Origin of the sequence: Chromobacterium sp. Panama (assembly GCF_003052555.1) — a bacterium.
GTDB lineage: Bacteria > Pseudomonadota > Gammaproteobacteria > Burkholderiales > Chromobacteriaceae > Chromobacterium.
The window spans coordinates 3534004-3591035 of the sequence record NZ_QARX01000001.1 but is presented as its reverse complement, the minus strand read 5'-3'; the positions used below and the strand labels follow the sequence as shown (position 1 = coordinate 3591035).

At 63.8% G+C, this 57032-nt stretch carries 48 protein-coding genes, 2 tRNA genes, 1 pseudogene and 1 riboswitch (1 of these 52 running past the window's edge); of the genes and pseudogenes, 28 read left to right on the top strand and 23 right to left on the bottom strand.

From position 1 onward, the window contains the following. Positions 1 to 78: the beginning of a lipid A biosynthesis lauroyl acyltransferase gene (locus DB032_RS16255; protein ID WP_107800394.1), read on the bottom strand. Its footprint begins 789 nt before the window's first position; the window shows 78 of its 867 coding nt (coding positions 1–78); the start codon lies at positions 76 to 78; the stop codon falls past the left edge of the window. A 170-nt stretch (positions 79 to 248) separates the two neighbouring features. After that, positions 249 to 1130 (bottom strand): lysophospholipid acyltransferase family protein, encoded by an 882-nt coding sequence (locus tag DB032_RS16250; RefSeq protein ID WP_107800393.1) that lies wholly within the window; start codon positions 1128 to 1130, stop codon positions 249 to 251. A 76-nt stretch (positions 1131 to 1206) separates the two neighbouring features. Between DB032_RS16250 and metK the strand changes: the two genes are divergently transcribed. Then, on the top strand, positions 1207 to 2376 hold the full coding sequence (metK, locus tag DB032_RS16245) for a methionine adenosyltransferase (protein WP_107800392.1): 1170 nt from the start codon (positions 1207 to 1209) through the stop codon (positions 2374 to 2376). Between the two features lie 61 nt (positions 2377 to 2437). On the opposite strand, the gene DB032_RS16240 is transcribed toward metK, so the two are convergent. Continuing rightward, positions 2438 to 4075 carry a histidine kinase N-terminal 7TM domain-containing protein gene (locus DB032_RS16240; RefSeq protein ID WP_107800391.1) on the bottom strand — a complete coding sequence of 546 codons (1638 nt, stop codon included), beginning with the start codon at positions 4073 to 4075 and terminating at the stop codon, positions 2438 to 2440. 79 nt (positions 4076 to 4154) lie between these two features. Then, positions 4155 to 4228, top strand: a riboswitch (S-adenosyl-L-homocysteine riboswitch). 62 nt (positions 4229 to 4290) lie between these two features. On the opposite strand from DB032_RS16240, the gene ahcY reads away from it, so the two are divergent. Both ahcY and metF read left to right on the top strand, forming a co-directional pair. Then, entirely contained in the window at positions 4291 to 5700 is a 1410-nt protein-coding gene (gene ahcY, locus DB032_RS16235; RefSeq protein ID WP_199225919.1) for an adenosylhomocysteinase, read from the top strand. A 129-nt stretch (positions 5701 to 5829) separates the two neighbouring features. Beyond that, a complete protein-coding gene (gene metF, locus DB032_RS16230) occupies positions 5830 to 6666 on the top strand; it encodes a methylenetetrahydrofolate reductase [NAD(P)H] (RefSeq protein WP_107800389.1) in 837 nt (278 codons plus the stop codon). A gap of 84 nt (positions 6667 to 6750) precedes the next feature. Here the strand turns inward: metF and DB032_RS16225 are convergent, their stop codons facing one another. Next, positions 6751 to 7236, bottom strand: coding sequence for an Lrp/AsnC family transcriptional regulator (locus DB032_RS16225; RefSeq protein ID WP_107800388.1), 486 nt, complete (start codon positions 7234 to 7236; stop codon positions 6751 to 6753). Positions 7237 to 7719: 483 nt separating this feature from the next. Here DB032_RS16225 and hppD point away from each other — a divergent pair, with 483 nt between their 5' ends. From hppD to DB032_RS16165, 12 genes are all read left to right on the top strand, one after another. Further along, positions 7720 to 8793: a 4-hydroxyphenylpyruvate dioxygenase gene (hppD, locus tag DB032_RS16220; RefSeq protein ID WP_107800387.1), complete on the top strand. Its 1074-nt coding sequence runs from the start codon at positions 7720 to 7722 to the stop codon at positions 8791 to 8793. A gap of 58 nt (positions 8794 to 8851) precedes the next feature. Beyond that, the gene (locus DB032_RS16215) at positions 8852 to 9982 is read left to right on the top strand and encodes a homogentisate 1,2-dioxygenase (protein ID WP_107800386.1); all 1131 of its coding nucleotides are present in this window, start codon (positions 8852 to 8854) and stop codon (positions 9980 to 9982) included. A gap of 185 nt (positions 9983 to 10167) precedes the next feature. Further along, positions 10168 to 11151, top strand: coding sequence for a fumarylacetoacetate hydrolase family protein (locus DB032_RS16210; protein ID WP_107800385.1), 984 nt, complete (start codon positions 10168 to 10170; stop codon positions 11149 to 11151). Beyond that, positions 11144 to 11788: a maleylacetoacetate isomerase gene (maiA, locus tag DB032_RS16205; RefSeq protein ID WP_107800384.1), complete on the top strand. Its 645-nt coding sequence runs from the start codon at positions 11144 to 11146 to the stop codon at positions 11786 to 11788. The genes DB032_RS16210 and maiA overlap by 8 nt, the downstream gene beginning before the upstream one ends. 152 nt (positions 11789 to 11940) lie before the next feature. Then, a tRNA-Phe gene (locus DB032_RS16200) sits at positions 11941 to 12016 on the top strand. Positions 12017 to 12042: 26 nt separating this feature from the next. Continuing rightward, positions 12043 to 12118 (top strand) — tRNA-Phe (locus DB032_RS16195). Positions 12119 to 12217: 99 nt separating this feature from the next. Beyond that, the gene (locus DB032_RS16190) at positions 12218 to 13111 is read left to right on the top strand and encodes a LysR substrate-binding domain-containing protein (RefSeq protein ID WP_107800383.1); all 894 of its coding nucleotides are present in this window, start codon (positions 12218 to 12220) and stop codon (positions 13109 to 13111) included. 222 nt (positions 13112 to 13333) lie between these two features. After that, a complete protein-coding gene (locus DB032_RS16185; protein ID WP_107800382.1) occupies positions 13334 to 14899 on the top strand; it encodes a BCCT family transporter in 1566 nt (521 codons plus the stop codon). After that, positions 14896 to 16908, top strand: a complete 2013-nt coding sequence (locus DB032_RS16180) for a CocE/NonD family hydrolase (RefSeq protein ID WP_107800381.1) — start codon at positions 14896 to 14898, stop codon at positions 16906 to 16908. The genes DB032_RS16185 and DB032_RS16180 overlap by 4 nt, the downstream gene beginning before the upstream one ends. Before the next feature lie 27 nt (positions 16909 to 16935). Next, entirely contained in the window at positions 16936 to 17205 is a 270-nt protein-coding gene (locus DB032_RS16175) for a cyclic nucleotide-binding protein (protein WP_107800380.1), read from the top strand. Positions 17206 to 17368: 163 nt separating this feature from the next. Further along, positions 17369 to 17725, top strand: a complete 357-nt coding sequence (locus DB032_RS16170; RefSeq protein WP_107800379.1) for a carboxymuconolactone decarboxylase family protein — start codon at positions 17369 to 17371, stop codon at positions 17723 to 17725. Positions 17726 to 17817: 92 nt separating this feature from the next. Continuing rightward, a complete protein-coding gene (locus DB032_RS16165) occupies positions 17818 to 18615 on the top strand; it encodes a Cof-type HAD-IIB family hydrolase (RefSeq protein WP_199225918.1) in 798 nt (265 codons plus the stop codon). Positions 18616 to 18692: 77 nt separating this feature from the next. Here the strand turns inward: DB032_RS16165 and ptsG are convergent, their stop codons facing one another. The 3 genes from ptsG to DB032_RS16150 all read right to left on the bottom strand — a co-directional run bounded on the left by ptsG (position 18693) and on the right by DB032_RS16150 (position 23919). Continuing rightward, positions 18693 to 20456, bottom strand: coding sequence for a PTS glucose transporter subunit IIBC (gene ptsG / locus DB032_RS16160; protein ID WP_107800378.1), 1764 nt, complete (start codon positions 20454 to 20456; stop codon positions 18693 to 18695). A gap of 88 nt (positions 20457 to 20544) precedes the next feature. Beyond that, on the bottom strand, positions 20545 to 23064 hold the full coding sequence (ptsP, locus tag DB032_RS16155; protein WP_107800377.1) for a phosphoenolpyruvate--protein phosphotransferase: 2520 nt from the start codon (positions 23062 to 23064) through the stop codon (positions 20545 to 20547). Positions 23065 to 23532: 468 nt separating this feature from the next. Continuing rightward, a complete protein-coding gene (locus DB032_RS16150; protein ID WP_019103721.1) occupies positions 23533 to 23919 on the bottom strand; it encodes a DoxX family protein in 387 nt (128 codons plus the stop codon). Between the two features lie 103 nt (positions 23920 to 24022). Here DB032_RS16150 and DB032_RS16145 point away from each other — a divergent pair, with 103 nt between their 5' ends. Next, positions 24023 to 24907: a LysR family transcriptional regulator gene (locus DB032_RS16145; protein ID WP_107800376.1), complete on the top strand. Its 885-nt coding sequence runs from the start codon at positions 24023 to 24025 to the stop codon at positions 24905 to 24907. Positions 24908 to 24936: 29 nt separating this feature from the next. On the opposite strand, the gene DB032_RS16140 is transcribed toward DB032_RS16145, so the two are convergent. After that, positions 24937 to 25908, bottom strand: a complete 972-nt coding sequence (locus tag DB032_RS16140; protein WP_158274326.1) for a cytotoxic necrotizing factor Rho-activating domain-containing protein — start codon at positions 25906 to 25908, stop codon at positions 24937 to 24939. Between the two features lie 22 nt (positions 25909 to 25930). On the opposite strand from DB032_RS16140, the gene DB032_RS16135 reads away from it, so the two are divergent. Next, positions 25931 to 26170, top strand: a complete 240-nt coding sequence (locus DB032_RS16135; RefSeq protein ID WP_107800374.1) for a hypothetical protein — start codon at positions 25931 to 25933, stop codon at positions 26168 to 26170. A 341-nt stretch (positions 26171 to 26511) separates the two neighbouring features. Here the strand turns inward: DB032_RS16135 and DB032_RS16130 are convergent, their stop codons facing one another. The 6 genes from DB032_RS16130 to flhB are packed head-to-tail and all read right to left on the bottom strand — an operon-like array spanning position 26512 to position 33704. Further along, positions 26512 to 27261 carry a flagellar motor protein gene (locus DB032_RS16130; protein ID WP_081545394.1) on the bottom strand — a complete coding sequence of 250 codons (750 nt, stop codon included), beginning with the start codon at positions 27259 to 27261 and terminating at the stop codon, positions 26512 to 26514. A 46-nt stretch (positions 27262 to 27307) separates the two neighbouring features. Then, complete coding sequence (locus DB032_RS16125; protein WP_107800373.1) at positions 27308 to 28054, bottom strand: RNA polymerase sigma factor FliA; 747 nt, start codon at positions 28052 to 28054, stop codon at positions 27308 to 27310. Further along, positions 28051 to 28920: a flagellar synthesis regulator FleN gene (locus DB032_RS16120; RefSeq protein WP_107800372.1), complete on the bottom strand. Its 870-nt coding sequence runs from the start codon at positions 28918 to 28920 to the stop codon at positions 28051 to 28053. Before DB032_RS16120 ends, DB032_RS16125 begins: the two co-directional genes overlap by 4 nt. A 5-nt stretch (positions 28921 to 28925) precedes the next feature. Continuing rightward, positions 28926 to 30410, bottom strand: coding sequence for a flagellar biosynthesis protein FlhF (gene flhF / locus DB032_RS16115; protein ID WP_107800371.1), 1485 nt, complete (start codon positions 30408 to 30410; stop codon positions 28926 to 28928). Positions 30411 to 30416: 6 nt separating this feature from the next. Next, entirely contained in the window at positions 30417 to 32498 is a 2082-nt protein-coding gene (gene flhA, locus DB032_RS16110; RefSeq protein WP_107801935.1) for a flagellar biosynthesis protein FlhA, read from the bottom strand. Positions 32499 to 32546: 48 nt separating this feature from the next. Beyond that, entirely contained in the window at positions 32547 to 33704 is a 1158-nt protein-coding gene (flhB, locus tag DB032_RS16105; RefSeq protein ID WP_107800370.1) for a flagellar biosynthesis protein FlhB, read from the bottom strand. Positions 33705 to 33832: 128 nt separating this feature from the next. Here flhB and DB032_RS16100 point away from each other — a divergent pair, with 128 nt between their 5' ends. Continuing rightward, a complete protein-coding gene (locus tag DB032_RS16100) occupies positions 33833 to 34627 on the top strand; it encodes a thymidylate synthase (protein ID WP_107800369.1) in 795 nt (264 codons plus the stop codon). Next, entirely contained in the window at positions 34624 to 35121 is a 498-nt protein-coding gene (locus tag DB032_RS16095; protein WP_107800368.1) for a dihydrofolate reductase, read from the top strand. The genes DB032_RS16100 and DB032_RS16095 overlap by 4 nt, the downstream gene beginning before the upstream one ends. 178 nt (positions 35122 to 35299) lie before the next feature. Here DB032_RS16095 and DB032_RS16090 read toward each other — a convergent pair whose 3' ends face one another. Together DB032_RS16090 and DB032_RS16085 are read right to left on the bottom strand one after the other, a co-directional pair. After that, the gene (locus DB032_RS16090; protein ID WP_107800367.1) at positions 35300 to 35932 is read right to left on the bottom strand and encodes a LysE family translocator; all 633 of its coding nucleotides are present in this window, start codon (positions 35930 to 35932) and stop codon (positions 35300 to 35302) included. A 316-nt stretch (positions 35933 to 36248) separates the two neighbouring features. Continuing rightward, the gene (locus DB032_RS16085; RefSeq protein WP_107800366.1) at positions 36249 to 38486 is read right to left on the bottom strand and encodes an NADP-dependent isocitrate dehydrogenase; all 2238 of its coding nucleotides are present in this window, start codon (positions 38484 to 38486) and stop codon (positions 36249 to 36251) included. Positions 38487 to 38826: 340 nt separating this feature from the next. Here DB032_RS16085 and DB032_RS16080 point away from each other — a divergent pair. Beyond that, positions 38827 to 39363 (top strand): annotated as a pseudogene (locus tag DB032_RS16080) (pseudouridine synthase); the annotation flags it as partial. Positions 39364 to 39578: 215 nt separating this feature from the next. Here the strand turns inward: DB032_RS16080 and DB032_RS16075 are convergent. Both DB032_RS16075 and mutS read right to left on the bottom strand, forming a co-directional pair. Beyond that, positions 39579 to 40004 (bottom strand): hypothetical protein, encoded by a 426-nt coding sequence (locus DB032_RS16075; RefSeq protein ID WP_107800364.1) that lies wholly within the window; start codon positions 40002 to 40004, stop codon positions 39579 to 39581. A gap of 66 nt (positions 40005 to 40070) precedes the next feature. Continuing rightward, positions 40071 to 42617, bottom strand: coding sequence for a DNA mismatch repair protein MutS (gene mutS / locus DB032_RS16070; RefSeq protein ID WP_107800363.1), 2547 nt, complete (start codon positions 42615 to 42617; stop codon positions 40071 to 40073). A 315-nt stretch (positions 42618 to 42932) separates the two neighbouring features. Here mutS and DB032_RS16065 point away from each other — a divergent pair, with 315 nt between their 5' ends. The 4 genes from DB032_RS16065 to ugpQ all read left to right on the top strand — a co-directional run bounded on the left by DB032_RS16065 (position 42933) and on the right by ugpQ (position 46748). Continuing rightward, the gene (locus tag DB032_RS16065) at positions 42933 to 43499 is read left to right on the top strand and encodes a GbsR/MarR family transcriptional regulator (RefSeq protein WP_107800362.1); all 567 of its coding nucleotides are present in this window, start codon (positions 42933 to 42935) and stop codon (positions 43497 to 43499) included. A 2-nt stretch (positions 43500 to 43501) separates the two neighbouring features. Continuing rightward, the gene (locus tag DB032_RS16060) at positions 43502 to 44842 is read left to right on the top strand and encodes a cytochrome ubiquinol oxidase subunit I (protein WP_107800361.1); all 1341 of its coding nucleotides are present in this window, start codon (positions 43502 to 43504) and stop codon (positions 44840 to 44842) included. Further along, complete coding sequence (locus tag DB032_RS16055; RefSeq protein ID WP_019100876.1) at positions 44839 to 45852, top strand: cytochrome d ubiquinol oxidase subunit II; 1014 nt, start codon at positions 44839 to 44841, stop codon at positions 45850 to 45852. Before DB032_RS16060 ends, DB032_RS16055 begins: the two co-directional genes overlap by 4 nt. A gap of 137 nt (positions 45853 to 45989) precedes the next feature. Beyond that, positions 45990 to 46748: a glycerophosphodiester phosphodiesterase gene (ugpQ, locus tag DB032_RS16050; protein WP_107800360.1), complete on the top strand. Its 759-nt coding sequence runs from the start codon at positions 45990 to 45992 to the stop codon at positions 46746 to 46748. On the opposite strand, the gene DB032_RS16045 is transcribed toward ugpQ, so the two are convergent. Both DB032_RS16045 and DB032_RS24185 read right to left on the bottom strand, forming a co-directional pair. Next, entirely contained in the window at positions 46735 to 47439 is a 705-nt protein-coding gene (locus DB032_RS16045) for an ABC transporter substrate-binding protein (protein ID WP_107800359.1), read from the bottom strand. The genes ugpQ and DB032_RS16045 overlap by 14 nt on opposite strands. A 6-nt stretch (positions 47440 to 47445) precedes the next feature. Then, the gene (locus DB032_RS24185) at positions 47446 to 49458 is read right to left on the bottom strand and encodes a methyl-accepting chemotaxis protein (RefSeq protein ID WP_158274325.1); all 2013 of its coding nucleotides are present in this window, start codon (positions 49456 to 49458) and stop codon (positions 47446 to 47448) included. Between the two features lie 563 nt (positions 49459 to 50021). Between DB032_RS24185 and DB032_RS16035 the strand changes: the two genes are divergently transcribed. Then, positions 50022 to 51437, top strand: a complete 1416-nt coding sequence (locus tag DB032_RS16035; protein ID WP_107800357.1) for a sodium:alanine symporter family protein — start codon at positions 50022 to 50024, stop codon at positions 51435 to 51437. A 66-nt stretch (positions 51438 to 51503) separates the two neighbouring features. On the opposite strand, the gene hemN is transcribed toward DB032_RS16035, so the two are convergent. Continuing rightward, on the bottom strand, positions 51504 to 52910 hold the full coding sequence (gene hemN, locus DB032_RS16030) for an oxygen-independent coproporphyrinogen III oxidase (protein WP_107800356.1): 1407 nt from the start codon (positions 52908 to 52910) through the stop codon (positions 51504 to 51506). A gap of 109 nt (positions 52911 to 53019) precedes the next feature. On the opposite strand from hemN, the gene fnr reads away from it, so the two are divergent. Further along, on the top strand, positions 53020 to 53766 hold the full coding sequence (fnr, locus tag DB032_RS16025; protein WP_043590811.1) for a fumarate/nitrate reduction transcriptional regulator Fnr: 747 nt from the start codon (positions 53020 to 53022) through the stop codon (positions 53764 to 53766). Between the two features lie 59 nt (positions 53767 to 53825). On the opposite strand, the gene DB032_RS16020 is transcribed toward fnr, so the two are convergent. After that, entirely contained in the window at positions 53826 to 54749 is a 924-nt protein-coding gene (locus tag DB032_RS16020; RefSeq protein ID WP_107800355.1) for a DUF1853 family protein, read from the bottom strand. After that, positions 54739 to 55518 (bottom strand): RNA methyltransferase, encoded by a 780-nt coding sequence (locus tag DB032_RS16015; RefSeq protein ID WP_107800354.1) that lies wholly within the window; start codon positions 55516 to 55518, stop codon positions 54739 to 54741. The genes DB032_RS16020 and DB032_RS16015 overlap by 11 nt, the downstream gene beginning before the upstream one ends. A 203-nt stretch (positions 55519 to 55721) precedes the next feature. On the opposite strand from DB032_RS16015, the gene DB032_RS16010 reads away from it, so the two are divergent. Beyond that, positions 55722 to 56513: an inositol monophosphatase family protein gene (locus DB032_RS16010; protein ID WP_048411783.1), complete on the top strand. Its 792-nt coding sequence runs from the start codon at positions 55722 to 55724 to the stop codon at positions 56511 to 56513. Positions 56514 to 56597: 84 nt separating this feature from the next. After that, positions 56598 to 56996, top strand: a complete 399-nt coding sequence (locus DB032_RS16005) for a VOC family protein (protein ID WP_107800353.1) — start codon at positions 56598 to 56600, stop codon at positions 56994 to 56996. Positions 56997 to 57032 lie beyond the last annotated feature (36 nt).

Genomic DNA, 57032 nt, shown 5'->3' with positions numbered 1-57032 from the left:
CAGGCCGCGGGCCAGCAGGCCGATCGCCCACATCGGCAGCAGGCGAATCAACCAAAGCAGGGCAAAAGCGAATTTCATAGATTTCCTTGTTGGGATGCTCGACAAACCGACTGCGCGGCTCGATAGCTGCGTTGCTCCGTGCGCGCTCCCTCGCTGTACTGTTTGTACTATCTCGGTCGCTGTGCGCCAATGTCCAACGGGGGCGCCTTGCTCTCAAGCCGCTCGTGACGGTTTGTCTTGGATCCCTGTTATTGCGCGTCCGGCCGGCTGACGCCGGGCGGACATTTATAGCGGTTATAGCTCCACAGGTATTGGCTGGGGAAGCGGCGGATCAGCGCTTCCACCTGGGCGTTGAGCTGGGCGGCGTCCTGTTCCTTGTCGCCGCTGAAGGCTTGCGCCGGCGGTTCGATGTGGACGCGGAAGCCCTGGCCGCCCGGCAGACGCTCGCCGACGAAGAACAAGGTCTCCACGCCGCTGATCTGCGCCAGACGCGGCACCAGGGTCATGGTGTAGGCCGGGCGCTCGAAGAACGGCGCCCACACGCCCTCGCCGTTGCCGGGCACCTGATCCGGCAGGATGATGGTGGCTTCGCCGGATTTCAGCGCCTTCATCAGCACGCGCACGCCGGCGCCGGTGGCCGGCGCGGTCTTGCCCTTGCCGCGAGCGCGGCCGGCCTGCATCACCGGTTCCAACCAAGCCATCTTGGGAGGGCGGTACATCGCGGTCAGCGGAAACGGCAGCCGCGAGCTGATGTAGCGGCCGGCGATGTCGTAGCTGCCCAGATGCGGGGTGACGAAGACGATGCCGTGGCCCTTGGCCAGCGCCGCCTCGACGTGCTCCCAGCCGGAGCAGGATTGGACCATGGCGGCGATGTCGTCCGGCTCGCGGCACCAGGCGATGGCCAGTTCCAGCGCGCCCTTGCCGGTTTCCGCGGCGCTTTGTTTGACTAAACGCGGTAAAAGCTGATAATTTCCACAGATTTTACTAGAACTTAGGTTCTCCCGGAGCCGTGCTCTGTAGCGGGGGGACGCATGATAAGTCAGTCGTCCAAGAACGGCACCTAGGCCTTGTAGCCAGGATAAAGGCAGGTGCGCCAGGAAAGACAGCAATAAATGGACTAGCTTAGACATATGAAGCTCAGTCTTGGTCTTAAAGCGACCTATTTTATCATCACAAGGTTTTGCATTTTTCGGGAACGAATAATAAATGAGCGAATATCTGTTTACATCTGAGTCGGTGTCGGAAGGACACCCGGACAAAGTCGCCGATCAGATCTCCGACGCCATCCTCGACGCCATCTTGCGCGAGGACAAGCACGCGCGCGTCGCCGCCGAGACCCTGGTGAACACCGGCCTGGTGGTGTTGGCCGGCGAAATCACCACCAGCGCCAATATCGATTACATCAAGATCGCCCGCGAAACCATCAAGCGCATCGGTTACGACGATTCCGCGCTGGGCTTCGATTTCCGCGGTTGCGCGGTGATGGCTTGCTACGACAAGCAGTCGCAGGACATCGCCCAGGGCGTCAACGAAGGCGAAGGCCTGGATCTGAACCAGGGCGCCGGCGACCAGGGCCTGATGTTCGGCTACGCCTGCGACGAAACCCCGACGCTGATGCCGTTCCCGATCTACTACGCGCACCGTCTGGTGCAGCGTCAGGCCGAGTTGCGCAAGGACGGCCGCCTGCCGTGGCTGCGCCCGGACGCCAAGAGCCAGATCACTTGCGTCTACGACGGCGCCACCGGCCTGCCCAAGCGCATCGACACCGTGGTGCTGTCCACCCAGCATACCCCGGAGATCGATCACAAGACGCTGACCGAGGCGGTGATCGAGGACATCATCAAGCCGGTGCTGCCGCCGGATATGATCACGCCGGAAACCAAATTCCTGATCAACCCGACCGGCCGCTTCGTGATTGGCGGCCCGATGGGCGATTGCGGTCTGACCGGCCGCAAGATCATCGTCGACACCTACGGCGGCGCGGCGCCGCATGGTGGCGGCGCTTTCTCCGGCAAGGACCCGTCCAAAGTGGACCGTTCCGCCGCCTACGCAGGCCGCTACGTGGCGAAGAACATCGTCGCCGCCGGCCTGGCGCGCCAGTGCCAGATCCAGGTTTCCTACGCCATCGGCGTGGCCGAGCCGACCTCGATCGCGGTGGACACCTTCGGCACCAACTCGATTCCGAACGAGAAGATCGTCGAGCTGGTGAAAAAGCATTTCGATCTGCGCCCGAAAGGCATCATTCAGATGCTGGACCTGTTGCGCCCGATCTACAGCAAGACCGCCGCTTACGGCCACTTCGGCCGCGAAGAGCCGGAATTCAGCTGGGAGCGCACCGACAAGGTGGAAGCGCTGCGCGCCGACGCCGGTCTGTAAACCGCGCTCGGCTTCGCGCCAAGAAACGCCTGTCCACGGACAGGCATTTTTTTGTGTCTTGCTAGAGGGCCGCGCTCAGGCGGCAGGCGTTCTTGCCGCCGGCCTTGACCGCGTACAAAGCCCGGTCCGCGGCCTGGTACAGGGCGGCCGGGCTGTCCGCGTGCACGGGGAAGGCGGCCAGACCGCAGGAGAAGGTGGCGCAGAAACTGTCGTCGCCGGCGCCGTGGGGCTGACGGGCGAAGGCTTGCCGCCAGCGCTCGGCGCGTTCCCAGGCCTGGGACGGCGAGCAGCCGGGCATCAGCACCAGAAACTCCTCCCCGCCCAGGCGGCAGAGGATGTCGCCGCCGCGGCCGTCTTCGGCCAGCAGCGCGGACAGGCGGCGCAAGACCTCGTCGCCGAAGTAATGACCGAAGCTGTCGTTGATGCGCTTGAAATCGTCCAGATCGATCAGCGCGATGCTGAGCGGCGCGCCCTCGCTGCGCGCGCGGCTCAGTTCGCGGGCGAAGGTGTCGTCCAGATAGCGGCGGTTGTACAAACCGGTCAGCGGATCGCGCAAGGCCTGCTCGCGCAGCGCCGCCTGCAGCGCTTCGATTTCGGCGATGCGCAGGGCCAAAGTCTGATTGGCGCCGCGCAGCGCCTCCTCGGCCCGGCGCCGCTCGGTGATGTCGCGGGCCACCAGCATGCGGCTGGAGTGAGGCTGAGGCTGCTGGGCGATCGGATACACGCGCAGGTCCAGGATGCGCGCGCCGTCTTGCAAGGACAGCTCCAGAGATTGCTCCCGGCCGCGCAGGATCTGCTCTCGCGGCCAGTCCGCCGGCAAGGGCTGGCCCAGCAATTGACGGCCGGGCCGGCCCAGCAGCCGCGCGGCGGCCGGATTGAGGTCCAGGATGCGCAGCTCGTCGTCCACCACCAGCACCCCGTCGCCCATGGCTTCGAAGGAGCGCGCGCGCGCCACCGGGACCAGGTAGAGCAGGCGCAGGTAGAGCAGGTCCAGCGCGAACACCAGGCCGGTGACGGTGAAGGCGAGCGGCGTCGGATCCAGGCCCTGCAAGGGCATGGCGCCGCTCAGGTAGAGGATGTTGCCCAGCCAGGGCGCGCAGGCGCTGGCCATCAGCACGATGGATTGTCCGCGGAAGTGGGCCGGGTAGTAATGCAGCGCGCGGATCAGCATCAGCGAGCCGATCAGCATCATCAGGTAGGAATAGCCGGCGACGCCGATCCAGAACGCCGGGCCGTGCCCGTAGATCAGCAGATTGTAGCCGGAGGGGCTGGGCCGGTAGCCGGTCCACACCAATTGGTGGCTTTCGTTGCTGAGCGCCAGCAGCAGGCAGAGCAAGGGCAGGGCGAACAGCGCCGCCAGCCAGCGCCGGCTCAGCTGGATGCGGTTATAGTCCAGCGCCAGCAGCAGGAAGAGCACCGGGGTGCTCAGCGTGCCCAGGTATTCCAGCTTGGACCAGGCGATCTTGGCGGACAGGCTGGCGGCGGACAGCTCGCACATCGCGCCGGCGGCCCAGAACGCCACCGAACTCATCAGCAGCGCCAGCCAGCGCACCCCGGGAAACTGGCGGCGATACCAGGCGATGGCGGCGATGGCGGTGGAAATCAGCGCGGCGATCCCGGACAGGGCGGCCAGCGGGGTGAAGTCGAAAGTCATGGGGCGAGGATGAATCGGCAAGCGGCTAGTGTATCTTCTTGGCATGCAGACTCCTACCTTTTCCGAGCGGCATAGGTATAATCGAAACGTCGCCGTCCGCGTGTCCACGCCGCCGGCGGCCGGTCGGCCCGAGGGGCGCTGCGAGGATGATCCATCCCCAGGCTCGGGCCGCTCCCGTTTCAACGGCGCTCACCTGATCAAAACCGTGCCGGGCACGGGAGCGGGTGAGCCGCATCCTGGCCGGCTGCGTGAACTAAGGAATGCTCGCGATGGCTGATTTCACCGATTTTCATGTTGCCGATATCAATCTGTCCGCCTGGGGCCGCAAGGAACTGGCGATTGCCGAAACAGAAATGCCGGGCCTGATGGCCTTGCGCGACGAGCACCGGCACAGCCAGCCGCTGCGCGGCGCGCGCATCGCCGGCAGTCTGCACATGACGATCCAGACCGGGGTCTTGATCGAGACCCTGGTGGCGCTGGGCGCGGAAGTGCGCTGGGCCTCTTGCAATATCTTCTCCACCCAGGACCACGCCGCCGCCGCCATCGCCGCGGCCGGCATTCCGGTATTCGCCTTCAAGGGCGAGAGCCTGGACGAATACTGGGAGTTCAGTCACAAAATCTTCGAATGGCCGGAGCAGGAGCCCGCCAATATGATTCTGGACGACGGCGGCGACGCCACCTTGCTGCTGATGCTGGGCAGCAAGGCGGAAAGCGATCGCGGCGCGATCAGCCACCCGTCCAACGAGGAAGAGACCGCGCTGTTCGCCGCCATCGCCCGTTATCTGGAAAAAGACCCGCAGTGGTATTCCAAGCGGCTCAAGCACATCAAGGGCGTGACCGAGGAAACCACCACCGGCGTGCACCGGCTCTATCAGCTGGAGAAGGAGGGGCGTTTGCCGTTCCCGGCCTTCAACGTCAACGACTCGGTGACCAAGTCCAAGTTCGACAACCTCTACGGCTGCCGCGAATCGCTGGTGGACGGCATCAAGCGCGCCACCGACGTGATGGTGGCCGGCAAGGTGGCGGTGGTGCTGGGCTACGGCGACGTGGGCAAGGGCTGCGCGCAGAGCTTGCGCGGCCTGGGCGCCACGGTGTGGGTGACCGAGGTGGACCCGATCTGCGCGTTGCAGGCGGCGATGGAAGGCTATCGCGTGGTGCGCATGGACGAAGTGGCCGACCAGGCCGACATCTTCGTCACCGCCACCGGCAATGTCGGCGTGATCACCCACGAACATATGAAGAAGATGCGCAACAACGCCATCGTCTGCAATATCGGCCATTTCGACAGCGAGATCGAAGTCGCCAGCCTGCGCCAGTACCAGTGGGACAATATCAAGCCGCAGGTGGACCACATCATTTTCCCTGACGGCAAGCGAGTGATCCTGTTGGCCGAGGGCCGGCTGGTCAACCTGGGTTGCGCCACAGGCCACCCCAGCTTCGTGATGTCCAACTCCTTCACCAACCAGGTGCTGGCTCAGGTGGAAATCTTCGCCAACGGCCTGCAATACGGCAAACAGGTGTATGTCTTGCCCAAGCATCTGGACGAGAAGGTGGCGCGCCTGCACCTGGGCCGCATCGGCGCCAGGCTGACCGAGCTGTCCGACGAACAGGCCGCCTACATCAGCGTGCCCAAGCAAGGTCCATATAAGCCGGATCACTATCGTTATTGATTTTTATAACGATAGAAAAACGGACAGGGCTATTAGAATGGTGCTGTCCGTTTTTTCTTGTCCGCTGCTGCGGATCGCGGCCAACCTATAAAAACAAAGGAGTCTCCCGCAGGGAGATGCAGAGAGATCATGACAGCACAGAGCCGAACCTTCAGTTTCGAATTCTTTCCGCCCAAAACGCCGGAAGGCATCGCCAAGCTGCGCACCACGCGCCAGCAGCTGGCCCAGTTCAAGCCGCAGTTCTTTTCCGTCACCTTCGGCGCCGGCGGCACCACCCGCGACGGCACGCTGGCGACGGTGCTGGAAATCCGCAGCGAAGGCCACGCCGCCGCGCCGCACCTGTCCTGCATCGGCTCCACCCGCGAGAATATCGGCGCCATCCTCAAGGAATACCGCAACAACGGCATCCGCCACATCGTCGCGCTGCGCGGCGACATCCCGTCCGGCATGGTGGCGGCCGGCGAATTCCGCTACGCCAACGAGTTGGTCGAATTCATTCGCGCCGAGCACGGCGACCATTTCCACATCGAGGTGGCCGCCTATCCGGAGTTCCATCCGCAGGCGCGCTCGGCCGAGGACGACATCGGCAACTTCGTGCGCAAGGTCCACGCCGGAGCCAATTCGGCGATGACCCAGTACTTTTTCAACGCCGACGCCTATTTCCGCTTCGTCGACGAGGTACAGGGCCGGGGAGTGAATATTCCCATCGTGCCGGGCATCATGCCGATCTCCAATTTCGGGCAACTGTGTCGTTTTTCCGACATGTGCGGCGCGGAAGTGCCGCGTTGGCTGCGCCAGCGCATGCAGGCCTATTACGACGACAGCGCGTCCATCCGCGCGCTGGGCCTGGACGTGGTGACCGAGTTGTGCGATCGCTTATTGCAGCACGGCGCGCCGGGTCTGCACTTCTACACGCTGAATCAGGCCGGCTTGGTGTCCACCATTTGGCAGCGGCTAGGTTTGTAAATCAGGACGTGTTCCCATGCAAAACGGCCCGGTATTCCGGGCCGTTCTTTTTCAAATCCGTATGCGGCTCGGGGCCGCGCCGCCTTAAAGACCACGCAGCTGGCCGAGCGGCAGCGAGGTGGTCCGCTTGATCTCCTTGAGCACGAAGCTGGACTTCACATCCGCGACACCGGGGTGTTGCAATAGCTCGTCCATCACGAAGCGCGAAAAGTGCTCCATGTCCTCGAAGTACACCTGCAGCAGATAGTCCATCTCGCCGGTCATCGCAAAGCAATTGATGACCTCCTGCCAGCTTTGCACCGATTCGATGAAGCTTTGCAGATGCGCGTTGCCGCGTTTCTCCAGTGTGACCCTGACCCAGGCTTGCAGGCCCAGGCCGATGCGGGCCGGGTCCAGCAGCGCCACGTATTGGCGGATCACGCCGGATTCCTCCAGCTGCTTTAGGCGACGCAGGCAAGGGGATGGAGACAGGGCCACCCGTTCTGCTAATTCCACATTGGTTAAGCGGCCGTCGTGTTGCAGTTCGGCCAGAATACGCAAGTCTGTCTTATCTAATGTAAGACTTGGCATGTTTTCTCCTAAAAGAGGCAAAATATTAGTGTTTTATACTTAGTTATTACTGGTTTCTTGGTATTTAGCAAGAAAATTGCCCCGTAGTTTCCATAGAATAAAAAGCCTAAAAACGCATTCTACACACGGCGCTAAAAAAGCACCGGGGTTTGTCGAGTGAATAAGACGGCGGAGATAAGATTCACATTCTGAGGAGAAGCTTGTCGTTCGTCGCGGCAAGTCAAACCAGCGCGCGGCAAGCGCCTTTCTCCTCATTCAGTCTTTTCCCTTCCGACTTTTCCACGCGAAGCCAAATGCGTTGCACAGGGCTTTTTACAACATGTCATGACAAGACTATCACAAGACATGTCATCAAAAGCTACTGTTACTTGTTTATAAACAAGCTTGTTGCGCGGAATACCAGATCAAGTCGCCGGTTCAGAGCGGCGCCACGCTCCGCTCGCCGCCCAGCGGCCGCACACTCATCTACAACAGGAGAAACAGATGAAAATGGAAACCATACTGCAAAACCCCCTGGCCACCGACGGCTTTGAATTTGTCGAATACACCGCGCCCAGCGCCGAAGGCCTGGCCAAACTGAAGGCCTTGTTTCTGTCGCTGGGTTTCAGCGAAGTGGCGCGCCACCGCAGCAAGAACGTCAGCCTGTTCCGCCAGGGCGACATCAATTTCATCTTGAACGGCGAGTCGTCGCAGCCGGCCAATGATTTCGGCCACGAGCACGGCCCGTCGGCTTGTGCGATGGCGTGGCGCGTCAAGGACGCGGCCAAGGCCTATGAATACGCGCTGGCCCACGGCGCCAAGAAGTACGAGCGCCCGATCGGCTTCATGGAGCTGAATATTCCTGCGGTGGAGGGGATTGGCGGCTCGGCACTGTATTTCGTCGATCGCTACGGTCCGGAACACAGCATCTACGACGTGGACTTCCAGCCGCTGGACGGCGTAGACCAGCATCCGCAAGGCGTGGGCCTGTATGAGATCGATCACCTGACCCACAATGTGTTCCGCGGCAATATGGCCAAGTGGGCGGGTTTCTACACCGATATCGCCAACTTCCGCGAAATCCGTTACTTCGACATCGAGGGCAAGCTCACCGGCCTGGTGTCCCAGGCGATGACCAGCCCCTGCGGCAAAATCCGCATCCCGATCAACGAATCCTCCGACGACAAGAGCCAGATCGAGGAATTCCTGCGCGAATACCATGGCGAGGGCATTCAGCACATCGCGCTGACCACCCGCGACATCTACCGCACCGTGGAAACGCTGAAAGCCGCCGGCACCCGCTTCCTCGACACCCCGGACACCTATTATGAAAAAGTGGACGAGCGGGTGCCGGGCCACGGCGAAGACCTGGCGCGCCTGCACAAAAACCACATCCTGGTGGACGGCGCGCCGGTGGACGGCGCCGGCATCCTGCTGCAGATCTTCACCGAGACCGTGATCGGGCCGATCTTCTTCGAGATCATCCAGCGCAAGGGCAACGAGGGCTTTGGCGAGGGCAACTTCCGCGCCCTGTTCGAGTCGATCGAAGAGGATCAGATCCGCCGCGGCGTCATCTAAAGCCCGCAGTTCATCGATGCCATCCCGCCGCCCAGGCGGCGGGATTGAAGGACACACCATGCGTAAATGGATTCAGTACCCCCACCGCGAAGGCACCGTCTCGCGCCAGGCCCACGCCGATTTCCCGGACACGGCCATCTATGAGCGCGAAGTGGGCCGCAGCGGTTTTTTCGGTCCCGCCACTCATTTGCACCACAAGCATCCGCCCACCGGCTGGAGCGCCTGGGAAGGCCCGTTGCGCCCGCGCGCCTTTGATCTGAACGAACTGCCCAAGAGCGTCGCCGCGCCCTGGGCCGCGCCGCTGGTGCTGCACAACGCGCAATGCAAGCTGCGCATCTGGAGCGTGGAGCAGGCGATGACCCAGCTGTTCCGCAACGGCGACGGCGACGACATGCTGTTCATCCACGCCGGCAGCGGCGAGCTGTTCTGCGATTACGGCCACCTGAGCTACCGCGACGGCGACTACATCCTGATGCCGCGCTCCACCAGCTGGCGCATCGAACCGGCCGCGCCCACCACCATGCTGTTGATCGAAGCCAGCAACGGCGCCTACCAGTTGCCGGACAAGGGCCTGGTGGGACCGCACGCCATCTTCGACGAGGCGATGCTGGACGTGCCGTCCATCGACGACGCCTTCCGCGCGCAGCAGACCGAGGACGAGTGGCAAGTAGTGATCAAACGCCGCGGCGCGCTGTCCACCGTGACTTACCCGTTCAATCCGCTGGACGCGATAGGCTGGCACGGCAACCACTCCGTCGCCCGCATCAACTGGCGCGACATCCGGCCGCTGATGAGCCATCGCTACCATCTGCCGCCATCGGCGCACACCACCTTCGTCGCCGACGGCTTTGTGATCTGCACCTTCGTGCCGCGGCCGATCGAATCCGATCCCGGCGCTTTGAAGGTCCCGTTCTATCACAACAACGACGATTACGACGAAGTGATCTTCTATCACGCCGGCGACTTCTTCAGCCGCGACAACATCAAGCCCGGCATGCTGACCTTCCACCCGGCGGGCTTCACTCACGGGCCGCATCCCAAGGCCTTCGCCAAGGCCATGACGGAGCCCAAGACCTTCACCGACGAAGTGGCGGTGATGATAGACACGCGGGACGCCTTGGAGCAGGGGCCGCAGATGCCGGCGGTGGAGTGGACACAGTATGTGGACAGCTGGAAACCCAAGCCCTGATTGTTTGGGTGCATTTCTACTGCGCAGGCTGATCTCGAAACTGTGATGCTCGCGGTACCATTTGTAGCGCTGCGCTTCTCGTTTCGACCTCAGCCCGCTCGCGACGAAATGCTCCTCAAACGAAGCTTTCATGTCATACCAGTATCACTGGAATTTCAGCTGCCCAGCTGCAGAAAGAATAGAAGATGAAACTCGCCACATATCAGAATCAAACCCGCGACGGCCAGTTGTTGGTCGTCAGCCGCGACCTGTCCCGCGCGGTGGCGGTGCCGCAGATCGCCGCCAGTCTGCAACAGGCGCTGGACGGCTGGGACGCGCTGGCGCCGCGGCTGCAGGAAGTCTACGCCGCGCTGAACGCGGGCGAGGTGCCGGGCGCTTTCCCGTTCGAGCCGCAGCGCTGCCACAGTCCGCTGCCGCGCGCCTATCAATGGGCGGACGGCAGCGCCTATCTGAACCATGTCGAGCTGGTGCGCAAGGCGCGCGGCGCCGAGGTGCCGGCCAGCTTTTACCATGACCCGCTGATGTACCAGGGCGGCTCCGACGCCTTCCTGCCGCCGCTGGCGCCCATCCCGCTGCGCGACGAGGCCTGGGGCCTGGACTTCGAGGGCGAGGTGGCGGTGATCACCGGCGACGTGCCGCTGGGCGCGGACGCCGACGCCTGCGCGGGCCAGATCCGCCTGCTGATGCTGGTCAACGACGTCAGCCTGCGCAATCTGATCCCCAACGAGCTGGCCAAGGGCTTCGGCTTCTTCCAGAGCAAGCCGGCCACGGCTTTCTCGCCGGTGGCGGTGAGCCCGGACGAACTGGGCGCCGCCTGGCGCGACGGCAAGGCGCACCTGCCGCTGCTGGTGGAATACAACGGCGCGCCTTACGGCCGTCCCAACGCCGGCGTGGAAATGCAGTTCAGCTTCCCGCAACTGGTGGCGCACGTGGCCAAGACCCGCGAGCTGGCCGCCGGCTCCATCATCGGCTCCGGCACCGTGTCCAATCACGACCGCAGCGTCGGCTCCTGCTGCCTGGCGGAACAGCGGATGATAGAAACCATCGAGAACGGCGCGCCGACGACTCCGTTCATGAAAGTGGGCGACCGCGTGCGCATCGAGATGAAGGACGCCGCCGGCGCCAGCGTCTTCGGCGCCATCGAGCAGACGGTGGTGAAACATGGTTGAGCGCGTGCTCTACGGTTATTTCCGTTCCAGCGCCGCTTACCGGGTGCGCATCGCGCTGAATCTCAAGGGGCTGGATTACCGCTATCAAGCGGTCAATCTGCTCAAGGGCGAGCAGCGCAGCCCCGAGTATCTGGCTATCAACCCGCAGGGCTTGGTGCCGCTGCTGGACGACGGCGGGGTCAAGGTCGCGCAGTCCCTGGCCATTTGCGAATACCTGGACGAGGCCTATCCGGATACGCCGCGGCTGTTGCCGTCCGCTCCGGCGGCGCGGGCGCAGGTCCGCGCGCTGGCCCTGGCCATCGCCGCCGACATCCATCCCTTGCAGAACACTCGAGTCGGCAAGTATCTGCAGACCGAGTACGGCAAGGACGAAGAGGGCAAGGCGGCGTGGATACGGCACTGGATTCGCACCGGCTTCGACGCGCTGGAGCAAGCGCTGGCGGAATCGCCCAGCCGTTACGCGGCGGGCGAGCAGCCGACGCTGGCCGATGTCTGCCTGCTGCCGCAGGTGTTCAGCGCCCGGCGTTTCGGCCTGGACCTGAGCGCGTATCCGCACATCGTCCGCGTTGCGGACGCGCTGGAGCAACTGCCGGCTTTCGCCGACGCGCATCCATCCCGTCAGCCGGACGCGATCTAAGTCTTTGATCCGGCGGGCCGGTCGTTTCAGACGGCCCGCCCGCCTGCTTTTCCCGCGCCGCCGCGGTTCGTTTTTTTGCAATTATTCCTTGACTCTGAATTCGTCCTCTGATTAAATGCGTGGCTCTGACGGCGCGACAGCGCAGCAGTGATGGCCAGTTAGCTCAGTTGGTAGAGCAGCGGATTGAAAATCCGCGTGTCCGTGGTTCGATTCCGCGACTGGCCACCATCACCGCCTTAGCTTCAGCACCCGTCGGCCAGTTAGCTCAGTTGGTAGAGCAGCGGATTGAAAATCCGCGTGTCCGTGGTTCGATTCCGCGACTGGCCACCAGATACCTGAAAAGCCGAACTCGATGAGTTCGGCTTTTTGCATTGCGGCGCCGGACGCCTGTCCTGTCGCCGGTTTTGGGGGGCGTGCCATAATGAGGCCATGAAACCGCTGCCGCCTCTTTATACCCTGATCGCTTTTGAAGCTGTGGCCCGGCTCTCCAGTTTTACCCAGGCCGCCGGTGAACTGAATCTGTCGCAAGGCGCGGTCAGCCGTCAGCTGCAGTTACTGGAGGACTATCTGGGGTGCAAGTTGCTGCAGCGGGGCACCCGCAAGGTGGAATTGACTCCGGCCGGCGAACAATATCTGAGCGAAGTCCGCTCCGCCCTGGAGCAATTGGCCGGCGCCACCGCCAGTCTGATGCATTGGCAGCAAGACAAGCAGGTGACGGTGGCCTGTTCCACCGCGCTCGCCTCCTTGTGGCTCATGCCCAATCTCTCCGCCTTCCGCCAAGCTCAGCCCGACCTCTCAATCCGCATTCTGGCCAACGATAATATTCAAGAGTTGCAGGCATTCGAATTCGACCTCGGCGTTTACTATTTCCGTCAGCCTCCCAAGGACGCCGATGCGGTGGCCTTGTTCGATGAGCACATGTACGCGGTTTGCAGCCCGGGCTATTTGCCGGCCGGTCCGGCCCAGCCAGCGGCTTTGTTGGACGAGACGCTGATCACCATGGATGGCGGTCAGCGCGACTGGTTCAACTGGCCGCAGTGGTTTGCCGCCCAAAACATCGCCTGGAGGCCGGCCGCCAGACAATTGAGCGTGACCAACCACCATTTGGCAGTGCAGGCGGCGCTGGCCGGGCAGGGGGTGGCGCTGGCCTGGGGGCATCTGATCGACAGCTATCTGGCCAGCGGAGCGCTGGTGATGGCGTCGGACGCCAAGGTGACGATGAGCGGCGCTTTTTACTTGTTGCTGCCGGAACGGAGGCGGCCCAAGCCGGCCACCAGATTGTTCGCGGATTGGCTGGCCTCGCTGGCGGTGATGCGGCGGTGACATCGGATGGTGGCCTCACGCCTGCAAGATGGCGATCACACGGCTTGATTGATGAGCTGAAAACATAAATCTATCTAAAACTATCGTTTGTCCCGGCTTGGGTTTATCGCCGACACTGGTTTGGCCTGGGTAATAGCTCAGGCTTGCCTGCAAGCCGCGCCGGCATCAGAACCGCCGCCCCGGGGGCGACAGCGGCGGCAGGCTCCATCAAGGAGACAAACCATGCGTAGCCATCATCGCATCCGGCCCCTGGTGTTCTGGCCCACCTTTTTGCTGCTGTTGGCGGCCTTGCTGCTCAGCTATCTTGACCTGTCGGTCTTTCTCCGTCTGGCCGGCGCAGCCAATAAATGGATACTGGGCCATTTTTCCTGGCTATTCAGCCTAGCCAGTTTCAGCCTGTTGTTGACCTGTGTCTGGGTCTATTGCTCGCCGATAGGCAAGCTGCGCATCGGCGGTGCGGACGCCTTGCCCTTATTGGGCCGCAAGCGCTGGTTCGCCGTCACCTTGATGACCACGATGGCGGTTGGGGTACTGTTCTGGACCTCGGCCGAGCCGATCTACCACCTGTACTACCCGCCGGCGGCGTATGGCCTGCGCGCCGGTAGCGCCGAGGCCGCCAGTTTTGCCATGTCGGCCATGTTTCTGCACTGGACATTCACCCCTTACGCCATTTACACCGTGCCGGCCCTGCTGTTCGGCTTGGTGTTTTACAACCTCAAGCTGCCGTTCTCGGTAGGCAGCATGTTGCGGCCCTTGCTGGGACGCTGGGTGGGCGGCCGCAGCGGGCAATTGATCGACGCCCTGGCTTTGTACTCTCTGGTGGCCGGCATGGCGTCCAGCCTGGGCACCGGCGCGCTGGCGCTGGTGGGCGGCATCAACCAGTATCTGCCCCTGCCTGCCAGCCCGTTCAGCATCGGCCTGGTGATTGCCTGCATTGTCGTGACCTTTGTCTGCTCGGCGCTTAGCGGCTTGCAACGCGGGCTGAGCTGGTTGTCCAGCGTCAATACCTGGGTTTTGCTGGGGCTGGCCGGGTTTTTGCTGATTTTTGGGCCGACTACTTTCATCCTGGCGTTTGGCCTGGAGTCGTTTGGCAACTATTTGAACCAGTTCTTTCGGTTAAGCCTGTCCACCGGCGCGGCCAGCCAGGATGGTTGGGCGGGCTCCTGGACCATTTTCTATTGGGCGGTATGGTTTGCCTGGGCGCCGATCAGCGCCATGTTTCTGGGCAAGATCTCCCGCGGTTACACCGTGCGGGAGGTGATCGTGATGAATTTGCTGCTGCCGGCCGGCTTCACCGCCTTGTGGATCATGATTTTCAGCGGCACGGCCCTCTCCATTGATTTGGGCCAGGCCGGCCTGCTCAAAGGCGTGCTGGAGAGCCAAGGAGTGGAGAATGTGCTGTACACCATCATCCGCCAGATGCCCTTGAGCGAACTGATGGTGGCCATGGTGGTGTTCATCGCCTTCCTCAACTATGTCACTGCGGCGGACAGCAATACCGACGCTATCAGCAATCTGTGCACCGCCGGTTTTTCCTCAGACAGCGCCGAAAAAGCGGGCATGGGCATGAAAGTGGTGTGGGGCGGGGTGATCGGCGTGGTGTCTTGGGTGATGACCAGTTACGCCGGCGGCGTCGATGGCGTCAAAATGATGTCCAATCTCGGTGGTTTGCCGGCCTTGCTCATCATCATGGGCTGCATGCTGTCGCTTATCGCCTTGGTGCGTTCCGGCAAGCTGACATGTCCGCCTTCCGACGCGCCCGTAGTCGTCAAGGAGACGCGATCATGAAAACCGTCACTCAGCTGCCGCGGGCCATTCGCGAAGTGGAGCACTTCACCATCACGCTGGCTGACGGCTGCCAATTGGCCGCGCGGATGTGGCTGCCGATGGACGCCGAAGCCAGCCCGGTGCCGGCGATTCTGGAATACCTGCCTTACCGCAAGCGCGACGGCACGGCCGTGCGCGACCAACTGACTCACCCGTACTTCGCCGGCCACGGTTATGCATGCCTTCGGGTGGACATGAGGGGCTGCGGCGAGTCCGATGGCGACTTCGTCGATGAATACCTGCAACAGGAACAGGACGATGCGCTGGAGGTGATTGCCTGGATCGCCGCGCAAGCATGGTGCAGCGGCAAGGTCGGCATGATGGGCATCTCCTGGGGCGGCTTCAATAGCCTGCAAGTGGCGGCCCGCCAACCGGAGGCCTTGAAGGCCATCATCACGCTATGCTCCACCGACCATCGCTACGCCGACGACATCCACTATAAGGGTGGTGCGCTATTGCTGGAAAACCTGGGCTGGGCCGGCACCATGTTCAGCTATTGCGCCGCCGCGCCCGATCCGCTGTTGGTGGGCGAGGCCTGGCGGGAGCGTTGGCTGCAACGCTTGGAGCGGATGCCCCTGCTGCTCAAAACCTGGCTGAGCCATCAGACCGATGACGACTATTGGCGGCATGGTTCCATCTGCGCCGATTACAGCAGCATCAAGGCCGCCGTTTACGCGGTGGGCGGTTGGGGCGACGCCTATCACAACGCCGTCGGCCGGATGATGCGGCATCTGAGCTGCCCGAAAAAAGCGCTGATCGGTCCGTGGGCCCATAAGTATCCGCACTTCGCGGTACCGGATCCGGCTATCGGTTTTTTGCAGGAAGCGCTGCGCTGGTGGGACTACTGGCTGAAGGATATCGACACCGGCGTCATGGCGGAAGACCCGGTCACCCTGTATCTGCAAGACGCGGCGCCGCCGCGGGCCAGTTATGCCACACGTCCGGGCGTCTGGCTGCGCGACCCGGCCTGGCCCAGCCCGCTTGTTCAGCGAAGGGAGTGGGGGCTGAACGCCGCGGGCGAGCTGCGGCCGGACATGGCCGGCGAGGGGGAGGCCGCGATTCGTTCGCCGCTGACCACCGGCGCCGCCTGCGGCGAATACTGCGTGATCTGGCTGGGGCCGGAGTTCCCGCTGGATCAGCGTCGCGACGACGCCGGCTCGCTGGTGTTCGACAGCCCTGCGTTGGAGCGGGAGCTGCCGCTGTTGGGCGCGCCGACGCTGCGGCTGCGGCTGAAGTGCGACAGCCCCAGCGGTCAACTGGCGGTGCGGCTCAACGATGTGGCGCCGGATGGCGCGGTTACCCGCATCAGTTACGGGGTGCTGAACCTGGCGCTGCGCGACGGTTATCAACAGCGGCGGGCGGTCAGGCCGGACGAGTGGATGGATATCCGGCTGCAACTGGACGATTGCGGCTACCGTCTTCCGGCGGGCCATCGGCTGCGCTTGAGCGTTTCCAGCGCTTACTTCCCGCTGATCTGGCCGGCGGCGGATCATGCCCGGCTGACATTGGACCTGGCCGGCGCCACGCTCAGCCTGCCGGTGCATGATCTGAGCACCGTGGTGGCGCAGCCCTTTGCCGAGCCGGAAGGCGCGCCGCCGCTGGCGCTGAGTTATTTGCGCTCTCCCGCCAGCAGCCGCGAAATCATCGAGGACGCGATGAGCGGCGAGGTGCGCACCGAGATTCGCGACGACTTCGGCCACTATCGCTTTGACGACCATGGTTTGGAAGTGGCGCAAAGCTGCGAGGAAATTTACCGTATCCGGCCCGATCAGCCTTTATCGGCCAGCGGCGTGGTGAAGTGGAGCTATAGCGCCGGCCGCGGTGATTGGCGGGTCAGGGTGGAGAGCGAGTTGAGGCTGACGGCGGATGCCCATCATTTTCGCATTCAGGCGGAGCAAAGCGCTTGGGAGGGGGAGCAATTGCTGCAACGGCGGGAATGGGACGAATGGGTGCCTCGTCAGGTCCAATAAGGCGGAACACCGCAAGGATGGTGAGCGATGATGTGGTATGACTGGATAGGGCTGATCGGGGTGTTTTTCTATCTCCTGGCCTACAGCCTGCTGCAATGGAGGCTGGTGGACTTGAGCGACTACAGCTATAGCGGCTTCAATCTGATTGGCGCGATGCTGCTGTTGATCTCGCTGTGTTATGCCTTCAACTTGGCTTCATTGCTGGCGCAGGTATTGTGGATCGTCATCAGCTTGGTGGGCATGCGCAAAACCCGCAAGGAGCGCTTGCTGGCCTTGTCGGGCAGGGAGGGGATTTAGGCCGAGTGGGCGGCGGAGGCGTTTTACATGCTGTCCATGGCGACTGGCCACCAGCTACCTGAAAAGCCGAACTCGATGAGTTCGGCTTTTTGCATTGCGGCTTGCTTTCATCTTTCAATATATGATTAAATATAATATATATTGTTATGTTAAGGAGACGAGCATGAGCTTTCATTACCCTGATTTGAGTGCGGAACTGGGCGCGGAGTTGAGCAAGCTGCGCAAGGAAATCCCGGAAACGATGAAAGGTTTCGGCCAGATGAGCCGGGCCGCTCACGCGGACGGCGCCTTGTCGAACCGGACCAAGGAACTGATCGCGCTGGCCATAGGCATCGCCAACCGCTGCCACGGTTGTCTGGCCTTTCATGCCAAGGCGCTGGTGGAGCTGGGCTGCAGCCGCGCTGAATTCATGGAGATGCTGCAAGTGGCCGTCTATATGGGCGGCGGTCCTTCCTTGATGACGGCGGCGGAGGCCTTGCAGGCCTATGAGCAGTTCGGCGGGGAGAGCGCGCCCGACTGATCCCGGTTCGGACCAGAAAGCGCTCGCTCGCATTGATGGGCAGCGCCGCCGGGCGGGCGTATACTGTGCGCTTCTGTTGTCGCGGGAGTTTGATGGTGTATCACTTCATCGCATCCGATCTGGATGGTACCTTGCTGGACCCCAATCACGCGGTGGACGATTTCACCGCCAGCACCTTGCAGGCCCTGCAGGCGCGCGGCGTGCGTTTCGCCATCGCCACCGGCCGTCATTATCTGGACGTGCAGGGCATACGTCAGGCGCTGGGCATCCGCGCTCACCTGATCACGTCCAACGGCGCGCGGGTGCATGATCCCGACGACAAGCTGGTGCATCGCCAGGATATCGATCCCGCCTTGGTGCGCCGGCTGGCGCAGCCGGAGTTCGCCGCCGGCACGGTGCTGAATTTCTATCTGGACGACGCCTGGCTGATCGACCAACCCTGCCAGTATCTACTCAATTTCCACGCCGATTCCGGCCTGCGCTATCAATTGGCCGATCTGGCCGGGCACGGCGGCGAGGGCGTCGGCAAGGTGCTCTACATCGGCGAGCACGCGTATTTGCTGGAGGTGGAGCGCAAGCTGCACCAGGCCTTCGGCGATGAGCTGTACATTACTTTCTCGGCCGACGATTGCCTGGAGGTGATGGCGCCCGGGGTATCCAAGGGCCACGCGCTGGAGCTGGTGTTGTCGGATCTGGGCCTGGACAAGGCGCATTGCCTGGCCTTTGGCGACGGTCAGAACGATATTGAACTGCTGCGCACCGCCGGCCACCCGCGGATGATGGGCAACGCCCAGGCGCGGCTGGCCGAGCAACTGCCGGATGTGCCGCGCATCGGCAGCAACCGCGAAGCCGGCGTGGCGCGCCATCTGCGCGAGTTGTTTGCCTTATAGCCGAGACGGGCCCCGCCAATAAAAAACGCCAGCGCTTGCGCTGGCGTTTTTACGTGGTGCGGATCGTTTCGGTTCGCTCAGCCTTGAAGCGCCTGAGCCAGGCCGGCGGCTTGATCGCCGACGATCAAATGCCAGACGCCGGGCGCCACTTCCAGCATCGCCGCCACGCCGGCCGCGCGGGCCGCGTCCTGATTGAGCAGCGAGCCCTGCTTCAGCTCCACGCGCAAGCGGGTATGGGCGATGGCTTCCACCTTGGCCAGATTGGCCGCGCCGCCCAGCGCCTGGCGCAGCGCCGCGGCCTGGCCTTGATCCGCTGCGGGCGCCGGCGTCGCCGCTTGTGCCGCCGGAGCCGGCGCGCTGGCCGGGGCGTCGATTTCGGCGTCCGCGCCAGCGCCGCGCAGATAGATTTCCATATCGGTTTTCAGGTTTTCCGACTGCGGGCCGAAGATGGCCTGGATGCCGTTGCCCACCACCACCACGCCGGACGCGCCCATGCTCTTGAGCTTGGCCTGGTTGACCTTGGCCGGCTCCCGCACCGCGATGCGCAGGCGGGTGATGCAGGCGTCCAGGCTGCTGATGTTGCTGCGGCCGCCAAAGGCCAGAACCAGTTCGCGCGCGCGCGCGTCTTCGCTGACCACCGCGCCGGCGTCGGCGCTCTCGTCCTCGCGGCCCGGGGTTTTCAGGTTGAACTTGGCGATGACGAAGCGGAACACCCCGTAGTAGATGGCCGCGTAGATCGGGCCGAGGATGAATACGTACCAGGCGTGCTTGGCCTTGTCGCCGATCAGGTTGAACATCAGGAAATCGATGCCGCCCTGGGAGAAGGTGAAGCCCATGTGCATGTCCAGGGTGTTGGCGATGAACTGCGCCGACGCCGCCAGGCAGGCGTGGAGGAGGTAGAGCACCGGCGCCACGAACAGGAAGGAGAATTCGATGGGCTCGGTGATGCCGGTCAAAAAGGAGGTCAGCGCGGCGGAAATCATGATGCCGCCCACCTTGACGCGGTTCTCCGGCTTGGCCGAATGCCAGATGGCGATGGCCGCGGCCGGCAGGCCGAACATCTTGAACAGGAAGGCGCCGGACAGGATGCCCGCGGTCGGATCGCCGGCGAAGAAGCGGTTGATGTCGCCGTGTATCATCTTGCCGCTGATCGCGTCCGGGAAGGCGCCGATTTCAAAGAAGAAGGGCACGTTCCAGATATGGTGCAGGCCGAAGGGCAGCAGCAGCCGTTCTACGAGGCCGTAGACGGTGGCGGCGGTGCGCGGATCGCTGACCGCGGCCCACTGCGAGAAGCTCTTGATGCCGTTGCCTATCGGCGGCCAGATGAAGGACAGCGCCACGCCCAGCGCGATGGCGCTGATGGCGGTGATGATGGGCACGAAGCGCTTGCCGGCGAAGAAGCCCAGGTATTCGGGCAGCTTGATCCGGTAGAAGCGGTTGAACATATAGGCCGCCAGGCCGCCGGCGAGAATGCCGCCGAACACGCCGGTCTGGATGGACGGCAGGCCCATGATGGTGTCGGGCTTGACCCCCATCAGGCCGGCCATCACCCCCAGGGTGACGGTGGTGACCAGATGGCCGATCACGGCGGCGATCGCCGCCACGCCGTCGTTTTCGGTAAAGCCCAGCGCCACGCCGACGGCGAAGATCAGCGGCAGATTGCCAAAGATCACGTCGCCGGAGTTCTTCATCAGCGACAGGATGGCCAGCGCGACGGTGTTCTGGGTGTGGAAATCGGTGGCGCCTATGCCCAGCAGCAGGCCGGCCACCGGCAGCACGGCCACCGGCAGCATCAGCGCTTTGCCGATCTTTTGCAGAAATGCGAATGATTGACTAAACATGGTGGTTCATTCCTTGCTCAACAGCGTAGGAAATAGCGGGCGGCGCATTCGCCGCCCTACATCGCTCCGGATGCCCGGAGAGTCTCGTTTATCGGGCTTGCGCGTTCAGGTGTTCGCGGACTTCGCTCGCCGTGGACAGGGCCAGCGCTTGTTGCGCCAGAGCCTCGCACTCCGCCGCGCTCCAGCGCGACAGCGTGGCCTTGACCGCGGCCAGCGCCGGCGTGCTGACCGACAGCTCGCTGACCCCCATGCCCACCAGCAGCGGCGCGGCGCGCTCGTCGGAGGCGAGGCCGCCGCAGATGCCCACCCACTTGCCGTGGGCGCGGGCGCCGTCGCAAGTCATCGCGATCATCGCCAGCACCGCCGGATGCAGCGCGTCGGCCTGCTTGGCCAACTGCGGGTGGCCGCGGTCCATCGCCAGCACGTACTGGGTCAGGTCGTTGGTGCCGATGGAGAAGAAGTCCACTTCCGGCGCGAAGCGCGCGGCCATGACGGCGGCGGACGGCACTTCCACCATGATGCCCACCTTGACGTCATGCTGGCCGCTGGCGGCCTGCTCCTCGGCCAGCACGGCCTTGGCGGCGCGCAGTTCGTCCAGCGAGGCCACCATGGGGAACATGATGTGCAAGCGGGTCAGCGGCGCGGCTTGCAGGATGGCGCGCAACTGGGTGCGCAGCAGGTCCGGGCGCTCCAGGCTGACGCGGATGCCGCGCAGGCCGAGGAAGGGGTTGTCCTCCTTGGGCAGCGGCAGGTAGGACAGCGGCTTGTCGCCGCCCACGTCCAGGGTGCGCACCACCAGCGGGCGCTCCTTGCCCAGCGCGCGGGCCACCGCGCAGTATTCCTCCGCCTGTTCCTGCTCGCTGGGCGGGGTGTCGCGGTTGTCGAATAGAAACTCCGAACGCAGCAGGCCCACGCCCTCGGCGCCCTTGGCCACCGCTTCGCGCGCGTCGGCGGCGTTGCGGATATTGACCACCACTTCGATGCGGACGCCGTCGCTGGTGCGGGCTTCCCGCTGCGACATCGCCGCCTCGGCGGCACGGCGCTCCGCGATCTGCGCGATCTCCGCCTCGGCGGTGGCCAGCTGTTCGGCGTTCGGCGCGATGCGCAGCGTGCCGCGGCCGCCGTCGATGACGACTTGTTCGCTATCGGGCAGGGCCAGCGCGGCCTGGGAGATGCCGCAGATCGCCGGGATGCCCAGAGCACGCGCCAGGATGGCCACATGGCTGGTGGCGCCGCCGGTGCGGGTACAGAAGCCCAGCACCTTGTTGGGGTCCAGCGCGGCGGTGTCGGACGGGGTCAGGTCTTCCGCGATCAGGATGGAGCCGGCAGGCACGTCCAGGCTGGCCTGCTTGACGCCGGCCAGCAGCGCCAGCACGCGGCGGCCCACGTCGCGGATGTCGTTGGCGCGTTCGCGCAGCAGCGCGTTGTCTTGCGCTTCCAGCCGCGCGGAGTAGGAACTGAAGGCGGCGCGCCAGGACCAGGCGGCGGATTTGCCGTCGGCCAGGCCGGCGTAGGTCTGCGCCAGCAGGTCCGGGTCTTGCAGCAGTTCCTGGTGCATGGACAGGATGGCCTGCTTGGCCTTGTCGGTCAGCTGGCTCTTGACCGCGTCGATCTGCTGAGCGGCTTCTTCGGTGGCGCGGGCGAAGTGTTGCTGTTCCAGGCTGGCGCCCTGGCCGAATTCCGGCACGTCGAATTCCTGCAGCCGGTGATGATAGACGCGGCCGATGGCCAGGCCGGGAGAGGCGCCGACGCCGACCAGCAGCTCGGCGCTTTCCTGTTGTTGGGCGACGGCGGCGATGGGCGCGGGCGTGGCCGGCGCTTCGTCTTCGGCCTCGCCGCAGCGGTCCAGCAGCAGCTGGGTCAGCTCGGCCAGCGCCTGTTCGGCGTCCGCGCCGACGGCTTCGATGCGCACCTTGTCGCCGTTGCGGGTGGACAGGCCCATCACGCCGACCACGGATTTGGCGTTGGCGGACTGCTCGTCCAGCAACAGGTGGATGTCGGCCTGGAAGCTTTTCGCCTTGCTGGCGAAGACCGCGGCCGGCCGGGCGTGCAGGCCGGCGGGGTTGGTGATTTCGATTTCCGGGGACAGCAGCTTGGCGCCGCCGGCCGCGGGCGCCGCGGCGGCGGCCGCGCCGGCCAGCTCCAACTCCAGCACCGCGGTCTTGCCGGCCTCGGCCAAGCCGCTGGCGCGGTGCATGGCGCTGACGGTTTCGTCGCCGTTGGTGATGATGATCTGGGTCAGCAGGCTCTGCGCGTTGCGCGCCACCATGTCCAGATTGAAGTCGATCAGCGCCTGGCCGGCGCTGACGCGTTGTCCTTGTTCCACCAGCGGCTGGAAGCCCTGGCCTTTGAGCATCACGGTGTCGATGCCGATGTGCACCATCACTTCCACGCCTTCGGGCGAGGTGATGGTGAGCGCGTGGTGCGCGGAATGGAGATTGCTGACGACGCCGGACACCGGCGCGAGCAGACTGCAGGAGGTGGGGTCCAGCGAGATGCCGTCTCCCACCATCTTGCCGGCGAACACCGGATCCGGGACGGTGTCCAGGGCGACCAGCCACCCGGAGAGGGGGGCGAGGATCTTCAGTCTTGGCAAGGGTGTGCTCATATGTAACTCCTCAGATCGGGAATTTATCAGTTGTTTTATTACGAGCGTCGGCCTGCTTCTTCATGAGCGGTTCCGCGTGGCGTGCCGGATAGGGTACACCGTACGGAAAGGCCTGTCTTGATTCGATGGCGCTGCGGCATCCATCGCGCGGCAACAGTACAGACGCTTACTGTCCAGCTGGCGATATGATGCCAATATTGTAGTTTAACTACATCGAAATAACGGTGCAGCTTGATGGCAATCAAGAAATTGCGCAAGTAGGAATTCACGTATTTGCACTAGTTCGCGCGGAGACGATGGCGGAGGGACGAGGCGGGCTGCGACGGGGATGGGTTTGGCGTGGAAATGCGAGCGTCTTGGCGGCGGGGCCCGCGGCCGGGCGGCTGTTGCATTTTTGTTATGCGCGAAATGAAAAACGGCGGCCTCTCGAGAGGGCCGCCGTCTTGGAGGCGGTCAGGCGTCGTCGTTTCAGGCCTGGCGCTTGTTGTCGCCGAGGAAGAACAGGGCCAGCGAGCCGGCGATCAGGAAGGCCGGGTATTCCCAGCCGCCGCCTTCGTTGGCGAACATCCAGCCGTGGGCGCCGTGCACCAGCACGATGGTGCCGAGCAGCAGCGGGGTCAGCGCCAGCGCCACCCAGCGGGCGAAGAAGCCGGACAGCAGCAGCAGGCCGCCGCCGACTTCGGCCAGGATGGCCAGGTAGCCGACGAAGCCGGGCAGGCCCAGGCTGGCGAAGTAGCCGGCGGTGCCGGCCGGTGTGAACACCAGCAGCTTGAGCAGGCCGTGGGACAGATACATCAGGCCCAGCGACAGGCGCAGGATCAGGGTGCCGAGGGCGGGGTTCTGGAAGCGGTTCATGGTGGGTTCCAATCAAGTTTGCGATGGAGAGCATTTGACCATGTAGAGAAAACTCAATAAATCCGCTATTAATAAAAATATTGTTTACCAATAGGAAATGATCATGGACCGCTTTTCGGAAATCCGCGCCTTCGTCTGCGTGGCGGAGCTGGGCAGTTTCGCCGCCGCCGCCGAGCGGCTGGAGCTGTCGCGGGCGATGGTGACCAAGCTGGTGTCCAGTCTGGAAGGGCGTCTGGGCGTGCGGCTCATGCATCGCACCACGCGGCGTTTGTCGCTGACCGAGGCGGGCGAGACCTATCTGGGGCAGGCCGGCGGCCTGCTGGCCGAGCTTGACGATCTGGACGCGCGTTTATCGCACGGCGCCAGCAGCCCGGTGGGGCGTTTGCGAGTGTCGGCGCCGGTGTCCTTCGGCATGCGTTATCTGGGGCGCGCGGTGGCGGGCTTTCATCTGCAGTACCCGCAGATCGAAGTGGAGCTGAACTTGAACGACAGGCGGGTGGACTTGGTGGAGGAGGGCTTCGATCTGGGGCTGCGGGTGTCGAATCTGTCCGACTCTTCCCTGGTGGCGCGCCGGTTGGCGCGGATACGGGATCTGGTCGTCGCCGCGCCCAGCTATCTGCAACGCTGCGGCACGCCGGCGACGCCGGCGGATCTGGCCGAGCATCAGTGTCTGCTGTACGCGCTGACCGCGCAGCCTAATCTATGGGATTTCACCGCGCCGGACGGCAGCAGCGGCCGGGTCAAGGTCAAGGGCATGCTGCGCGCCAACAACGGCGACATCCTGACGGACGCCGCCGTCCACGGCATGGGGGTGATCCTGCAGCCGCGTTTTCTGGTGGAGCAGGGCCTGGCGGACGGCACGTTGGTGCCGCTGCTCAGCGATTACGACTGGCACTGCCTGGACTTGTCGGCGGTGTACCCGGCGCGGCGGCACGTGCCGGGCAAGGTCCGGGCTTTCGTCGATTACCTACAGCAGTTTTTCCAGTAGCGGCGGCGCGTAGCTGATTGGCCGTGGGCTCAAAGCCGACTCATGTCGACCGCGTAAATTTCGGCGTCCTGTGAATGAACGCCGCAGTTGTGATTGATCCGCATGCTGTCGCCCAGGAACTCAAGGCTCAGGCTGTCGCCGGTCTTCTTGAGCAGCGCCAACGCGTTGCCGACGCTGGCCAGCTCTTGCCCCAGCGGCGTCTTGTTGTAGTCAAAGTGGTGGACATGGCCGCTGTCCGCTAGATCCGGCGTTTCCCCCTTGCCGCTGTAGACCATCATCGCGTGATCGAAGTGATCGCGAAGAAAAGCGGCCAGTTCGCGGTTATTGCCGACCGGACGGTCTGGCGGAGCTTGGTCGCCGCATAGCCGTCTATGGGCGTCCACAATGGAGCGCGCGCCGTCGGTCGCCGTCTCCCATTCTCCGTCGCCGTTTTTCACGGTGCCGGCGTGATAGGCGTAAAGCATTCCTGCTTTCAGCGCGTAGACCATGGTGCAGCCGGAGAGCGCGCCGGAGTTGAACAGGCAGCAATCGCCGTCCCGTAGCGCGCCGGTGTCGAACTTCACCCCCACCGTGCCTTGCAGGCCGTTGCCGATTTCGATCAGCCGCAGCGTGTCGCCGAACTGGAATTTATTGTAATAGTTGCCGATCGGCGTGCCGGGAATCAGCTCCTTGGCTTTGGCCTGGCCGCCGTGAGAGTACTTGATGAAGTCGGAGGAGACGGCGTCGCCGCCTTTTTTATCGCCCTCCCGGTCGTGGCGGACGCAGTCGACGACGCCGGCCGGAGCGGAGGCCAGGGCGCCGCCTTCGACGGAAAGCACGCCCTTGCCGATCAGCGGAGCGACGCTGCCGGACAACACTTGCGATTTATCCCGCTCGAACAAGAGCTTTTCTTGCGGCGAGGAGGTGGTGACGGTTTTGTTTTGTCTGACGTCCTGCCTGAAGTTCGCCGTGGGATCGCCGTATTTGGCGTGGTCGTGCACTACGCGGCTTTGGCTGATCAAGGCCTTTTTGGCGTGGTAAAGATTGGCTTGTTGGGTCCTGGCAGAGCTGCCGGACGAAGGCCTTGGCGCGTTTGGTCTGATCCGGGTGCAGCAGGCTGTGCAGTCGGCTGTTGTACACCACCAGGGCGCCGCTTTTGCTCAGGCCGAATCTCAGGTCTTGGGCTTTGCCCTGCTTGGCCGCCGGCTGTTGAAGCAATTGTTCGTAGATTGTTTTGATGGATATCGGACTCGATATTTTCATCTGCTGTTCCAGGCGGAATAGGGGATGGAGAAGGGCTTTCCCTCGCTGTGGCGCTGGCGCTGCTTTGGTTTCGGGCCAGGGGTCTGGCCGCGCCGACCATTGCAGCGAAAAAGGCGGGGCCTGTCTTTCAAAAAACGACGACGGGGAGGGGGAGAGCGGAGAGGAGGAAGGCGGCCGCTTAGAGCCTGTTCAAAGTCTCGCGAGCAAGGGCGAGACAAGGCGAAAACGAGCGAAAAAGCGGAATGTGCACGTGGCACCTGAGCATTTTGAGCTTGTTTTCAACGCTGTATCGCTGAAGCGCAGTAGACATTGAACAGGTTCTTAGGCCGCTGGCGGGAAAGCGTGTGCTGGGCGCGCGCTTTTTACTCGTGCATCGCCAGGAAGCCCTTGAGACGGCTTTCGATGATGCGCGGGTTTTCGCCGTTGGCGATGGAGACCAGGCCTTCCACCACCAGCTCTTTCAAGGCGACTTCCGAGGCGATCAGGTGTTTGAGCTTGTTGGCGATGGGCAGGAACAACAGGTTGGCGGAGCCGACGCCGTAGACGGTGGCGACGAAGGCGACGGCGATGCCGGCGCCCAGCTTGGACGGGTCGGACAGGTTTTCCATCACGTGGATCAGGCCCAGCACCGCGCCCAGAATGCCCATGGTCGGCGCGTAGCCGCCGGCGGATTCCCAGATGCGCGCCGCCTGCTTGCGCGCGTGTTCGAACATGGAGATCTCCACGTCCATCACCGAGCGCAAGGTGTCAGGCTCCGCGCCGTCCACCAGCATTTGCAGCGCTTTCTTGATGAAGGGGTCTTTTTGCAGATTGATGTAGCCTTCCAGCGCCAGCAGGCCGCCCTTGCGCGCGGTCTGGCTCCAGTTGATGACTTCGCGGATCATCTTGTCGTGATCCAGCACCGGCGGCTGGAAGATCCATTTGAGCATGCGCACGCCGGCGGCGAATTGCTTGGGCGTGCTTTGCAGCATCACCGCGCTGACGGTGCCGCCGATGACGATCATGAAGGCGGTCAGCTGCATCAGGGAGCCGATGTTGCCGCCCTCCAGCGCCTGCCCCGCGATAATGGCGGTCAGGCCCATCAGAATGGCTACAATGCTTATCTTGTCCACGCGAAGTTCCGGTTTTTAATGTTATGCCGCGTCAGGGTGCGGAGGGTCAGAGCCAGTCCTTGATGCGCGCGCGCAGCCGGGCGATGGCCTGGCTGTGCAGTTGGCTGACTCGCGATTCGGAGACGCCGAGCACCGCGCCGATTTCCTTCAAGTTCAATTCCTGCTCGTAATACAGGGACATCACCAACTGGTCGCGCTCCGGCAGCAGCTTGATGCCGTCTATCAGCGCCTGGCGGAAGCCGCCGTCGGCCAGCGCGGCGAACGGGTCTGGCGAGTCGTCGTCGGCGACATTGGCCACCGCGTCGGGCAGCGCGTCGCCGTCGTCGTTGGAAAAGTCTTCGAAATGCAGCAAGGTCATACCGCGGCAATCGCCCAGCATGTCCTGGTACTGTTCCAGCTCCAGCCCCATTTGCGCGGCGATTTCCGATTCCAGCGGCGAGCGGCCCAGCTGGTGTTCCAACTGGCGGATCGCGTCTTCGATCTGGCGCGAGTGGCGGCGCGCCTGGCGCGGCATCCAGTCTTCGCGACGCAGTTCGTCCAGCATGGCGCCGCGCACCCGCTGGCTGGCGAAGGTTTCGAACATCACGCCCTGGGCCGGGTCGAATTGGCGCGCGGCTTCGATCAGGCCGATGACGCCGACCTGGATCAGGTCGTCGATGTCGACCGAGGCCGGCAGCCGGGCGATCATCATGCCGGCCAGCTTCTTGACCAGCGGCGCGTAGGCCTCCACGTCGATCTCGGCGGGAGGCGAGGCGGCGGCGTAGCCGGTTCGGCGTAAGGACGGCAAGTTCATAGCGGTTTGACTCCATCCGCCTCGGCCCAGTCGCGTGAGGCGGCAATCAACAAATCCATGAATCCGGTGCCGCTGCGCGGCGTTTCCTGGGTGTCCCACTGCGGCAGCACCGCGGCCAGCTGCGAGAAGGCCATCGCGGCCTCGCTGTCCGGAAACGCCTCCATCAACGGCCGGCGCAGCGTCTGGCTGCGACGCACCGCGTTGTCCATCGGCACAAAGCCCACCCAGCGCAGCGATACCGACAGGAATTCGCCGGTGGCGGCGGACAGCCGGGTGAACAATTCGCGCGCTTCCTCCAGATGGCGCGCGCGGTTGATCAGCACATTGAAGCGCTGGCGGCCGTAGCTGCCGGACAACCTCTTGATATTAGCGTAGGCCGTTGTCAGCGACTCCGCCGCCGGCGTGAGCACTAATACCAAATTGTCGGCCACGCTGGCCGGCACCGGGTCGTGGGCGGGGCTGGGGGCGTCCACCAGCAGCACCGAGGCGTCGCGCTCCAGCGCGGCGAATTCGCTGCCCAGCCTCAGCCATAGCTGGGCGGAGAACAGCGCGCGCTCTTCCGGGCGCGCGTAGAGATTGATCAACTGAATGCCCTGGCGCGAACTCATCATCATCTCGTCCAGGCCGCCCAGGGTCAGCACCTGGCTTTCCAGCGTGGCGGTGGTGGGCACGCCCAGACGGCGCGCCTGCACCTGGCCCAGCGTGCAGTCCACCAGCAAGGGCCGCTGGCCGGCGTAGGCCAGGCCCAGCGCCAGTTCGGTGGCCAGGGTGCTGGCGCCGGCGCTGGCGGAGCCGATGAAGGCGAAACTGGGCGCGCGCGCGGACCGGGCGCTGAGCAGGCGGAGGCTGGCGGCTTGATCCTGCATCGCGCTTACAACCATCCGGCCTGGGCCGCGTTCATGATGGGCAGTTCGTCGGCCTGAAGGGTGAAGGGGGAATGCTGTTGCTGCGAACGCATCGCGCGGTCCACCAGGAAGCCGGCGTGGGCGGCGTGCAGGTCTTCCGGCACGCGCTGGCCGTTGGTGATGTAGAACAGGCGCAGCCGGTTGCGGATGATCACGTCCAGGCTGGGGCCCATCGCCACCGATTCGTCTATCTTGGACAGCACGCAGCCGGTGAGGCCGTCGCCGCGATAGCGGCGCACCACGTCTTCCAGCGTCTGGCCGTCGGCGTTGGAGGCCAGCAGCAGCAGCCGTTCTATCGGCCGGCCGGCGGTGCGGAACATTTCGATCTGCGCCAGCACGCGGGCGTCGCGCTGGCCCATGCCCACGGTGTCGATGAAGACGATGTGGCGGTTGGACAGATCGGCCAGCGTCAGTTGCAGATCGCCCTCGTTCTGGATGGAGAACACGGGTATGCCGAGAATCTTGCCGTAGATGCGCAGCTGGTCCTGGGCGCCGATCCGGTAGCTGTCGGTGGTGATCAGCGCCACGTGCTGGGCGCCGAAGCGCATGGTGGCGCGCGCGGCCAGCTTGGCGACGGTGGTGGTCTTGCCGACGCCGGTGGGGCCCACCAGCGCGTAGATGCCGCCGCGGTCCATGATTTCCTTGTCGGCGTCCGCGCATTTCAGATTGTGCATCAGCGCCGAGCGCGCCCATTTGACCGCGACATCGGCCTCGTACTGGGCCGGCATCTTTTCGATCAGCTGGCGGATCAGATGGGCGGAAAAACCCATGGCCAGCAGGTGTTTGAACAGTTCCAGGCGATTGGGCGCCTTGCCCTCCATATCGGACCAGGCGAAGCTGGCCAGCTGGCTTTGCAGCAGGCTGCGCAGCAGCTTGATCTCGTCGCCGATCTGCTTCAGCTCTTGCGCCATCACTTCCGGCTCCTCGCCGTTGTTGGCGACCGGAGGCGCGGCGGGGCGGGGCGGCGGCGCGGTTTGCGCAGGCGGCTGCACGCGCGGGGCGGCGGGCTGGGGCGCGGCTTGCGCGTACTGCGGCGGATAGGACGGCTGGGCCGGCCGCGGCGCGGCCTGGGGCTCCGGCGCGAAGGCCGGCTCGATGCGTTGACGCGGCGCTTGCGCTTCGATGCGCGGCGGCGGCGGGCTGTCCAGCGGCTCCACCGGCATGGCGTAAGTGCGGGCGATGGCGCGGTTGACCGCGGCACCGGCCGGGGTGGGCAGCGGCGTCGGCGCGCGGTTGACCACCGGCGGCGCGTTGCGCGGCGGATGCTTGCTGGAGGAAGTGGCCAGATTGGTGGCGAGGTTGGCGACGTCGGCGTCGGCCACCGCCATGATTTCCACCCCGCCGCCCATGGTGGGGCGGTTGGACAGAATCAGGGCGTCCGCGCCCAGTTCTTCTCGAACTTGTCTGAGCGCGTCACGCGTGGTTTTGCCGAAAAACTTTTTCACCACCATGTTCGATTAGCCCTTGCTTCCCCCAATTACAGCAATTATACGAATTGATTTATTGTCCGGTATCTCATTATGAGAAATAACACGCAGCTGCGGCAGCGCGCGGCGCAGGAAGCGCGCCAGCAAAGGCCGCAGTCCCGGCGCGGTCAAGAGTACCGGATTGTACCCTTGAATTTCCACTTGTTCGGTTTCCTGGGCGGCGCTGGCCAGCAGATTTTCCGCCAGGCCCGGTTCCAGGCCGCCGCCGGTCTTGGATTGCACCGCCTGCATCAGCACATTTTCCAATGTCGGCTCCAGGGTCATCAAGGGTAATTCTTGCTCGCCGGGGAATAATTGCTGGACGATGACGCGGGACAGCGCGGTGCGCACGATATTGGTCAGCTCGTCGATGTCCTGGGTGGTGGCCACGTGATCGGCCAGCGTTTCCAGTATGGTGCGGAAATCGCGGATGTGGATGCCTTCGGTCAGCAGCTGTTGCAGCACTTTTTGCAGCGTGCCTATCGGCACCACCTTGGGCACCAGATCTTCGATCAGCTTGGGCGATTCCTTGGCCTGATGATCGATCAGCGCCTGCACTTCCTCGCGGCCCAGCAATTCCGCCGCGTGGGTCTGCAGCAGATTGGAAATATGGGTGGCCACTACGGTGCTGGCGTCCACCACGGTATAGCCCAGGCTCTGCGCCTCTTCGCGCTTGCCGGCGTCTATCCAGATCGCCGGCAGGCCGAAGGCCGGATCGGTGGTGGGGGTGCCGGCCAGTTCGCCGTTGACCCGGCCCGGATTGATGGCCAGATATTGGCCGATGAAGGCTTCGCCTAGGCCCAGCTCCACGCCCTTGAGCAGGATGCGGTAGGCGTTGGGCTTGATTTCCAGGTTGTCGCGGATATGGACCGGCGGCACCAGAAAGCCCAGCTCCTGGGCGATCTTCTTGCGGATGCCGCGGATGCGGCGCAGCAGTTCGCCGTCCTGGCTGCGGTCCACCAGCGGAATCAGCCGGTAGCCCACTTCCATGCCCAGCTGGTCCACGTGCTGGACATCGTTCCAGCTGACTTCGGTCGTGGTGTGTTCCGGCGGCGGCGCGGCCTGTTGCTGCTGCTCCGCCTGCTGCGCCTCGGCCTTCTGGCGCTTCTCCATCATGCGGCCCAGCAGGCCCAGGCTGCCGGCGATCAGCAGGAAGGAGAAGTGCGGCATATTGGGGATCAGGCCGACCATGCCGATCACCGCGGCGGTGATGTAGAGCACTTGCGGCTTGGTGAACATCTGGCCGAGGAATTGCTCGGACATGTCCTTGTCGGTGCCCACGCGGGACACCACGATGCCGGCGGCGGTGGAGATGATCAGCGCCGGAATCTGCGCCACCAGGCCGTCGCCGATTGTCAGCAGGGTATAGGTCTTGGCGGCGACGCCGGCGTCCAGGTCGTGCTGGACCATGCCCACGATCAAGCCGCCGACGATGTTGATGATGATGATCAGGATGCCGGCCATGGCGTCGCCGCGCACGAACTTGGAGGCACCGTCCATCGCGCCGAAGAAGTTGGCTTCCTCGGCGATGGTGACGCGGCGCAGCCGGGCTTCGTCCTCGCCGATCAGGCCGGCGTTGAGGTCGGCGTCGATGGCCATCTGCTTGCCGGGCATCGCGTCCAGGGTGAAGCGGGCGCTCACTTCGGCGATGCGGCCGGCGCCCTTGGTGATCACCACGAAGTTGATGATGGTGATGATGACGAAGACCACGATGCCGATGGCGACGTTGTCGCCGATCAGGAAGTGGGCGAAGGATTCGATCACCTTGCCGGCGGCGTCCGGCCCGGAGTGGCCCTCCAGCAGGATGACCCGGCTGGAGGCGACGTTCAGCGACAGCCGCAGCAAGGTGGTGACCAGCAACACGGTGGGGAAGGCGGAAAAGTCCAGCGGCTTGCGCACATTGATCCCCACCAGCAGCACGATCACCGAAACGGCGATGTTGAAGGTGAAGAAGATGTCCAGCAGCACCGGCGGCAGCGGCAGCACCATCATCGCCAGAATCAGGATGATGAGCACGGGGCCGGCCAGCTGGGTGACTTTGAAGCGCTTCAGTATGTCTAGTATGGAGTCCATGCTGGATTTATGGCTCAAGCCGGTCGAATCGGTTCGTCGACCTTATCATTATGGTGGCGTCGCATCTTGCTGGCGTTTGCTTTGCGGGTCAAGCTCGGCGGGCACGTCCAGCTGGTCCGGGAACACCGGCGCCAGGCCGCCGTTGTCCTGATAGCTCTTGAGCTGGAACACATAGGCCAGCACCTGGGCGGCGGCGGAATAGAGCTTGGCCGGAATGTCCTCTCCCATTTCGGCGTGGAAGTACAGCGCGCGGGCGAAGCTGGGCGAGCGCATCACGATGACGTGGTGGTCCTTGCCGGTGTCGATGATTTTTTCCGCCAGCTTCAAAGACCCCTTGGCCACCACTTGCGGCGCGCGCATGCCGTCGTCGTACTTGATCGCCACCGCGTAGTGGGTAGGGTTGGTGACGATGACGTTGGCGCTGGGAATCTCCTGCATCATGCGCTTGCGCGCGGCTTCGCGCTGCATCTGACGGATGCGGCCCTTGACCTCGGGCGAGCCCTCGGCCTCCTTGTATTCCTGCTTGACCTCTTCCTTGGTCATGCGCAGCTTCTTGTGATAGCTCCACAGCTGGAAGGGCACGTCGATCGCCACCAGCAGAATCATCGCCGAAGTCACCACGAAGAAAGTGGTGATGATCATATCGGTCATCTTGGCGATGCCGGTGGGCAGCGGCATGGAGATCAGGCCGATGATTTCCGCGCGCTCGCGCCAGATGAACCAGGTGGCGATGCCGCCGATCAGCACGCTCTTGAGAATGGCCTTCAGCGCTTCGGTGGCGGCGTTGACCGAGAATATCCGTTTGATGCCGGGCAAGGGGTTGAGCTTGCTGAACTTGGGCTCGACGGCCTTGAAGGTGAGGTTCCAGCCGCCCACCAGCATGGGCACGAACAGCGCCACCAGCGCCAGGCCGGCCAACAGCGGCGCCAGGCTCCACAGCGCGTTGAAAATGGTTTCCTTGAAGCGGGTCAGCGCCGGCTCCACATTGTGCACCGTGGTCTGGTCGAAGGTGAGCAGCATGCGCATGGTCTGCGCCAGATTGGTGGCGATGTGGCCGCCCTGGGCCATCAGCAGCGCCACGCCGGCCATGGTGATGGCGAAGGTGGTCAGCTCGCGCGAGCGCGGGATATTGCCGTCTTCTCGGGCGAGGCCCAGCCGTTTCGCGGTCGCGGGTTCGGTGCGTTCTAGATCGGAATCTTCAGCCATGTCCGGTGTTTCATGCTTCTGTCTTGATTTTAAAGAGAATGGTAGCCGAAGCGGCGAGGCCGGGCCAGCTTTTCCGAGCCGGCTTCAAGTCGGGTACAATGGCCGGTATCAAAGATGGAATGAACACAATGCGACAGTATCTCGACCTGATGCGCCATGTGCTGGAACATGGCCACGACAAGTCCGACCGCACCGGCACCGGCACCCGTTCGGTATTCGGCCACCAGATGCGTTTCGACCTGCAACAGGGTTTTCCGCTGATCACCACCAAGAAGTGCCATCTGCGTTCCATCATCCATGAATTGCTGTGGTTCCTGTCCGGCGAGACCAATATCCGTTATCTGAAGGAAAACGGTGTGTCGATCTGGGACGAGTGGGCCGATGAAAACGGCGATCTGGGGCCGGTCTACGGCTACCAGTGGCGCAGCTGGCCGGCGCCGGACGGCCGCCACATCGATCAGATCGCCAATGTGGTGGCGATGATCAAGAACAACCCGGATTCGCGCCGCCTGATCGTGTCGGCCTGGAACCCGGCGCTGGTGGACGAGATGGCGCTGCCGCCCTGCCACAGCCTGTTCCAGTTCTACGTGGCCGACGGCAAGCTGTCCTGCCAGCTTTATCAGCGCTCCGCCGATATCTTCCTGGGCGTGCCCTTCAATATCGCCAGCTACGCCTTGCTGACCATGATGGTGGCGCAGGTGTGCGGACTGCAGCCGGGCGATTTCGTCCACACGCTGGGCGACGCGCATCTGTACAGCAACCATCTGGAGCAGACCGAGTTGCAGCTGTCGCGCGAACCGCGCGCTTTGCCGACGATGAAGATCAATCCGCAGGTCAAGGACATCTTCGGCTTCAAGTTCGAGGATTTCGAACTGGAAGGCTACGATCCGCATCCGCACATCAAAGCGGCGGTGGCGGTATGACGGCGGCCGGGAAGCCGCGCTTGACCCTGGTGGCGGCGATGGCGGCCAAGCGGGTGATAGGCATAGACAATCGCCTGCCCTGGCATTTGCCGGAGGATCTCAAGCACTTCAAGGCGGTGACGCTGGGCAAGCCGGTGATCATGGGCCGCAAGACCTGGGACTCGATAGGCCGGCCGCTGCCGGGCCGCCGCAACATCGTGGTGACGCGCCAGACGGATTGGCGCGCCGACGGCGCGGAGGCCGCGCATTCGCTGGAAGAGGCTTTGGTCCTGGCCGGCGCGGTGGAGGAGGTGTGCCTGATCGGCGGCGCCGAATTGTACCGCCAGGCGATCGCCGGCGCGGATTGCCTGTGTCTGACCGAGATCGACGGCGATTACCCGGGCGACGCCCATTTCCCCGAGGTGTCCGCCGAACTCTGGCGCGAGGACAGCCGCGAGGCGCATGTCAGCGCCGCCGGGCTGGCTTACGCCTTCGTCGATTATCTGCGGCGCTGAGATCGCGTCCTGAAACGGTTTCGCCTCGCCTTGTCCTTGCGCAGGCGACTGCGAACCGGTTTCGAGCCAAAAACCCGCCTTGAGCGGGTTTTTTTGATGAAGGCGGTTGCGGGTTCCGGATGAGGTTTGCCGCCTTGCCGCCTTGCCGCGTTTTCCGTTCAAGCGGGTCAGGGGGCGGTCAATCGAGCTCGTTGCGACGATACAGGCTCAGCGCGACGCCCAGTCCCGCCAACATGCCGGCGCAGGCCCGGTTCAGCCAGCGCATGGTCCGGCCGGAGAGGAGGCGCATCGAGTGATAGCCGCCCAGGGCGTAGATGCTCATCAAGGCGATGTCGATGACTGCGGTCAGCAACGCGAGGCTAAGGTATTGAGCCACGATGTCGTCTTGGGGACGGATGAATTGAGGTAGGAAGGCGGAGAAGAACAGCAGCCCTTTGGGATTGGAAAGAGCGGCCAGTAGCGAGCGGACAAAGGCGGCCCGGCCGGTTGGAGGCCTTACGGCGCTCGCGTCCGCCTGAATAGGGCGGACGGGCGCTCGCCATAGCGCCGCGGCCAAATAAAGCAGATAGGCTGCGCCGATCCACTTCACCAGCGTGAACAACTGTTCGGAGGCCAGCAGAAGCGCGCCGAGCCCACAGGCGACCGCGCCGATCAAGATCAGGTCCGACAAGGCCGCGCCGGCGATACCGCAGGCCGCGACCCGTTTGCCGCCATAGGCGCCATTGTTCAGTGCGAGCAACATGGTGGGGCCGGGGGTGACGGTGACAGCGGACACCGAGACCACGTAGAGAGCAAGTGTTGTTGAGTCCATTCATGACTCCTTAATGACTCGGCTCGTGAAGGAGCGAAATAGGATCAAAACCTGTTTTCCGCTCCGCGGGGGCCGAAAGTTGAGGCGTGCAGCAGGCCTAGCGTGAGAAGGGGCACGGACTACTGTAGCCGTTTGTTGGATGCGGGGCATGCTTCGGCGGTCTCGCTTCGGTCTTCGAGCCATGCCTGTTTCAACGAATGGGCTTGCAAGGCGTGGACGCAGGACAGGAGGTGGAGGATTGACGCAAAAAAAAACGCCAAGACCCGAGTCTTGGCGTTTTGTCCGGCGGAGATTTTCCGCCATGGCTGCGCAGCGCTTAGCCGAGCACGGCGGCCAGTGCGGCGTTGAAGCTGGCGCTAGGGCGCATCACCGCGCCGCACTTGGCGGCATCGGGGTGGTAGTAGCCGCCGATGTCGGCCGCTTTGCCTTGCACCGCCTTCAGTTCGGCCAGGATCTTCTGCTCGCTGTCGGCCAGGCTCTTGGCCAGCGGCGCGAAGCGGGCTTGCAGCTCCTTGTCGTCGGACTGGGCGGCCAGCGCCTGAGCCCAGTACATGGACAGGTAGAACTGGCTGCCGCGGTTGTCCAATTCGCCGGTGCGGCGCGACGGGGACTTGTCCTCGTCCAGCAGCTTGCCGGTGGCGAGGTCCAGCGTCTTGGCCAGGATCTTGGCCTTGTCGTTGCCGGTCTTGATGCCCAGTTCTTCCAGCGACACCGCCAGCGCCAGGAACTCGCCCAGGCTGTCCCAACGCAGATGGTTTTCTTCCAGCAGCTGTTGCACGTGCTTGGGCGCGGAGCCGCCGGCGCCGGTCTCGTACATGCCGCCGCCGGCCATCAGCGGCACGATGGACAGCATCTTGGCCGAGGTGCCCAGTTCCATGATGGGGAACAGATCGGTCAGGTAGTCGCGCAGAATGTTGCCGGTCACCGAGATGGTGTCCAGGCCGCGGGCCACGCGTTCCAGGGTGTAACGCATCGCGCGCACCTGGGACATGATGTGGATTTCCAGGCCGCTGGTGTCGTAATCCTTCAGGTAGGTGTGCACCTTCTTGATCAGCTCGTTCTCATGCGGGCGGTACGGGTCCAGCCAGAACACCGCAGGCATGCCGGAGTTGCGGGCGCGGGTGACGGCCAGCTTGACCCAGTCGCGGATCGGCGCGTCCTTCACCTGGCACATGCGCCAGATATCGCCTTGCTCGACGTTCTGCGACAGCAGCACTTCGCCGGTGGCGAGGTCGACGATGTTGGCGACGCCGTCTTCCTGGATTTCATAGGTCTTGTCGTGGGAGCCGTATTCCTCGGCCTTCTGCGCCATCAGACCGACGTTGGGCACGGTGCCCATGGTCTTGGGATCGAAGTTGCCGTGCCATTTGCAGAAGTTGATCATCTCCTGGTAAATGCGGGCGAAGGTGGATTCCGGCATCACGGCCTTGGCGTCGTAAGGCTTGCCGTCGGCACCCCACATCTTGCCGCCGGCGCGGATCATCGCCGGCATGGAGGCGTCCACGATCACGTCGTTGGGCGAGTGGAAGTTGGTGATGCCCTTGGCCGAATCCACCATGGCCAGACGCGGGCGGTGCTCCTGGCAGGCGTGCAGATCGCGGATGATTTCTTCGCGCTTGGAGGCCGGCAGGGTTTCGATCTTCTCGTACAGGGTGGCCATGCCGTTGTTGACGTTGACGCCCAGTTCCTCGAACAGCTTGCCGTGCTTCTCGAAGGCTTCCTTGTAGTAGATCTTGACGCAGTGGCCGAACACGATGGGGTGGGACACCTTCATCATGGTGGCTTTGACGTGCAGGGAGAACAGGATGCCGGATTCGCGGCAGTCTTCCATTTCACGCTCGTAGAAGTCGCACAGCGCCTTCTTGCTCATGAACATGGAGTCGATGATCTCGCCGGCCTGCAGCGCGACCTTGGGCTTGAGCACGATGGTCTGGCCGTTCTTGGTGGTCAGTTCCATCTTCACGTCGCGCGCCTTGTCCAGCGTGATCGACTTTTCGCCGTGGTAGAAGTCGCCATGGTGCATGTGGGAGACGTGGGTCTGCGACCATTGCTTCCATTCGCCCATCGAGTGCGGGTGCTTCTTGGCGTAGTTCTTCACCGCCAGCGGCGCGCGGCGGTCGGAGTTGCCCTCGCGCAGCACCGGGTTCACCGCCGAGCCCAGACACTTGGCGTAGCGGTCCTTGATCGCCTTGTCGGCGTCCGAGGCCGGGTTTTCCGGATAGTCCGGCAGCGGGTAGCCCTTGGCCTGCAGTTCCTTGACGCAGGCGATCAGCTGAGCCACCGAGGCGCTGATATTGGGCAGCTTGATGATGTTGGTGTCGGGCTGCTGGGTCAGCTTGCCCAGCTCGGCCAGGGTGTTCGGCACTTTCTGTTCGTCGGCCAGATAGTCGGGGAATTCGGCCAGGACGCGCGCCGCCAGCGAAATGTCCGCGGTGGCGATTTCAATGCCGGCGGAGCCGGCGAAGGCTTGCACGACCGGCAGGAAGGCGCTGGTCGCCAGCGCCGGCGCTTCGTCGGTCAGGGTGTAGATGATTTTGGGCTGTTCCGATGGCATTACTCTATCTCCTTTATCTTGTGACGACAGAACGATTGCGCAGGGCGCTGCCGGCGCATTGAAAGACCTTGGAAAGGCGGATGCCGGGCCCAGGCGACGCGGCCTGAACGCGGTCCGGAGACTCTCTGGCAATTTTCAAAAGCGAATTATACCTCTGTGCGCACGCTTGGCTCGCAGCGCATTTGAACTTTTATGCTTGATAACTGCGCGGCGGCGGTTCGAATGCGAATTATAGGCCGCATCCGGCGCGTGCATGCGCCGGCTTCGCCGGCAAACTTGCGGCGCGCGGCGCGCGGCTCTTGTATCATTCGCCTCATTCTTTCTTGCCGCTCTTCACGCCATGTCCCGACTCATTCTGCTCAACAAGCCCTACGGCGTCATCTGTCAGTTTTCCGAGCATCCCAAGCATCTGACGCTCAAATCCTGCGTGCCCTTGCCGGGCGTGTATCCGGCGGGGCGGCTGGACACCGACAGCGAAGGCCTGTTGCTCTTGACCGGCGACGGGGAATTGCAGCACCGCATCGCCAATCCGCGCTGGAAACTGCCCAAGACCTATTGGGTGCAGGTGGAGGGGCAGATTCGCGAGGAGCAGCTGGAGCAGCTGCGCCGCGGCGTCGACCTGGGCGATTTCACCACCCAGCCGGCGCAGGCGCGGCGCATTGAGGCGCCCGCGCTGTGGGAGCGCACGCCGCCGGTGCGTTTTCGCAAGACGGTGCCGGACGGCTGGCTGGAGATCGTCATCAGCGAGGGCAAGAACCGCCAGGTGCGGCGCATGACCGCCAAGGTGGGGCTGCCGACGCTGCGCCTGGTGCGGGCGGCGATCGGGCCGTGGGCGCTGGACGGCCTGCAGCCGGGGGACATGCGCGAGCTGGAGGTGGACCTTGCGGATTTGCCGGGGGTCTCGCAAGCTCAGCGCACCGCCAAGCCCGGCGCGCAGCCGCGCGGCGGCGGTTTTCGGCGCGGAGGCCCGCGCAAGCCTTGAGCCGCACCCGAAGCGAGGCTTGCCTGGCGCCGACGGCGCAAAGAAAAACGGGGAAGCTTTCGCTTCCCCGTCCTGGGTGTCGCACGCGGCCCTGTTCTTTGGGCCTGCGCTTAGGCGCGGTGGCTGTCCTCGAAGTAGGCGATAGGCCCGGCGCTGGTTAAGCCGATGTGGAAGGTCGAGCTTTCCGGGAAGGTCTCGCCTATGCTTTCCGCGGCGCGCACGATCTCGTACAGCACTTCCACTTCCTTGAATTTTCGGGTGATGTTGTCATTGCCCAGCAACCAGGCCCGGATTTCCTCGGCATGCGGGTGGTTGTTTTCCAAGTCCAGCTGGCAGGCCGGCGTGCTGATCAGGCTGATCGCAGGCGGCATGCTGATGTCCAGTTGTTGCAATTGTTGGTTCGCCAGTTCGGCGAAGCTGGACAATTCGAGGTTGGCCCGCTCGCGGATGGAGGAAAGGGCAATGCTTCCATCGTCCGTGACCTGACTGAACAGCTGGACCAGGCCCGGGGCGGTGGCAGTGTTTTCAAGCGACATTGTTGTTGCTCCTGTCTCGGATGTTACCTTCTAGTAATATAGGAAACGTCCCCGGGTCTGGCCTGGTCATTTGGCCAGTTTCTTTAATTCATAGAGCAGAGCTTGCGCTTCCCGTGGCGAGAGATCGTCTAGATCGACCTCCAGAAGGCGTTCGACCGCGGGATTCGGTTCCGGTTCCACGTTTGCCGTCGTGGGTAAACTGATAAATAGGTCTGGCTGCACGCGGCTGGCGGAGTGGTTCTCCAGTTCGGTCAGATAGCGGCGCGCTTCCCGGATCACTTTGCCGGGCACGCCGGCCAACTGGGCCACCGCCAGGCCGTAGCTCTGGCTGGCCGGACCTTCCTCCACATGGTGGAGGAACACGATGCGGTCCTTGTGCTCCACCGCGGACAGATGGACGTTGGCGACGCTGGGATATTCGCTTTCCAGGCTGGTCAGCTCGAAATAATGGGTGGCGAACAGGGTATAGGCGCGGCTTTTCTCTATCAGCGCCTTGGCGATGGCCCAGGCCAGCGCCAGGCCGTCGAAAGTGGAGGTGCCGCGGCCCACTTCATCCATCAGCACCAGCGAGTGTTCGGTGGCGTTGTTGAGGATGTTGGCGGTTTCCGTCATTTCCACCATGAAGGTGGAGCGGCCGCCGGCCAGGTCGTCCGAGGCGCCGATGCGGGTGAAGATGCGGTCTATCGGCCCGATCACCGCGCGTTGGGCCGGCACGAAGCTGCCGACGTGAGCCATCAGGGTGATCAGCGCGTTCTGGCGCATATAGGTGGATTTACCGCCCATGTTCGGGCCGGTGATCAGCAGCAGTTTGCGGGTGTCGGACAGCCGGGTGTCGTTGGCGATGAAGCGCTCCACCTCCGCCTCCACCACCGGGTGGCGGCCTTCGATGATTTCCAGCCGCGGTTCGGCGACGAACTCCGGCTCCACGTAGTTGTTGACGCTGGCGCGCTCGGCGAAGGCGGACAGGACGTCCAGCCCGGCCACCGCCTGGGCGATCAGCTTCAGGTCTGGGATGTGCGGCGCCAGCTGGTCCAGCAGGTCTTCGTACAACTGCTTTTCCAGCGCCAGCGCGCGGTCCTGCGCCGACAGCGCCTTGTCTTCGAATTCCTTCAGTTCCGGCGTGATGTAGCGTTCGGCGTTCTTCAGCGTCTGGCGGCGGCGGTAATCGTCCGGCACCTTGTCGCCCTGGGCCTTGGTGACTTCGATGTAGAAGCCGTGCACGCGGTTGAATTCCACTTTCAGCGTGGGAATGCCGGTGCGTTCCTTCTCGCGCGCTTCCAGCGCCAGCAAGAAGGCGCCGCAGTCGGTCTGGATCGCGCGCAATTCGTCCAGCGTGGCGTTGAGGCCGTGGTTGATCACGCCGCCGTCGCGCAGGAAGGTGGAGGGCTCGGGCAGGATGGCCTGGCTGAGCATGATTTCCACCGGGGAGTCGTCCGGCAGCAGACGCGCCAGCTCGCCCAGCAGCTCGGCGTCCAGGCCGGCGGCCAGCCGCTTGACGCCGGTCAGCGCCTTCAGCGAATCGCGCAGCGCGGCCAGATCGCGCGGGCGGGCGCTGCGCAGCGCGATGCGGGCGGTGATGCGTTCGATGTCCGCCACTTCGCGCAGCTGGGCGTGGGCGTCGTCGTAGGCCGGCAGCAGGGCGCGCACCGCTTCCAGCCGGCGCGCCAGCTTGCCGTGGCTACGGATGGGGTGATGCAGCCAATGGCGCAGCAGACGGCTGCCCATGCTGGTGGCGCAGCCGTCCAGCAGCGAGGCCAGGGTCGGCGACGGTTCGCCGCGTATGGTTTCGGTCAGTTCCAGGTTGCGGCGGGTGGCGCCGTCCATGCGGATCAGTTCGCCGGCGTCTTCCACCGCCAGATTGGCGATGTGGGCCGGGTTCACGCTCTGGGTGGTCTTGACGTATTCCAGCAGCGCGCCGGCGGCGCCCACCGCCACCGGCAGGGTGTCGGCGCCGAAGCCGGCCAGGTCGCGGGTGCCGAAGTGCCGGGTCAGCGTCATCTGCGCCGATTCGATGTCGAACTGCCACGGCGGCAGCTTTTTCTTGGGCGCGGCCACGGTTTCGAACACATTGAGGCCGGTGTCGTCCGGGATCACCAGCTCGGCCGGTTTCAAGCGTTCCAGCTCGCTGTGCAGATCGTCCACCCGGGTTTGCAGCACTTTGAATTCGCCGCTGGCGAGGGATAGCCAGGCCAGGCCCAGCACGCCCTTGACCATGTTCACCGCCAGCACCAGGTTGTCGCGCTTGTCGTCCAGCAGCGCGGCGTCGGTCAGCGTGCCGGGGGTGACGATGCGCACCACCTTGCGTTCCACCGGACCCTTGGACAGGGCCGGATCGCCGATCTGTTCGGCGATGGCGACGGATTCGCCCATCTTGACCAGGCGCGCCAGATACCCTTCCGCGGCGTGATAGGGCACGCCGGCCATCTTGATCGGATTGCCGCCGCTGGCGCCGCGTGTGGTCAGGGTGATGTCGAGCAAGCGCGCCGCCTTCTCCGCGTCCTCATAGAACAGTTCGTAGAAGTCCCCCATGCGATAGAACACCAGCTTGTCGGCGTGTTCGCGTTTGATGGCCAGGTATTGCTGCATCATCGGGGTGTGTTGGGGCGTGCTCATCGGCTATGGGCTCTTATGTTTTCAATGGACAACAGGATGCCGCGGCCGCGGCCCGCGGATCAAGGCCGCGCGGGCGCCGGGCATCCCTGATTAAAGATTTCAGCCCCGCGCGGGGCGGGCTTTGGAGAGTTGGCGCTATTTTAGCGCAGCCCGACAGCGGCGTCAGCCGCGCCGGGCATGGGCGTCGCAATGCGGTTTGCATGAGGCGGCGTCTTGTCAAGCGAGCCGCTCAACGATGGTTGTGATTGACTTGGTTTCATTGCGAATTTATGATTTATATCAAAGTTTCAGAAATTCCTGAAAATTGAGAACGTCATGAATCTATCGCCACTCGTCCAGTCTTTCGTGCTGCATTTCGGTGAAATGGGCAGCCGCTGGGGCATCAATCGCACCGTCGGGCAGATCTACGCGCTGCTATATGTATCTGAGAAGCCGCTGAACGCGGATGAAATCGCCGAAAGCCTGAGCTTCTCGCGCTCCAACGTCAGCATGGGACTCAAGGAGCTGGAGTCCTGGCGCCTGGTCCGGCTGCAGCACTTTCCCGGCGACCGCCGCGAATATTTCTCCACGCCCGACGATGTCTGGGCCATCTTCAAGACCCTGGCCGAGGAGCGCAAAAAGCGCGAGGTGGAGCCCACGCTGACCATGTTGCGCGGCGCCATCATGGAGAAGCCGGCCAGCGACGCGGAACGCCACGCGCAGCAGCGGATGAAGGAGATGCACCAGTTGATCGAACTGGTGACCACCTGGTTTTCCGACATCCAGCACATGGACGTGGAGACCTTGCAACGCTTGATGAAACTGGGCTCGCAGGTGCAGAAGATCCTGCAGTTCACCCACTCGCTTTCGAAACTGACCAGTCGCGACGGCGACAGGGAGTAGCTATGGACTTTGACCCGCTGGTATTGGCGCGCATTCAGTTCGGCGCCAATATTTCCTTCCACATCTTGTTTCCCACCATCAATATCGCGATGGGCTGGGTGCTGCTGTTCTTCAAACTGCGCTATCTCAAGACCGGCCAGCAGGGCTGGATGGACGCCTACGGCTTCTGGGTGAAGATTTTCGCGCTGTCCTTCGCGCTGGGCGTGGTCAGCGGCGTGACCATGAGCTTCCAGTTCGGCACCAACTGGCCGGGCTATATGCAGACGGTGGGCAATATCGCCGGTCCCTTGCTGGCCTACGAAATCCTGACTGCCTTCTTCCTGGAGGCCACCTTCCTCGGCGTGATGCTGTTCGGCCGTTCCAGGGTGTCGGAGCGGGTCCATACCTGGGCCACCTTCCTGGTCGCCTTCGGCAACACGGTGTCGGCGTTCTGGATCCTGGCCTTGAATTCCTGGATGCAGACTCCGGCCGGCTTCAAGATGGTGGACGGCAAGGCGGTGGTGACCAGCTGGCTGGAGGTGATCTTCAATCCTTCGCTGCCTTACCGGCTGACCCATATGCTGATCGCTTCCGGCCTGACCACGGCCTTCCTGGTGGCCGGCCTGTCCGCTTATCGCCGGCTGAAGGGCGACCGCAGCGACGGCGCCAAGATGGCCTTGAAAACCGGCGTGATCACCGCGGCGCTGCTGATTCCGCTGCAGATCTTCGTGGGCGATATGCACGGCCTGAACACCTTCAAGCATCAGCCGGCCAAGCTGGCGGCGATTGAAGGCGTCTGGCATACCGAGAAGGGCGCGCCGCTGTTGCTGTTCGCGCTGCCCAATGCGGAAACGCGGCAGAACGATATGGCGGTGGGCATTCCCAAACTGGCCAGCCTGATCATCACCCACGATCCCAACGGCGAGATCCGCGGCCTCAACGAGTTCGCCCAGCATCCGCCGGTGGGCAAGGTGTTCTGGAGCTTCCGGGTGATGGCGGGCGTCGGCGCGCTGATGCTGCTGGTGTCCTGGCTGGCCTGTTGGCAACTGCGCCGTCGCGGCCAGCTGACGCCGCTGATGCTGCGGGCGCTGGTGGGCATGACTTTCGCCGGCTGGGTAGCGACCCTGGCCGGCTGGTACGTGACCGAGATCGGCCGTCAGCCGTGGCTGGTGGAAGGGGTGCTGACCACCGCGCAGGCGGCGGGCCCGGCGACCGGAGGCATGGTGGCGTCCACCCTGGCGATGTATCTGGGTCTATACCTGGTGTTGCTGACCGCCTATGTGTCGGTCTTGTTCTACATGGCCGGCAAGGCTGCCGGCCAGTCCGGCGGCGAAGCCGCGCATCTCGAGGAGAAACTGGCATGAGTGGCGCTGTGTATTGGTTGCCGGTGGTGTTCGCCGGCCTGATGGCCCTGGCCATGCTGATTTACGTGGTGCTGGACGGTTACGATCTGGGTGTGGGCCTGTTGCTGCCCTTCGCCGAGGACGATGAGAAGGACATGATGATCGCGTCTATCGGTCCGTTCTGGGACGCCAACGAAACCTGGCTGGTGCTGGGCGTGGGCTTGTTGCTGGTGGGCTTCCCGCTGGCGCACGGCATCATCCTGGGCGAACTCTATCTGCCGGTGGCGCTGATGCTGGCCGGCTTGATCGTGCGCGGCGTGGCTTTCGATTTCCGCGTCAAGGCGCGCGAACCGCACAAGCCGTGGTGGAACGTCGCCTTCGCCTGCGGTTCCCTGTTGGCGGCGTTGACCCAGGGCGTGATGCTGGGCCGCTATCTGACCGGTTTCGCCGAAGGCTGGCTGGCCTGGGGTTTCGCCTTGCTGGCCGGTATCGGCCTGGCCGCGGCCTACACCTTGCTGGGCGCCGGCTGGCTGATCATGAAAACCAGCGGCGCCTTGCAGGCCAAGGCGGTGGCCTGGGCGCGGCGCAGCCTGGCCGGCGCCGGCCTGTCGGTGCTGCTGGTGTCGGCGGCCACGCCGCTGGCCAGCAGCCATATCGCCGCCAAATGGTTCGCCTTGCCGGAGTTCCTGCTGTTGCTGCCGCTGCCCTTGGGTTGCATCGTGTTGTTCGCCACCTTGTGGGTGATCCTGCCGCGGCTAGCGGTGCGCCAGGCGGCAGGCAACGACAATTGGTGCTGGGCGCCGTTCGCCTGCACCGTCGGCATCGTGCTGTTGTCGTTCTGGGGCCTGACCTATAGCGTGTTCCCGGAGGTGGTGATCGGCCGGTTGAACATCTGGCAGGCTGCCAGCGACACCGCGGCGCTGTGGGTGATCTTCTGGGGCGCGGCGGTGGTGCTGCCGGTGATTCTGCTGTACACCGCCTTTGTCTATCGGGTGTTCCACGGCAAGGCCAATGCGCTGACTTACCAATAAGCTTGCGATTTCCGTCCTTGACGAAGCCGCCTTTGCCGAGCAGAGGCGGCTTTTGCCATACTGGAAGCGCGTCATCCGCCTGCAATCCGCGTCGGCGACAATGACGCCTTTTGTCCGAGGTCCGCAAGGAAGCGCCCATGTCCCAGTCCACCTCCGGCCGGCAATGGCCTTATCCCCGCTTCATCGCCCATCGCGGCGGCGGCGTCCTGGCGCCGGAGAACACCCTGGCGGGATTTCGCGAAGGTCTGCGCTACGGCTACCGCGGCGCGGAATGCGATGTGAAGCTGTCCGCGGACAATGTCTGCTTCTTGCTGCACGACGACACGGTGGAGCGCACCAGCAACGGCCGCGGCGCGGCGGCGGCGATGAGCATGGCGCAATTGGCGCGGCTGGACGCCGGCGGCTGGAAGGGCGCGGCTTTTGCCGGCGAGCCGATGCCGACGCTGGACAATGTCGCCGCTTATTGCCTTGCGCACGGCATCGCCTTGAACATCGAGATCAAACCCTGCCCGGGACGGGAGGCGGACACCGGCGCGGCGGTGGCGGCGGAAGCCGCGCGGCTATGGGCCGGCGCCGCGCAGCCGCCCTTGCTGTCGTCTTTTTCCGACGAGGCGCTGCGCGCCGCGCGCGACGCCGCGCCACGTCTGCCGCGCGCCTGGCTGGTGGAGCAGGCGCCGGCGGACTGGGAGGCGCGTTTGCGCGAGCTGGCTTGTATTGCGCTGCACTGTGATCACCAGAGCTTGAGCGCTGAGCTGAGCGCCGAGATCAAGCGAGCCGGCTTTCAATTGCTGTGCTACACGGTGAACCGGCCGGCCGACGCCGAGCGCTTGCTGGCCTGGGGCGTGGACAGCGTCTGCACGGATCGCTTGGATTTGCTGCGGCCTATTTCAGATTGAAAGCCTTGAAGCTCCCGTCCGCCTTCATCGTCAGGATGGCGTGGTTCAGCCGTTGCATGGCGTCGTCGCTCAATTGAGGATGGCAGGCGAAATAGATGTCCGTCTCATTCACCACCAGGGCGACGCGCGGCGTCGCCATTTTCATTTTGTCGGCCATGCCCTGTATGCCCACATCCAGCGTGGCCAGCAAGTCGATGCGGCCCAATTGCAGTTTGCGCAGGCTGGTTTCCAAGTCCGCGCTTTCGTCCAGCGCCCAGCCCTGTTGTCTTAGCCGGCTGGCCACGGCGGTGCCGCGGACGGCGCCGATGTGGAATTGCCGGGCCTGCTCAGCCTTGCCGAAGCGGCGGGTCTCGTCTTGACGCGCCAGCAGCACCAGTCGCAGGCGGATGATGGGCTCGCTCCAGCGGAACAGCGCCTCGCGTTCGGGAAAGCGGGCGGCGGTCAGGCAGGTGTCCGGGGTGTGCCGGACCAGCAGCACCGCGCGGGCGGTGGGGTAGGGCGCGAACTTGAACGGCAGGCCGGCGCGTTGCGACAGCGCGCGCATCAGGTCGATGGCGGCGCCGGAGACGCGTTGCTGATCGGCTGACACTTCGATGATGGGGGGCTGAGGGCTGACCAGTATGGTCAGCCCGGCCGCCGCGGCCGGCGCCGGGGCCAGCGCCGCGATCCCCAGCCACAGCAGGCGCCGCATCGCGGCCTAGACGCTGAAGCGGCCGGCGAGCTGGCCCAGCCGCTGCGACACCGACTGCAGTTCGCCGGCGGTCTGCGCGCTGGCTTCGACGGCGCTGGCGTTGGTTTCCGACATCCGCGCCACGCTCTCCACGTTTTGCGCCAGGGACTGGCTGGCGCTGCTCTGTTCCTTCAGCCCCTGAGTGATTTGATGGATGCTGTCTAGCACCTGGTCCACGCATTGGCGGATGGAGGCGATGCTGGCGCCGGCGTTGCGGGTGTTTTCCTGGCCTTGCATGATGGCGCTCATGCCGGTTTGCATATTGGCGATGGCCTGCTGCGAGGTGCGCTGGATGTCGGAGACGATGGTGCTGATCTCGGTGGTGGATTGCGCGGTGCGTTCCGCCAGCTTGCGCACCTCGTCGGCCACCACGGCGAAGCCGCGGCCTTGTTCGCCGGCGCGCGCGGCTTCAATGGCGGCGTTCAGCGCCAGCAGATTGGTTTGGTCGGCGACATCGCGGATCACATCGACGATGCTGGCGATGGACTCCGATTGCTGGCCCAGCGCGCCTATGGTTTCCGAGGCCGAGGACACGTCGCGCACGATGCTGTCCATGCTGGCGCTGGCGTCGTGGATGATGGCGTTGCCCTCGCTGGATTGGCTGACCGCGGCGCGCGAGAGTTGATTGGCTTGTTCCGATTGCTCGGCGCTGACCATCAGGCTGGTGCTCAACTGTTCGATCGCCGCCGCCATGCTGGCCGCCGCCTGAGTTTGCTTGGTGCTGCTGTGGGACACGTTCTGGGCGCTTTGCGCCATCTGGTCGGCGGCCAAATTGACTTCGCGCGAGGTGTCCAGCAACTGGGTCACGGTGTCGCGCAATTGGTCGCGCATCTGGCCGATGGAGGCGAGCAAGCTGCTACGGTCCTGTTCGCGCAACTGGATGCGGGTGCCCAGCTGGCCGGCGGCCAATTGCTCGACCACGCTTTGAACGTAGAAAGGCTCGCCGCCCAGTTGCAGGGTGATGGACAGATAGAGCTGGTGGAACAGGAAGCTGGCCAGCAGCATGGCGGCCAGGCCGATGCCGATGTAGAAATTGCGCTGGGCCTGCATCCGTTCGATGCGGGCTTGTAGCAGCGTGTCCAGATTGTTCAGCGTCACGTCGCCGAAGCGGGCGCCGATCTCGGCGTTTTTCGCCGCCATGCCGCTCACCGCCAAGGCCGCGCCGGTTTGGCCGGCGATGGCCTTGTCTATGGCCGCGCCCTGGCCTTGATGAAACGCGGCCAAGGCCTGGGATTCGGCGTTCAGCGCGGTCTTCAGCGCCGGATTGTAGGCCAGCGCCTTGGCCAGGTCGCCATTCAAGCCGTCCAGCGCGCCGTTGATCAGCGGGCGCAGTTCCACCAGGCGGTCGCGTTCCGCCGGCGTCAGCGCCTGGCCGGCTTCCGGTTTGGCGGCCCAGGCCAGCGCTTCGCCGATGTAGTTGCTCAGCGAGGGCAGCTTGGCGGTGGCGGCGTCCATCAGGTAATAGCTGTCGATGTCCGGGTCCAGCGTCAGATTGGAATTGTCGCTGGCGGCGCCGAGCAGGGCGTTGAGTTTGTCCGCTGTGCTGTCGAAGCTGGCGATCACTTGCGGCGGCGGCGCCGCGCCTATCCGCGACAGCGTGCCTCGCGCGGCGCTGGCGGTTTTCCAGGCCTCGTCGGTTTGCAGGATGGCGCCGTATTGTTCATGGGCGCTTTGCAGCCGGTTCCAGCCTTGCTCCAACTGCGCCTGAGCCGCCGGCAGCGCCGCCTTGGCGGCGGCCTCGCCCTGCGCCGCTCGCACGGCCAGATCCTGAGCTTGTTCCAGCGCGCCCAGCAGGTGATGCAGCGGCTGGATGTAGGACACGCCGACTCTTTCTTTTTGCGAAAAGTCGATATTGTCCTGATTGGTTCGATACAGACCGTACACCATATAGAGTAAGGCGACGGCAAAGACCGCGCCGATCAGCGCAAAGCGGCTGGGGTAGCTCAAGCGCTGCATCAGCCTTACCACGGGCGTTGTCATGATTTCGCTCCTGACTGTGGCGGCGACGCCCGCAATGTGAACGTCTACCGCGCCAGTTCCAGAATAGGCAATTTTCACGGACTGCGATTGCCGCATGAAATGCGATGGCTGGGCTGAAGCGCCGCGTATCAGTTCATTGCGGGCGGGAGCATGAGCTTTGCCTTGTCTGGCGTATGAAGGCAACCGGCCATAATGCTTAAGTCATCAAAAATGACTTTTGATTGTTTTGTGCTTGGATAAATAGGCCGCTCTCTGGACGGTATCAATGACAAAGGCGTGTCCGGGCGCGACGGAAAGCCGGCTGGCGCGGCTTTGGCCGATGGCGTCCGGCATTGCCAGCAATCACTCTATTTTGCTAAATTCGCCGGGTTTCGCATCAAAACAGTCTGACGAAGCGGTGTCCCGAAGCAGGCGGCCTGACGGCCGCGGGGAGCTGTCTCGTCAAGACCGCAACCCTCGAGCCCGGCGCCAAGATCGGGACGGGGTCAATCTTCCAGTCTGAAATCCTTCCGGCGCGCGTCGCCCATTTCCAGATTGCCACGCTCAGAGCTTTAAGAGGATCCATGGACTTGCTTCATTCGTTTATCAATGCCGCCAATGATGTGATTTGGGGCAAGATGCTGATCGGCCTGTTGTTGGCCGTCGGCTTGTATTTCTCGTTGCGTTCCGGCCTGTTGCAGCTGAGGCTGTTCGCGCGCGGCTGGCGCGAAATGATGGGCGGCCGCGGCGGCCATCGCAGCAAGGACGATATTTCGCCGTTCCAGGCTTTCGCCACCGGCCTCGCCAGCCGGGTGGGCACCGGCAATATCGCCGGCGTGGCCATCGCCATTGCCGCCGGCGGCCCCGGCGCGGTGTTCTGGATGTGGCTGACCGCCATGCTGGGCATGGCCAGCGCTTTCGCCGAATCGACTTTGGCGCAGCTGTTCAAGACCAATCACCATGACGACACCTTCCGCGGCGGCCCGGCCTACTACATCCAGAAAGGCCTGGGGCAACGCTGGCTGGGCGTGATCTTCGCCCTGTGTCTGATCCTGGCCTTCGGCCTGGTGTTCAACGCGGTGCAGGCCAACTCCATCGTGGCGGCCACCGAGGGCGCCTGGGGCTGGAACCGCTATATGGTGGGCATCGCCCTGGTGGTGATGACCGCCCCCATCATTTTTGGCGGCGTGCGCTCGGTGGCGCGGGTGGCCGAGTGGCTGGTGCCGGTGATGGCGGCCATTTATCTGCTGATGACCTTCTATGTCTTGGCGGCGCACGCGGCCGAGCTGCCGGGTTTGATCGTGCTGATCGTCAAGAGCGCCTTCGGTCTGGAGCAGGCGGCGGGCGGCTTCGCCGGCTATGCGGTGAGCCAGGCGATGATGCTGGGCATCAAGCGCGGCCTGTTCTCCAATGAGGCGGGCATGGGCTCCGCCCCCAACGCGGCGGCGACGGCGACTTCGCGTCACCCGGCGAGTCAGGGCGCGATCCAGATGTTCGGCGTCTTCATCGACACCATGGTGATCTGTACCGCCACCGCCGCCATCATTCTGTTGTCCGGCGTGTATGACCAGGGTTTGAGCGGCGTGGCGCTGACGCAGAAGGCGATCGAATCGCAGTTCGGCCCGATAGGCGCGTCCTTCCTGGCGGTGGCGATGTTCCTGTTCGCCTTTTCCACCATCATCGGCAATTACGCTTACGCCGAGGGCAATGTCGAATTCATCCGCAGCAATAAGGGGATCTTGCTGGCCTTCCGTCTGATCGTGCTGGCGATGGTGATGTTCGGCGCGGTGGCCAGCCTGCCGCTGGTGTGGGATATGGCTGACTTTGCCATGGGCCTGATGGCGCTGATCAATCTGGTGGCCATCGTGCTGCTGTCGCGTTATTTCTTCATTGTGCTGAAGGATTACGAGCGTCAGCTGAAGCGGGGCGAGTCCACCCCGGTGTTCAAGGTGGCGGATTACCCGGAACTGGCCGCCAAGGTGGAAAAAGACATCTGGTAAGCCGCGTCCGGCTCCAACGATAAACAGCCCGCGTCCAGACGCGGGCTGTTTTGTTGCTAGCCCCGTTCAAATGGTCTTGGAGTAGCGCGCCTGGGTGCGGCGCTCTCGCAGGTGGCGGTCGAAGATCATCGCGATATTGCGGATCAGGAAGCGGCCCTTGGGCTCCACCATGATGAAGTCGCCGTCGAAGGACAGCAGGCCCAGTTGCTGGTATTCGCGGATCTGCGGCAGTTCTTCGGCGAAGTACTCGGCGAAGTTGATGCCGTGGATCTCTTCCAGCGCCTCCACCGACAGCGAGAAGCGACACATCAGGCCCTGGATGATGCTGCGGCGCAGGATGTCGTCATTGTCCAGCGTCAGCCCGCGCAACACCGGCAGATGGCCGCTGTCCAGCGCCGCGTAATAACTGTCCAAGTCCTTGGCGCTCTGGCTGTAACAGGGGCCGACCTTGCCGATGGAGGACACGCCAAGACCGATCATGTCGCAGTCCGCATGGGTGGAGTAACCCTGGAAATTGCGTTGCAGCCGGCCCTGGCGCAGGGCGGAGGCCAGTTCGTCGTCCGGCTTGGCGAAGTGATCCATGCCGATGAAGACATAGCCGGCGTCGGCCAGGCGCTGCACCGAGTCCTGCAGGATGTCCAGCTTGGTTTCCGGCGAGGGCAGATCGGCCTCGTTGATGCGCCGCTGCGGCATGAACACGGTGGGCAGGTGGGCGTAGTTGTACAGCGCCAGCCGGTCCGGCCCGATGGCGATCACCTTGTCCAGCGTGCGGCGCACCGATTCCCGGGTCTGCAGCGGCAGGCCGTAGATCAGATCGACGCTGACGGACTTGAAGCCGGCGTCGCGCGCGGCCTGGATCACCTCCAGCGTTTCCTCTTCGGATTGCACCCGGTTCACCGCCTGCTGCACCGCCGGTTCAAAGTCCTGAATCCCGACGCTGATGCGGTTGAAGCCGAGTTCGGCCAGTTTGAAGATTGTCGCCGCGCTGACTTTGCGCGGGTCTATTTCTATGGAATACTCCCCCTCCTTCAAGAACTCGAAATGAGTCTTGAGCAAGGTCATCAATCGTTCCAGTTGCGCGTCGGACAAGAAAGTGGGGGTGCCGCCGCCGAAATGCAGCTGTATCACTTGCTCGCGGCGGCCCAGACAGGAGGCGATCATGCGGACCTCCTTCTCCAGGTAGTCCAGGTACAAGTCCGCTTTGCCGCTGTCCTTGGTGATGATCTTGTTGCAACCGCAGTAGTAGCAGATAGTGTTGCAAAAAGGTATATGAGCGTACAATGATAAAGGTTTCCGGTTGGCGCCGATGCTGCGCTGCCGTAGCCAGTGGATGTAGTCTCTTTCGGCAAAACCCGGCGTAAAGCGATCCGCTGTCGGGTATGACGTATATCTAGGACCTGTCCCGTCGAGGCGCTCAATCAGCGCGCGGTCGAATTCAAAATGGGCAGGAGAAAATGGGTGGGTGGTCTTCATGTCGTATTTGGATGGCAAAACCTCTGGTGGACTGGTAAATTTGCGGAAATCCTGCGAATTTCGCTTTGATAAGGGTCAAGCTTCATCGCAAGCTTGTACTAAACATGCCATGTCCGATCAGAACCATATCTCTTTGCATAACCTGAAGGTCTCCTGCTCCAACTGCAGCCTGAAGGAACTTTGTCTACCTGTGGGGCTTAACCGCGAGGAGCTGACCCAGCTCGACGCGGTGATCCGCCAAAGCCGCCGTTTGAAGCGCGGCGAGTACTTGTTCCGCAGCGGCGAAGGCTTCCGTTCGCTGTTCGCGGTGCGCACCGGCTTCTTCAAGACCAGCGTCGCCAGCCAGGACGGCCGCGAGCAGGTCACCGGCTTCCATATGTCCGGCGAACTGATGGGCCTGGACGGCATTTCCGCCAATGTGCACGGCTGCGACGCCATCGCGCTGGAGGACAGCGAGGTGTGCGAGCTGCCGTTCAGCCGCATGGAGAGCCTGGGCCGCGAAATTCCCACCCTGCAGCACCATTTCTACCGTCTGATGAGCCGCGAGATCGTTCGCGATCAGAATGTAATGTTGTTATTGGGCAACATGAAGGCGGAAGAGCGCCTGGCCGCCTTCCTGCTCAATCTGTCGCAGCGTCTGTCCACCCGCGGCTTCGCCGCCAACGACTTCATCCTGCGCATGAGCCGCGAGGAAATCGGCAGCTTCCTCGGCCTGAAGCTGGAAACCGTCAGCCGCACGCTGTCCAAGTTCCAGCAGCAAGGCTGGATCACCGTCGATCACAAGCACATCCAACTGGTGATGGTGGACGAATTGAAGGCGCTGATTTCCGGCTGCGCTCACGCCAACGGACATTGATTCCGCCGCGCGGGCGGACAGATGGAAAACGCAAGGCAAGCCCTCGGGCTTGCCTTTTTTCATGGAGCCGGCGCGCAGTCCGCGATTTGCAGCAGCAGCCGCGACAGCGGCGCTTCCTGAGGCCAGCCCGGCGGCACGGCGAAGCCGCGGGCCACTTCATGCCAGTCGCCGTCGGGACCGGGCTGCAGTTCGGCCAGCAGCTGCGGCGCCTCGGCCTGTTCCAGGCGCGCGCGTAGTTCCGCCGCGTCGGCGGTGTGTTCCCGCGAGCGGCGCGCCGGCGCCAGCCAACTGAGCCTGGGCAGCCAGGCCCAGCGCGAATCCGCGTTCAGCGCCGGCCAGTCGCCGCGCAGCGGCCAGTATTGCCCGTACAGCGGCTGGGCGCCGGGCGGCGCTTCCGGCGCGGTGTCGCGGGCGTGGAACAGCCAGCCGCTGAGCCGGGCGCCGACCGCGCAGCCCTCAAAGCCCGCCGGCAGCGTCGCTTGCGCCGCTGGGTGGCGGGACAGGCGCAGCTGGGTTTGCAGTTTATGGGCTTTCAGCGCCCAGGCGTCGCGCAGGCTGGGGCCGGTCAAGGTGTCCGCGCTGCGGCCCAGTTGCAGATAGAACTTGCTGGCGGCTTCCAGATGCAGCGGTTGGCCGTCTAGGCGCAGCAGGAAGTCGAACTCGCCGACGGTGCGGCCGTCCGGCGCGCGCACCGGCAGATTGCTGGCCACCAGTTCGATGTGCGGCGCCAGCCGGAACCAGAAGGACAGCAGCCGTTCCGCGTAATGGCCCAGACGGCGGGTGGGCTGGCGCGCCAGCCAGTGCTGAAGTTCGGCAGGATCGGCGTCCAGCGTTTGCAGCAAGGCCGGGCCGTCGGCCCCCAGCAGCCGCTGCGGCGGGATGTCCGCGCCGCTGCGCCAGGGAGAGGGCGCGGAGAGCAGAAAAGCCAGATCGCGCACCGCCGGGTGCGCGTAGGGCAGGGTGAACGGCGGCTTATTCGCCATCCTGTCCGGGCGCGTCGCGGCGGACTTCGCCGTCGGCGGCGCGCTGCACCTGTTTGAGGAAGCCGCGCAGGATGTCGATTTCCTCGCGCAGCAGGCCGGCGCGGTTGAACAGGGTGCGCATCCGGCGCATCATCCGTTCGCTGTTGCGGCGGCGGAAATAGCCTATCTTGTCCATGGTCTGTTCCAGGTGGCCGCAGAAGCCCTCCACCTCGCCCAGCGCCGCCGCGTCGCTGTCGGCGCGCAGATAGTCGACGTCCACGCCGGTGTGGCTGAACAGTTCGTAAGTCATCACCTGCACCGCCATCGCCAGATTCAGCGAGAAGTAGTCCGGGTTGCCGGGGATGGTGACCAGGCGGTTGCATTGTTCGACTTCTTCAATGGACAGGCCGAAGGTCTCGTTGCCGAACACCAGGGCCACCTGTTCGCCGGCGCGGGCGCGCGCCACCAGTTCCGGCGTGGTCTGGCGCGGGGTGGACAGCGGGGTGGTCAGCTCGCGACGGCGGCTGGTCAGCGCGCAGGCGATGGTGACGTCTTGCAAGGCCTCGGCCAGGCTGGACACCACGGTGGCCTGCTCCAGAAGATCCACCGCGCCGGAGGCCAGCGTATTGGCCTCGTCGCTGGGAAACACTTTGGGTTCAACCAGATACAGCCGGCTCAGGCCCATGGTTTTCATCGCCCGGGCGGCGGAGCCGATATTGCCCGGATGGTTGGGGCGGGCCAACACGATGCGAATGTTTTTCAGAAAATCAGGTACTTGGGGTTTATTCATCAGCAGTTTCACATTAAAATAGCCGGCTTATCGAAAAGCCCGCGCGCCGTTTTGCGCGCAAGGCCAGCGTTTGCCGGATTGGGCAGGCGTGCGGCCTTGCCCGATTGCGCCGGGTTTTTCTTGTTCCTTAACCCAGATTGTTACTAGCAGACGTCGCGTCATGTGGCGGACGTCTGTCATGGTTGAAAGTGTAGAGGCCGTCAATGCATCCGATGCTCAATGTCGCGGTGAAAGCCGCTCGCCGCGCCGGCAGTGTCATCCAGCGCGCGTCGCTGAATCTCGACGCGGTGCGCGTAGAGCGCAAGAAACACAATGACTTCGTGACCGAAGTGGACCGCGCCGCGGAAGAGTCCATCATCGCTTCCATTCTGGAAGCTTATCCCAAGCACGCGATTCTAGCAGAAGAGTCCGGCGCGAAAGGCATCGGTTCGTCGGAATACGAGTGGATCATCGATCCGATCGACGGCACTACCAACTTCCTGCACGGCCACCCGCAGTACGCGATCTCCATCGCGCTGGCGCACAAGGGCCAGGTGCAGCAAGCCGTGGTCTTCGACCCCAACCGCAACGATCTGTTCACCGCCTCGCGCGGCGTCGGCGCCTTCCTCAACGATCGCCGCATCCGCGTGTCCAAACGCTTCATGATGAATGAATGCGTGATCGCCACCGGCTTCCCGGTGTCCGACCAAAGTTATATCGACCAATACCTGGGCATGCTCAAGGATGTGCTGGCCAAGACCGCCGGCGTGCGCCGCGAAGGCGCGGCCTCGCTGGACCTGTGCAATGTCGCTTGCGGCCGCGTGGAAGGTTTCTGGGAGCTGAACCTCAAGCCTTGGGACATCGCCGCGGGCAGCCTGATCGTGCAGGAAGCGGGCGGCATCGTCACCGATTTGTCCGGCGAACAAGGCTGGCTGGAGTCCGGCGACATCGTCGCCGCCAACCCGAAAGTGCTGGCGCAGCTGCTGCATACGCTGGCGCCGCATATCGGCAAGTAAGCGCTGTCGGCTTGGCCCCTTGGGGCTTGAGCGGCTAACGCGTCACGGCGTCCTCGGGGGCGCCGTTTTTGTTTGGAGCGTGATATGAAACAGTTTTTGGGTTCGGTCGCCCTGGTGGTGACGGATTACGATGAAGCCATCGCCTGGTATGTGGACAAGCTGGGCTTTGTCTTGCTGGAGGATGAGCGCCAGGGCGAGGACAAGCGCTGGGTGCGCGTGGCGCCGCCGGGAGCGAGCGAGTGCGCGCTGCTGCTGGCCAAGGCGAGCAATGCGCGGCAGCAGGCGGCGGTGGGCGGCCAGACCGGCGGCCGCGTGGGTTTCTTCCTGCATACCGACGATTTCTGGCGCGATTACCGCCGCATGGCGGCGGCGGGCGTGAGCTTCAGCGAGCAGCCGCGGGAGGAGGAATACGGCACCGTGGTGGTGTTCGAGGACTTGTACGGCAATCGCTGGGATTTGCTGCAGTTGAAGTCCGACGTTTAAACGCCGGCTGGGCCCCGTGAATAACAAAGAGCCGCG

Bases quoted from the DNA above. Each gene is read 5' to 3' on its own strand.
- DB032_RS24185 (WP_158274325.1), bottom strand. From the start codon at position 49,458: ATGACAACGCCCGTGGTAAGGCTGATGCAGCGCTTGAGCTACCCCAGC.
- DB032_RS16015 (WP_107800354.1), bottom strand. From the start codon at position 55,518: ATGAATAAACCCCAAGTACCTGATTTTCTGAAAAACATTCGCATCGTG.
- DB032_RS16065 (WP_107800362.1), top strand. From the start codon at position 42,933: ATGAATCTATCGCCACTCGTCCAGTCTTTCGTGCTGCATTTCGGTGAA.
- ptsG (WP_107800378.1), bottom strand. From the start codon at position 20,456: ATGTTTAGTCAATCATTCGCATTTCTGCAAAAGATCGGCAAAGCGCTG.
- ugpQ (WP_107800360.1), top strand. From the start codon at position 45,990: ATGTCCCAGTCCACCTCCGGCCGGCAATGGCCTTATCCCCGCTTCATC.
- DB032_RS16060 (WP_107800361.1), top strand. From the start codon at position 43,502: ATGGACTTTGACCCGCTGGTATTGGCGCGCATTCAGTTCGGCGCCAAT.
- DB032_RS16240 (WP_107800391.1), bottom strand. From the start codon at position 4,075: ATGCCAAGAAGATACACTAGCCGCTTGCCGATTCATCCTCGCCCCATG.
- DB032_RS16045 (WP_107800359.1), bottom strand. From the start codon at position 47,439: ATGCGGCGCCTGCTGTGGCTGGGGATCGCGGCGCTGGCCCCGGCGCCG.
- mutS (WP_107800363.1), bottom strand. From the start codon at position 42,617: ATGAGCACGCCCCAACACACCCCGATGATGCAGCAATACCTGGCCATC.
- maiA (WP_107800384.1), top strand. From the start codon at position 11,144: ATGGTTGAGCGCGTGCTCTACGGTTATTTCCGTTCCAGCGCCGCTTAC.
- DB032_RS16145 (WP_107800376.1), top strand. From the start codon at position 24,023: ATGGACCGCTTTTCGGAAATCCGCGCCTTCGTCTGCGTGGCGGAGCTG.
- DB032_RS16180 (WP_107800381.1), top strand. From the start codon at position 14,896: ATGAAAACCGTCACTCAGCTGCCGCGGGCCATTCGCGAAGTGGAGCAC.
- hppD (WP_107800387.1), top strand. From the start codon at position 7,720: ATGAAAATGGAAACCATACTGCAAAACCCCCTGGCCACCGACGGCTTT.
- DB032_RS16190 (WP_107800383.1), top strand. From the start codon at position 12,218: ATGAAACCGCTGCCGCCTCTTTATACCCTGATCGCTTTTGAAGCTGTG.
- DB032_RS16095 (WP_107800368.1), top strand. From the start codon at position 34,624: ATGACGGCGGCCGGGAAGCCGCGCTTGACCCTGGTGGCGGCGATGGCG.
- DB032_RS16125 (WP_107800373.1), bottom strand. From the start codon at position 28,054: ATGAACTTGCCGTCCTTACGCCGAACCGGCTACGCCGCCGCCTCGCCT.
- DB032_RS16215 (WP_107800386.1), top strand. From the start codon at position 8,852: ATGCGTAAATGGATTCAGTACCCCCACCGCGAAGGCACCGTCTCGCGC.
- flhA (WP_107801935.1), bottom strand. From the start codon at position 32,498: ATGGACTCCATACTAGACATACTGAAGCGCTTCAAAGTCACCCAGCTG.
- fnr (WP_043590811.1), top strand. From the start codon at position 53,020: ATGTCCGATCAGAACCATATCTCTTTGCATAACCTGAAGGTCTCCTGC.
- DB032_RS16185 (WP_107800382.1), top strand. From the start codon at position 13,334: ATGCGTAGCCATCATCGCATCCGGCCCCTGGTGTTCTGGCCCACCTTT.
- flhF (WP_107800371.1), bottom strand. From the start codon at position 30,410: ATGGTGGTGAAAAAGTTTTTCGGCAAAACCACGCGTGACGCGCTCAGA.
- ahcY (WP_199225919.1), top strand. From the start codon at position 4,291: ATGCTCGCGATGGCTGATTTCACCGATTTTCATGTTGCCGATATCAAT.
- DB032_RS16035 (WP_107800357.1), top strand. From the start codon at position 50,022: ATGGACTTGCTTCATTCGTTTATCAATGCCGCCAATGATGTGATTTGG.
- DB032_RS16055 (WP_019100876.1), top strand. From the start codon at position 44,839: ATGAGTGGCGCTGTGTATTGGTTGCCGGTGGTGTTCGCCGGCCTGATG.
- ptsP (WP_107800377.1), bottom strand. From the start codon at position 23,064: ATGAGCACACCCTTGCCAAGACTGAAGATCCTCGCCCCCCTCTCCGGG.
- DB032_RS16210 (WP_107800385.1), top strand. From the start codon at position 10,168: ATGAAACTCGCCACATATCAGAATCAAACCCGCGACGGCCAGTTGTTG.
- DB032_RS16075 (WP_107800364.1), bottom strand. From the start codon at position 40,004: ATGTCGCTTGAAAACACTGCCACCGCCCCGGGCCTGGTCCAGCTGTTC.
- DB032_RS16150 (WP_019103721.1), bottom strand. From the start codon at position 23,919: ATGAACCGCTTCCAGAACCCCGCCCTCGGCACCCTGATCCTGCGCCTG.
- DB032_RS16170 (WP_107800379.1), top strand. From the start codon at position 17,369: ATGAGCTTTCATTACCCTGATTTGAGTGCGGAACTGGGCGCGGAGTTG.
- DB032_RS16010 (WP_048411783.1), top strand. From the start codon at position 55,722: ATGCATCCGATGCTCAATGTCGCGGTGAAAGCCGCTCGCCGCGCCGGC.
- DB032_RS16085 (WP_107800366.1), bottom strand. From the start codon at position 38,486: ATGCCATCGGAACAGCCCAAAATCATCTACACCCTGACCGACGAAGCG.
- DB032_RS16090 (WP_107800367.1), bottom strand. From the start codon at position 35,932: ATGGACTCAACAACACTTGCTCTCTACGTGGTCTCGGTGTCCGCTGTC.
- metF (WP_107800389.1), top strand. From the start codon at position 5,830: ATGACAGCACAGAGCCGAACCTTCAGTTTCGAATTCTTTCCGCCCAAA.
- DB032_RS16100 (WP_107800369.1), top strand. From the start codon at position 33,833: ATGCGACAGTATCTCGACCTGATGCGCCATGTGCTGGAACATGGCCAC.
- DB032_RS16005 (WP_107800353.1), top strand. From the start codon at position 56,598: ATGAAACAGTTTTTGGGTTCGGTCGCCCTGGTGGTGACGGATTACGAT.
- DB032_RS16120 (WP_107800372.1), bottom strand. From the start codon at position 28,920: ATGCAGGATCAAGCCGCCAGCCTCCGCCTGCTCAGCGCCCGGTCCGCG.
- DB032_RS16250 (WP_107800393.1), bottom strand. From the start codon at position 1,130: ATGTCTAAGCTAGTCCATTTATTGCTGTCTTTCCTGGCGCACCTGCCT.
- DB032_RS16225 (WP_107800388.1), bottom strand. From the start codon at position 7,236: ATGCCAAGTCTTACATTAGATAAGACAGACTTGCGTATTCTGGCCGAA.
- DB032_RS16165 (WP_199225918.1), top strand. From the start codon at position 17,818: ATGGTGTATCACTTCATCGCATCCGATCTGGATGGTACCTTGCTGGAC.
- DB032_RS16020 (WP_107800355.1), bottom strand. From the start codon at position 54,749: ATGGCGAATAAGCCGCCGTTCACCCTGCCCTACGCGCACCCGGCGGTG.
- flhB (WP_107800370.1), bottom strand. From the start codon at position 33,704: ATGGCTGAAGATTCCGATCTAGAACGCACCGAACCCGCGACCGCGAAA.
- DB032_RS16175 (WP_107800380.1), top strand. From the start codon at position 16,936: ATGATGTGGTATGACTGGATAGGGCTGATCGGGGTGTTTTTCTATCTC.
- metK (WP_107800392.1), top strand. From the start codon at position 1,207: ATGAGCGAATATCTGTTTACATCTGAGTCGGTGTCGGAAGGACACCCG.
- hemN (WP_107800356.1), bottom strand. From the start codon at position 52,910: ATGAAGACCACCCACCCATTTTCTCCTGCCCATTTTGAATTCGACCGC.